58 protein-coding genes and 1 riboswitch (1 of these 59 running past the window's edge) are annotated in these 55,511 nt (G+C 67.0%); of the genes, 34 read left to right on the plus strand and 24 right to left on the minus strand.

What is annotated here, in order from left to right; genetic code table 11:
* The 4 genes in view from obgE to MOQ72_RS02530 are tightly spaced (at most 37 nt apart) and all read left to right on the plus strand, a layout consistent with a single transcriptional unit that may run on beyond the window.
* Positions 1-1,244 carry the 3' portion of a GTPase ObgE gene (gene obgE / locus MOQ72_RS02515; protein WP_242180373.1) on the plus strand. It extends 247 nt beyond the left edge of the window, so the window shows 1,244 of its 1,491 coding nt (coding positions 248-1,491); its start codon lies off the left edge, out of view; the stop codon is at positions 1,242-1,244.
* A complete protein-coding gene (gene proB / locus MOQ72_RS02520; protein WP_242180257.1) occupies positions 1,241-2,362 on the plus strand; it encodes a glutamate 5-kinase in 1,122 nt (373 codons plus the stop codon). The genes obgE and proB overlap by 4 nt, the downstream gene beginning before the upstream one ends.
* A gap of 37 nt (positions 2,363-2,399) precedes the next feature.
* On the plus strand, positions 2,400-2,642 hold the full coding sequence (locus tag MOQ72_RS02525) for a ribbon-helix-helix domain-containing protein (protein ID WP_242180258.1): 243 nt from the start codon (positions 2,400-2,402) through the stop codon (positions 2,640-2,642).
* Positions 2,639-2,971, plus strand: coding sequence for a type II toxin-antitoxin system PemK/MazF family toxin (locus tag MOQ72_RS02530; RefSeq protein ID WP_242180259.1), 333 nt, complete (start codon positions 2,639-2,641; stop codon positions 2,969-2,971). The genes MOQ72_RS02525 and MOQ72_RS02530 overlap by 4 nt, the downstream gene beginning before the upstream one ends.
* Positions 2,972-2,986: 15 nt before the next feature.
* Here the strand turns inward: MOQ72_RS02530 and MOQ72_RS02535 are convergent, their stop codons facing one another.
* Positions 2,987-4,264: an MFS transporter gene (locus MOQ72_RS02535; protein ID WP_242180261.1), complete on the minus strand. Its 1,278-nt coding sequence runs from the start codon at positions 4,262-4,264 to the stop codon at positions 2,987-2,989.
* 141 nt (positions 4,265-4,405) lie between these two features.
* Positions 4,406-4,624, minus strand: coding sequence for an HC3 family zinc finger protein (locus MOQ72_RS02540; RefSeq protein ID WP_242180262.1), 219 nt, complete (start codon positions 4,622-4,624; stop codon positions 4,406-4,408).
* Positions 4,625-4,883: 259 nt separating this feature from the next.
* Between MOQ72_RS02540 and MOQ72_RS02545 the strand changes: the two genes are divergently transcribed.
* The 4 genes from MOQ72_RS02545 to MOQ72_RS02560 all read left to right on the plus strand — a co-directional run bounded on the left by MOQ72_RS02545 (position 4,884) and on the right by MOQ72_RS02560 (position 7,557).
* A complete protein-coding gene (locus MOQ72_RS02545; protein WP_242180263.1) occupies positions 4,884-5,735 on the plus strand; it encodes a helix-turn-helix domain-containing protein in 852 nt (283 codons plus the stop codon).
* The gene (locus MOQ72_RS02550; protein ID WP_372495260.1) at positions 5,732-5,929 is read left to right on the plus strand and encodes a DUF397 domain-containing protein; all 198 of its coding nucleotides are present in this window, start codon (positions 5,732-5,734) and stop codon (positions 5,927-5,929) included. Before MOQ72_RS02545 ends, MOQ72_RS02550 begins: the two co-directional genes overlap by 4 nt.
* A gap of 352 nt (positions 5,930-6,281) precedes the next feature.
* A complete protein-coding gene (locus MOQ72_RS02555; protein WP_242180266.1) occupies positions 6,282-7,364 on the plus strand; it encodes an RNA-guided endonuclease InsQ/TnpB family protein in 1,083 nt (360 codons plus the stop codon).
* Positions 7,365-7,401: 37 nt separating this feature from the next.
* Positions 7,402-7,557 carry a DUF885 family protein gene (locus MOQ72_RS02560; protein ID WP_242180268.1) on the plus strand — a complete coding sequence of 52 codons (156 nt, stop codon included), beginning with the start codon at positions 7,402-7,404 and terminating at the stop codon, positions 7,555-7,557.
* Between the two features lie 32 nt (positions 7,558-7,589).
* Here MOQ72_RS02560 and MOQ72_RS02565 read toward each other — a convergent pair whose 3' ends face one another.
* Entirely contained in the window at positions 7,590-9,710 is a 2,121-nt protein-coding gene (locus MOQ72_RS02565) for a RecQ family ATP-dependent DNA helicase (RefSeq protein ID WP_242180269.1), read from the minus strand.
* Positions 9,711-9,824: 114 nt separating this feature from the next.
* Here MOQ72_RS02565 and MOQ72_RS02570 point away from each other — a divergent pair, with 114 nt between their 5' ends.
* The 5 genes from MOQ72_RS02570 (at position 9,825) to nadD (ending at position 14,324) form a co-directional block, all read left to right on the plus strand.
* Positions 9,825-11,159: a glutamate-5-semialdehyde dehydrogenase gene (locus MOQ72_RS02570; RefSeq protein WP_242180272.1), complete on the plus strand. Its 1,335-nt coding sequence runs from the start codon at positions 9,825-9,827 to the stop codon at positions 11,157-11,159.
* A 1-nt stretch (position 11,160) separates the two neighbouring features.
* On the plus strand, positions 11,161-11,745 hold the full coding sequence (locus MOQ72_RS02575; RefSeq protein WP_242180276.1) for a TetR/AcrR family transcriptional regulator: 585 nt from the start codon (positions 11,161-11,163) through the stop codon (positions 11,743-11,745).
* A gap of 80 nt (positions 11,746-11,825) precedes the next feature.
* Positions 11,826-13,031, plus strand: a complete 1,206-nt coding sequence (locus tag MOQ72_RS02580) for a cytochrome P450 (RefSeq protein ID WP_242180278.1) — start codon at positions 11,826-11,828, stop codon at positions 13,029-13,031.
* Between the two features lie 222 nt (positions 13,032-13,253).
* A complete protein-coding gene (locus tag MOQ72_RS02585) occupies positions 13,254-13,472 on the plus strand; it encodes a ferredoxin (RefSeq protein ID WP_242180282.1) in 219 nt (72 codons plus the stop codon).
* Positions 13,473-13,715: 243 nt separating this feature from the next.
* Positions 13,716-14,324 carry a nicotinate-nucleotide adenylyltransferase gene (gene nadD / locus MOQ72_RS02590; protein ID WP_242180284.1) on the plus strand — a complete coding sequence of 203 codons (609 nt, stop codon included), beginning with the start codon at positions 13,716-13,718 and terminating at the stop codon, positions 14,322-14,324.
* Between the two features lie 73 nt (positions 14,325-14,397).
* On the opposite strand, the gene MOQ72_RS02595 is transcribed toward nadD, so the two are convergent.
* From MOQ72_RS02595 to MOQ72_RS02655, 13 genes are all read right to left on the minus strand, one after another.
* Positions 14,398-15,588 (minus strand): tyrosine-type recombinase/integrase, encoded by a 1,191-nt coding sequence (locus MOQ72_RS02595; protein WP_242180286.1) that lies wholly within the window; start codon positions 15,586-15,588, stop codon positions 14,398-14,400.
* A complete protein-coding gene (locus MOQ72_RS02600) occupies positions 15,588-15,770 on the minus strand; it encodes a helix-turn-helix domain-containing protein (protein WP_242180287.1) in 183 nt (60 codons plus the stop codon). The genes MOQ72_RS02595 and MOQ72_RS02600 overlap by 1 nt, the downstream gene beginning before the upstream one ends.
* Positions 15,767-17,302, minus strand: a complete 1,536-nt coding sequence (locus MOQ72_RS02605) for a replication initiator (protein WP_242180289.1) — start codon at positions 17,300-17,302, stop codon at positions 15,767-15,769. Before MOQ72_RS02605 ends, MOQ72_RS02600 begins: the two co-directional genes overlap by 4 nt.
* Before the next feature lie 111 nt (positions 17,303-17,413).
* Complete coding sequence (locus MOQ72_RS02610; RefSeq protein WP_242180291.1) at positions 17,414-18,256, minus strand: DUF2637 domain-containing protein; 843 nt, start codon at positions 18,254-18,256, stop codon at positions 17,414-17,416.
* 13 nt (positions 18,257-18,269) lie between these two features.
* Positions 18,270-18,467 (minus strand): hypothetical protein, encoded by a 198-nt coding sequence (locus tag MOQ72_RS02615; RefSeq protein WP_242180293.1) that lies wholly within the window; start codon positions 18,465-18,467, stop codon positions 18,270-18,272.
* Positions 18,467-18,727: a hypothetical protein gene (locus MOQ72_RS02620; RefSeq protein WP_242180295.1), complete on the minus strand. Its 261-nt coding sequence runs from the start codon at positions 18,725-18,727 to the stop codon at positions 18,467-18,469. Before MOQ72_RS02620 ends, MOQ72_RS02615 begins: the two co-directional genes overlap by 1 nt.
* A gap of 27 nt (positions 18,728-18,754) precedes the next feature.
* Positions 18,755-20,146: a cell division protein FtsK gene (locus MOQ72_RS02625; protein WP_242180297.1), complete on the minus strand. Its 1,392-nt coding sequence runs from the start codon at positions 20,144-20,146 to the stop codon at positions 18,755-18,757.
* A gap of 108 nt (positions 20,147-20,254) precedes the next feature.
* A complete protein-coding gene (locus MOQ72_RS02630) occupies positions 20,255-20,443 on the minus strand; it encodes a hypothetical protein (protein WP_242180300.1) in 189 nt (62 codons plus the stop codon).
* 2 nt (positions 20,444-20,445) lie between these two features.
* The gene (locus MOQ72_RS02635) at positions 20,446-20,712 is read right to left on the minus strand and encodes a hypothetical protein (RefSeq protein ID WP_242180301.1); all 267 of its coding nucleotides are present in this window, start codon (positions 20,710-20,712) and stop codon (positions 20,446-20,448) included.
* Between the two features lie 180 nt (positions 20,713-20,892).
* Positions 20,893-21,096 carry a hypothetical protein gene (locus MOQ72_RS02640; RefSeq protein WP_242180303.1) on the minus strand — a complete coding sequence of 68 codons (204 nt, stop codon included), beginning with the start codon at positions 21,094-21,096 and terminating at the stop codon, positions 20,893-20,895.
* Between the two features lie 339 nt (positions 21,097-21,435).
* Positions 21,436-22,014: a hypothetical protein gene (locus MOQ72_RS02645; protein ID WP_242180305.1), complete on the minus strand. Its 579-nt coding sequence runs from the start codon at positions 22,012-22,014 to the stop codon at positions 21,436-21,438.
* A gap of 54 nt (positions 22,015-22,068) precedes the next feature.
* Positions 22,069-22,284: a hypothetical protein gene (locus tag MOQ72_RS02650; RefSeq protein ID WP_242180306.1), complete on the minus strand. Its 216-nt coding sequence runs from the start codon at positions 22,282-22,284 to the stop codon at positions 22,069-22,071.
* 579 nt (positions 22,285-22,863) lie between these two features.
* Positions 22,864-23,217 (minus strand): hypothetical protein, encoded by a 354-nt coding sequence (locus MOQ72_RS02655; protein ID WP_242180307.1) that lies wholly within the window; start codon positions 23,215-23,217, stop codon positions 22,864-22,866.
* A 137-nt stretch (positions 23,218-23,354) separates the two neighbouring features.
* Between MOQ72_RS02655 and MOQ72_RS02660 the strand changes: the two genes are divergently transcribed.
* The 9 genes from MOQ72_RS02660 (at position 23,355) to MOQ72_RS02700 (ending at position 31,799) form a co-directional block, all read left to right on the plus strand.
* Positions 23,355-24,200, plus strand: coding sequence for a GntR family transcriptional regulator (locus tag MOQ72_RS02660; protein ID WP_242180312.1), 846 nt, complete (start codon positions 23,355-23,357; stop codon positions 24,198-24,200).
* Complete coding sequence (locus tag MOQ72_RS02665) at positions 24,197-24,850, plus strand: HAD family hydrolase (protein WP_242180314.1); 654 nt, start codon at positions 24,197-24,199, stop codon at positions 24,848-24,850. Before MOQ72_RS02660 ends, MOQ72_RS02665 begins: the two co-directional genes overlap by 4 nt.
* Before the next feature lie 373 nt (positions 24,851-25,223).
* Complete coding sequence (locus MOQ72_RS02670; protein WP_242180316.1) at positions 25,224-25,430, plus strand: helix-turn-helix transcriptional regulator; 207 nt, start codon at positions 25,224-25,226, stop codon at positions 25,428-25,430.
* 104 nt (positions 25,431-25,534) lie between these two features.
* Positions 25,535-25,807: a hypothetical protein gene (locus tag MOQ72_RS02675; protein ID WP_242180319.1), complete on the plus strand. Its 273-nt coding sequence runs from the start codon at positions 25,535-25,537 to the stop codon at positions 25,805-25,807.
* 811 nt (positions 25,808-26,618) lie between these two features.
* On the plus strand, positions 26,619-27,017 hold the full coding sequence (gene rsfS, locus MOQ72_RS02680) for a ribosome silencing factor (protein ID WP_242180321.1): 399 nt from the start codon (positions 26,619-26,621) through the stop codon (positions 27,015-27,017).
* Positions 27,014-27,634 carry a histidine phosphatase family protein gene (locus MOQ72_RS02685; protein ID WP_242180323.1) on the plus strand — a complete coding sequence of 207 codons (621 nt, stop codon included), beginning with the start codon at positions 27,014-27,016 and terminating at the stop codon, positions 27,632-27,634. Before rsfS ends, MOQ72_RS02685 begins: the two co-directional genes overlap by 4 nt.
* Before the next feature lie 34 nt (positions 27,635-27,668).
* Positions 27,669-28,529 carry a DegV family protein gene (locus MOQ72_RS02690; protein ID WP_242180325.1) on the plus strand — a complete coding sequence of 287 codons (861 nt, stop codon included), beginning with the start codon at positions 27,669-27,671 and terminating at the stop codon, positions 28,527-28,529.
* 133 nt (positions 28,530-28,662) lie between these two features.
* On the plus strand, positions 28,663-29,451 hold the full coding sequence (locus MOQ72_RS02695; RefSeq protein ID WP_277953414.1) for a ComEA family DNA-binding protein: 789 nt from the start codon (positions 28,663-28,665) through the stop codon (positions 29,449-29,451).
* On the plus strand, positions 29,448-31,799 hold the full coding sequence (locus MOQ72_RS02700) for a DNA internalization-related competence protein ComEC/Rec2 (protein ID WP_242180330.1): 2,352 nt from the start codon (positions 29,448-29,450) through the stop codon (positions 31,797-31,799). Before MOQ72_RS02695 ends, MOQ72_RS02700 begins: the two co-directional genes overlap by 4 nt.
* Positions 31,800-31,939: 140 nt before the next feature.
* On the opposite strand, the gene thrC is transcribed toward MOQ72_RS02700, so the two are convergent.
* On the minus strand, positions 31,940-33,208 hold the full coding sequence (gene thrC / locus MOQ72_RS02705) for a threonine synthase (RefSeq protein WP_242180331.1): 1,269 nt from the start codon (positions 33,206-33,208) through the stop codon (positions 31,940-31,942).
* A 12-nt stretch (positions 33,209-33,220) separates the two neighbouring features.
* Positions 33,221-33,350: riboswitch (SAM riboswitch) on the minus strand.
* A 96-nt stretch (positions 33,351-33,446) separates the two neighbouring features.
* Here thrC and holA point away from each other — a divergent pair.
* Positions 33,447-34,433 carry a DNA polymerase III subunit delta gene (gene holA, locus MOQ72_RS02710; protein ID WP_242180333.1) on the plus strand — a complete coding sequence of 329 codons (987 nt, stop codon included), beginning with the start codon at positions 33,447-33,449 and terminating at the stop codon, positions 34,431-34,433.
* Between the two features lie 94 nt (positions 34,434-34,527).
* Here the strand turns inward: holA and rpsT are convergent, their stop codons facing one another.
* Positions 34,528-34,788, minus strand: a complete 261-nt coding sequence (gene rpsT / locus MOQ72_RS02715; RefSeq protein ID WP_242180335.1) for a 30S ribosomal protein S20 — start codon at positions 34,786-34,788, stop codon at positions 34,528-34,530.
* Positions 34,789-35,153: 365 nt separating this feature from the next.
* Here rpsT and MOQ72_RS02720 point away from each other — a divergent pair, with 365 nt between their 5' ends.
* Positions 35,154-36,017: an EamA family transporter gene (locus MOQ72_RS02720; protein ID WP_242180338.1), complete on the plus strand. Its 864-nt coding sequence runs from the start codon at positions 35,154-35,156 to the stop codon at positions 36,015-36,017.
* A 1-nt stretch (position 36,018) separates the two neighbouring features.
* Here MOQ72_RS02720 and MOQ72_RS02725 read toward each other — a convergent pair whose 3' ends face one another.
* From MOQ72_RS02725 to MOQ72_RS02735, 3 genes are read right to left on the minus strand one after another with little or no spacing between them, the layout of a single operon-like run.
* On the minus strand, positions 36,019-37,446 hold the full coding sequence (locus tag MOQ72_RS02725; protein ID WP_242180340.1) for a mannitol dehydrogenase family protein: 1,428 nt from the start codon (positions 37,444-37,446) through the stop codon (positions 36,019-36,021).
* A complete protein-coding gene (gene manD, locus MOQ72_RS02730; RefSeq protein ID WP_242180342.1) occupies positions 37,443-38,657 on the minus strand; it encodes a D-mannonate dehydratase ManD in 1,215 nt (404 codons plus the stop codon). The genes MOQ72_RS02725 and manD overlap by 4 nt, the downstream gene beginning before the upstream one ends.
* Positions 38,658-38,674: 17 nt before the next feature.
* The gene (locus tag MOQ72_RS02735) at positions 38,675-40,045 is read right to left on the minus strand and encodes an MFS transporter (RefSeq protein ID WP_242180344.1); all 1,371 of its coding nucleotides are present in this window, start codon (positions 40,043-40,045) and stop codon (positions 38,675-38,677) included.
* A gap of 83 nt (positions 40,046-40,128) precedes the next feature.
* On the opposite strand from MOQ72_RS02735, the gene MOQ72_RS02740 reads away from it, so the two are divergent.
* The 4 genes from MOQ72_RS02740 (at position 40,129) to MOQ72_RS02755 (ending at position 43,066) form a co-directional block, all read left to right on the plus strand.
* Positions 40,129-40,845 carry a GntR family transcriptional regulator gene (locus MOQ72_RS02740; RefSeq protein WP_242180345.1) on the plus strand — a complete coding sequence of 239 codons (717 nt, stop codon included), beginning with the start codon at positions 40,129-40,131 and terminating at the stop codon, positions 40,843-40,845.
* 99 nt (positions 40,846-40,944) lie between these two features.
* The gene (locus MOQ72_RS02745; protein ID WP_242180347.1) at positions 40,945-41,325 is read left to right on the plus strand and encodes a VOC family protein; all 381 of its coding nucleotides are present in this window, start codon (positions 40,945-40,947) and stop codon (positions 41,323-41,325) included.
* 66 nt (positions 41,326-41,391) lie between these two features.
* A complete protein-coding gene (locus MOQ72_RS02750) occupies positions 41,392-42,141 on the plus strand; it encodes a creatininase family protein (RefSeq protein ID WP_242180348.1) in 750 nt (249 codons plus the stop codon).
* A 307-nt stretch (positions 42,142-42,448) separates the two neighbouring features.
* Positions 42,449-43,066 (plus strand): LysE family transporter, encoded by a 618-nt coding sequence (locus MOQ72_RS02755; protein ID WP_242180349.1) that lies wholly within the window; start codon positions 42,449-42,451, stop codon positions 43,064-43,066.
* On the opposite strand, the gene MOQ72_RS02760 is transcribed toward MOQ72_RS02755, so the two are convergent.
* Complete coding sequence (locus MOQ72_RS02760; protein WP_242180350.1) at positions 43,067-43,651, minus strand: class I SAM-dependent methyltransferase; 585 nt, start codon at positions 43,649-43,651, stop codon at positions 43,067-43,069.
* 130 nt (positions 43,652-43,781) lie between these two features.
* On the opposite strand from MOQ72_RS02760, the gene lepA reads away from it, so the two are divergent.
* The 3 genes from lepA (at position 43,782) to MOQ72_RS02775 (ending at position 49,305) form a co-directional block, all read left to right on the plus strand.
* Positions 43,782-45,632: a translation elongation factor 4 gene (gene lepA / locus MOQ72_RS02765; protein ID WP_242180351.1), complete on the plus strand. Its 1,851-nt coding sequence runs from the start codon at positions 43,782-43,784 to the stop codon at positions 45,630-45,632.
* A 353-nt stretch (positions 45,633-45,985) separates the two neighbouring features.
* The gene (locus tag MOQ72_RS02770; RefSeq protein WP_242180352.1) at positions 45,986-48,331 is read left to right on the plus strand and encodes an arylsulfatase; all 2,346 of its coding nucleotides are present in this window, start codon (positions 45,986-45,988) and stop codon (positions 48,329-48,331) included.
* Between the two features lie 86 nt (positions 48,332-48,417).
* Complete coding sequence (locus MOQ72_RS02775) at positions 48,418-49,305, plus strand: LysR family transcriptional regulator (protein WP_242180353.1); 888 nt, start codon at positions 48,418-48,420, stop codon at positions 49,303-49,305.
* Here MOQ72_RS02775 and MOQ72_RS02780 read toward each other — a convergent pair whose 3' ends face one another.
* A complete protein-coding gene (locus MOQ72_RS02780; RefSeq protein WP_242180354.1) occupies positions 49,306-50,772 on the minus strand; it encodes a helix-turn-helix transcriptional regulator in 1,467 nt (488 codons plus the stop codon). It lies immediately after the preceding gene.
* Positions 50,773-50,891: 119 nt separating this feature from the next.
* On the opposite strand from MOQ72_RS02780, the gene aceA reads away from it, so the two are divergent.
* The 3 genes from aceA (at position 50,892) to MOQ72_RS02795 (ending at position 54,216) form a co-directional block, all read left to right on the plus strand.
* Positions 50,892-52,205 carry an isocitrate lyase gene (gene aceA / locus MOQ72_RS02785; protein WP_242180355.1) on the plus strand — a complete coding sequence of 438 codons (1,314 nt, stop codon included), beginning with the start codon at positions 50,892-50,894 and terminating at the stop codon, positions 52,203-52,205.
* 245 nt (positions 52,206-52,450) lie between these two features.
* Positions 52,451-53,011, plus strand: coding sequence for a Uma2 family endonuclease (locus tag MOQ72_RS02790; protein WP_242180356.1), 561 nt, complete (start codon positions 52,451-52,453; stop codon positions 53,009-53,011).
* A 158-nt stretch (positions 53,012-53,169) separates the two neighbouring features.
* Positions 53,170-54,216, plus strand: a complete 1,047-nt coding sequence (locus tag MOQ72_RS02795) for an NAD(P)H-dependent flavin oxidoreductase (RefSeq protein WP_242180357.1) — start codon at positions 53,170-53,172, stop codon at positions 54,214-54,216.
* A gap of 121 nt (positions 54,217-54,337) precedes the next feature.
* On the opposite strand, the gene MOQ72_RS02800 is transcribed toward MOQ72_RS02795, so the two are convergent.
* Positions 54,338-55,342, minus strand: a complete 1,005-nt coding sequence (locus MOQ72_RS02800) for a methyltransferase (protein ID WP_242180358.1) — start codon at positions 55,340-55,342, stop codon at positions 54,338-54,340.
* Positions 55,343-55,511 lie beyond the last annotated feature (169 nt).

The following is a 55,511-nucleotide window of genomic DNA, read 5'->3' on the forward strand; positions in this document are numbered from 1 at the left end:
GCAACGGCGCGGTGGGCGAGGACCTGGTCCTGCCGGTCCCGGACGGCACCGTGGTGCTGACCCCGGACGGCGAGGTGTTGGCCGACCTGGTCGGCACCGGCACCACGTTCGTGGCGGCCGCTGGCGGTCGCGGTGGGCTGGGCAATGCGGCGCTGGCCTCCAAGGCCCGCAAGGCACCGGGCTTCGCGCTGCTCGGTGAGCCGGGGGACCAGTTCGAACTGGTCCTGGAGTTGAAGTCGGTCGCCGACGTCGGTCTGGTCGGGTTCCCTTCGGTGGGCAAGTCGTCGCTGATCTCGGTGCTGTCCGCGGCCCGGCCGAAGATCGCCGACTACCCGTTCACCACGCTGGTGCCCAACCTCGGCGTGGTCACCGCGGGCGAGACGGTGTTCACCGTGGCGGATGTGCCGGGTCTCATCCCAGGCGCCAGCGAGGGCCGTGGACTGGGTCTGGATTTCCTGCGCCACATCGAGCGCTGCGCGGTCCTGGTGCACGTGGTGGACTGCGCCACGCTCGAACCCGGCCGCGACCCCGTGTCCGATGTGGACGCGCTGGAGGCCGAGCTCGCGCAGTACACGCCCGCGCTGAAGGCGGAACAGAGCGGCCAGGATCTGGCATCCCGGCCGCGCATGGTCGTGCTCAACAAGATGGACGTGCCGGAAGCACGGGAGCTGGCCGACCTCGTCCGAGCGGATGTCGAGGCACGCGGCTGGCCGGTGTTCGAGGTGTCCACCGCATCCCGGGAAGGGTTGCGCGAGTTGAGCTTCGCGATGGCCGCCGAGGTCGAGCGCTACCGAGCGCAGCTGCCGCCACCGGAGCCAGCGCGAGTGGTGGTCCGACCTGCGGCGGTGGACAGCGGCAGCTTCACCGTCGAACCCGACCCGGAGACCGAGGACGCGTACGTGGTGCGCGGCGAGAAGCCGGAGCGGTGGGTGCGGCAGACCGACTTCGGCAACAACGAGGCGATCGGCTTCCTGGCCGACCGGCTGGCGAAGCTCGGTGTGGAGGAGGCGCTGGCCAAGCGGGGCGCGCAGCCGGGCAGCCAGGTGACCATCGGCCAGATGACCTTCGACTGGGAGCCGTCCACCCCGGCCGGGGTGGCGGGTGTGCTCGGCCGCCGCGGCACCGACCTGCGGATCGACCAGGACGACCGGGTCCCGGCTTCGGAGCGCAAGGCCGCGAAGAAGGCGCGGCGCGGCTCGCTGGACGAATTCGGCCGGTACGTCGAGGAGGAGGACGACCGGTGAACGATCAGCCCTCGGCGACCAGGAAAGCGGTCGCGGCGGCGCAGCGGGTCGTGGTGAAGGTCGGGTCGTCGTCGTTGACCACGACCGAGGGGGGCTTGGACGCCGCACGGCTGGCGACGTTGGTCGACACGGTGGCCCGGCGAGTGGCGTCCGGTGGCCAGGTCGTGCTGGTGTCGTCGGGTGCGATCGCGGCCGGAATCGCACCGCTCGGGCTGCGTCGCAGGCCGAAGGATCTCGCGACCCAGCAGGCCGCGGCGAGCGTCGGTCAGCAGGCGCTGGCGCATGCGTACGCCGAATCGTTCTCGCGCTACAGCCTGACCGTCGGCCAAGTGCTGCTTACCGCGGACGACGTGGTGCGACGCGGCCACTACCGCAACGCGCAGCGCACCTTGAACCGGCTGCTCGGCCTCGGCGCGGTGCCGGTGGTCAACGAGAACGACACGGTCGCCACGACCGAGATCCGCTTCGGTGACAACGACCGGCTGGCTGCGTTGGTGTCGCACCTGGTAGGTGCCGACGCGTTGATCATGTTGTCCGATGTGGACGCCCTGTACGACGGAGATCCGCGCCGTGGCGACGCATCGGTGATCCGCGAGGTCAACGGCGATGCGGACATGGCCGGGGTGCACGCGGGGCGCACCGGCGCGTCCGGACTGGGTACCGGCGGCATGGCGTCGAAAGTGGAGGCGGCGAAAGTCGCGTGCTCATCGGGTATTCCGGTGCTGCTGACCTCCGCCGCGCTGGCCGAGCGAGCGCTTGGCCCAGCCGATGTCGGCACCGCATTCGCCGCGACCGGCAGCAGGCTCTCGGCCCGCCGCTTCTGGCTCGCGCACGCGGCCGGAGCCAACGGCCGTCTGTGGCTGGACGACGGGGCGGTAGCGGCGGTGGTCAAGCGCCGCCGATCCCTGCTGGCCGCGGGCGTCACCGCGGTGGAAGGGGCCTTCGACGGCGGCGACGTGGTCGAACTGGTCAACCCGGCAGGTGAGGTGGTGGCCCGCGGTGTGGTCGCCTACGACGCGGCGGAACTACCGGAACTGATCGGCCGGTCCAGCCACCAGCTGCCCCCGGAACAACGCCGCGAGGTAGTCCACGCGGACGACCTCGTCCCGCTGCGATAGGGTACCGATCTGGTAGTCGCATCGGTATACTGGAAGTATGACTACCACGATCAAAGTTCCGGAAGACTTGCGCGACCGGATCGCGGACCGGGCGCGTAGCCGACACGTGTCACAGGCCGAGGTGGTAGCCGAAGCCCTCGACGCCCTGGACCAGCGAGAGTTCTGGTCGGCGGTCGGCGCAGCGTATGCGCGTTTGCAGGACTCTCCTGAAGATTGGGCTGAATACGTGCGGGAACGCGACGAATGGGTGGGTGCTCGGCTCGTGGACGAGCAGGGATGAAGCCTGGAACGATCACCTTCGCAAAGCCCGATCCCACAGTGGGGCGAGAACAAACGAGCTGGCGGCCGGTCCTGGTCGTCTCAAGTGCGGAGTATGCCCATTTCATTCCGGGACTGGTCATCGCCGTGCCCCTGACGACCCGCGATCGAGGGCTGCCGCACCATGTTTCGGTGACAGGTGAGGCCATGGGTTTGAAAAGCCCCACCTGGGCGCTGAGCGAGCAAGTGTGTGCGGTTTCGACGGACCGACTCCGAAAACCGGTTGGCGAATGCGACCAGCGGACCCTCGTTGAAGTCCGTTCCGTGCTGCGCCGCTTTCTCGACCTGTAGAACGCCTGATTTGAATCAGCGGAGTTCGGTGGCGCGGGTTTCGGGGAGCGTGCGGATCACGAAGAACGCGATCGCCGCGCCGATGGCGATGTACCAGAAGAACATCGTCGACAGGTCGTAGCGGGCCAGCGCCTGGATCACCAGCGGTGCGGTGCCGCCGAATGTCGCGACGGTCAGGTTGTACCAGGCGCCGATGCCCAGGCCGCGCAGTTCGGTGGGGAACAGCTCCGACATGATCGCCGGTGCGATGGAGGTCATCGCGGTGTACAGCGCGACTCCGACGCAGAACACCACCAGCAGATTTCCCAAACCGGGTCGGACGAGCGTGGACAGCGGCACGATGAGGATCGCGGTGGCCGCCGACCAGACCAGCAGTTGCGGCTTGCGGCCGATGCGGTCCGACAGCGCTCCCATCGGGTACTGCAGGGCGATGAAAATCGCGGTGGCGATCGACAGGGCGAGGAACACATCGGTGGCGCTGGCCTCGCGGTTGTTCACCGCGAACGGGGTCAGCGCGCTGAAGAACGTGTAGTAGCACAACGTCGACAGCATGCTGAAACCCACGAGTTGGCCGACTGCCTTGGGGTGGTGCGTCAGCGTCATCCACAGTGGATTCTTCAGCGCCTTCGCCTTCGCCTGGTTCTCCTCGAACTGCTCGGTCTCGTCGAGCGTGCGGCGCAACCAGATGCCGAGCAGGCCGAGCACCCCGCCGATCAAGAACGGGATCCGCCACCCGAAGTCGGTGAGCTGGTCCTTGGTGAGCAGCGCGGTCAGCACGTAGCCGAGCAGCGAGGCGATCAGCAGCGCGGCACCCGTGGAGATGTAGAAGAACGAGGAATAGCGACCCCGCTTGGGAGGCGGTGCGATCTCCGCCAGGTACGCCGAGGCGTTGGACACTTCGCCGCCTAGCGAAAGGCCCTGGCCGACGCGGGCCAGGATCAGCAGGATCGACGCCGCCCAGCCGATCGTGTGGAAGGACGGCAGCAGGCCGATGATCAGCGAACCACCGGCCATCAGCGAGATGGTCAGCAGCATCGCCGTCTTGCGGCCTCGGAGGTCGGCGAACCGGCCGAGCAGCCAACCGCCCAACGGGCGGAAGAAGAACGCCAGCGCGAAGGTGGCCAACGTGTTGATCAGCGCGAGTTCACCGGGGAAGAACGCCGAGGCGAAGTAGACGCTGAAGGCCGTGTAGATGGTCCAGTCGTACCACTCGATCGCGTTGCCGATGCTGGCGGCGACCAGCGTGCGAACGGGCAATCGGGATTCCTCGGTCGTCGCTGCGTCGTGCGCCATCGCATCCTCCGGTTTCGTGGCAGGACGCCCTTGCTCCGGAGAAGCTCGCGCTCCGGACCTCGAACGGGTGACGACACAGTACGGTCTGCGCCGCCCGCGCGGAAGGTCCGGATTCAGCCAGTGGGAATGACCGGCTGCCCGCTAAACCGGGCCGATGGGGGTACCGGCCAGTTCGTGCGCGGTCTTGTTGCACTCCGGGCAGGTCGTCCACAGCCATGCCACCTCGGAGTTGTCCACGGTGATCTGCGCGCCGCACAACGCCTCGATCTGCGTGTCGGCCGGATATCCACCACGGGGTCGGGGTTTCAGCGTAGCGTGCCGTTGTCCTTCACCGGGTTGCCAGCGAAACGGGTGGGGCATGCACGATCACCGCCTGTTCCAGGTCGACTGGAGGCGACCGCCGCGCGCCATCGCGGGAGGTGTCGCGTCCGGGCAGCCGCTTCGGAGGGACGACGCCGACGGGAACAGGCCGCGCCACGCAGTTGCGGGACTGGCTGGGATCCGCCTGCCGAGCTCCTGATCGGTCGTCACGCGTACCATTCTGGTGGTACTGAAACGGCTGGCCAATTACCTGAACAGGTAGTAGTTACCAGCCTCGAATTCTGTTTCGCTGTGTTTCATGAGTCGTACCACTGGTGGCACGCCGAAAGCCCGTGCACTTGGCGCTGAACTGCGCGAAGCCAGGGAAGCTACTGGCAAGAGCCTGCGTGTGCTGGCACAGGAGCTCGACACCAATCACGTCAAACTGATGCGGTACGAGACCGGAAAGTCCGTGCCGCCGCCGGAAGTAGTCGCCGCATTTGTCACCGCATTGGGCGTTTCGGCTACCGAACGTGATCGACTTGTCGAGATGGCGCGCGATGCCGACGCACCTAACTGGCTCACCGCGGATCGGTCCGGGGTGCGGCAGGAACTGACCGCGCTGATCGAGTTCGAGCGCACCGCCACGCGCATCACCAACGTCGCCACCGGACTGATTCCGGGGCTGCTGCAGACCTCCGACTACGCGCGTGCCGTGATGCGCGGCAAACCGGTCGGCGAGGTCGAGAAGCTGGTGCTGATGCGCGTCGGTCGCCGGGAGATCCTCTCCGCGCGCAATGCGCCGCAGCTGATGACGATCATCAGCGAGCATGCGCTGCGGGAGCCGATCGGTGGACATGCGGTGATGGCGGAACAACTGCGCAAAGTGGAGGAGCTCGCCAGCTGGCCCAACATCCGGGTTCGGGTCGTGCCAAGCGGTTCGACGATGTGGCATCCCGGTCACGTGGGGCCTTTCGTCGTCTTCGAGTTCCCCAAAGCGCAACCGATCGTCCACTTGGAGCACTACCGGTCGGCGGCGTTTCTGTACAACCCAGGACTCGCGCAGGAATACCTGGACGCGATCACTACCCTGCTCTCGTTCGCGATGGACGACGCCGAATCGATCGGGTTCATCGCCAAGTGTGCGAACGAGATGGAGGCTATTGCGTGATTACGGCACAGCCGGTCGGTTGGCGGAAGTCGAGCCGGTCGGCGCAGGAAACCGACTGCGTCGAGGTCGGTCGCGCCGGTGACGGCGCAGCGGTCCGGGATTCGAAACTTCGGGCTGCGGGATACTTCACGGTGTCCGGTGCGCAGTGGCGATCCTTCATCGCCGGAGTGCGCGCCGGTCGGTTCGATTTCTGAAGGCCGCCCCCTGCGGTGCCCTCGGCTCGTGGTTCGAGGGCACCGAGGCTGGTTTTCCGCAGACCTTTTGCGATCAGCCGGTTTTCGGACTCATATCGGGTGAATGCACCGCCAGCGGTAGCGCCGCCTGCGGGCGGGGATCAAGTCTTCTGTAGTAGATAGTGATCATGGCGAAGTTCCGCATGTATCCGACAGCGCAGCAGGAGCAGCAGATGCTTCTGCATTGTGCGCACGCCCGGTACGTGTGGAACCTCGCAGTTGAGCAGCACTCGCACTGGAAACCCGGGCGCGCGGCTGCTCCCGGATTCGTGGAGCAGTGCCGCCAGCTCACCGAAGCCCGTGCCGAAAACGAGTGGCTCCGCGCTGGCAACGTCGACGTCCAGCAGCAAGCACTCAAGGACTTCGCCCCGCTAAAACCCGGTTCTTCCAGTCCGGGTTCGGTCATCCTTCGTGGCGCAAGAAGCACTGGCACGAGGGTTTCCGAATCATCGGCACCGACCGGGTGCCTGCGGCCAACCTGGACGGCAGCCCAGTGCTCAACGGCGAGGGCAAACAGGTCATGCACCGGCGGGTGGTGGTGCAGAAGCTCAACCGCAAGTGGGCGCAGGTCAAGGTTCCTGATTGTGGATGGGTGCGGTTCCGGCTCACCCGTCGAGACCTGCCTTCGGCCAAGACGTTCCGAGTGACCTATCGGAACAACGGGTGGCATGTGGCGTTCGCAACTGTGCCCGAGCCGATCGACGCACCCGGCAACGGAGAGAAGATCGGCATCGACCGGGGTGTGGCCATCACCGCCGCGTTGTCGGATGGGCGGACGTTGAACTGTCCGCAGTTGTCCAGCAAGGAGCAAGCGGAGATCCGTAAGCATCAACGGAGGGGCGCCCGTGCACCCAAGAACAGCGCCCAGAAGACGGCCGAGTACGCGAAGGTCGCCAAACTCAAGGCACGGGAAGCCAACCGGCGCAAGGACTGGTGCGAGAAGACCAGCACCATGCTCGCTCGCGACTTCGATGTGATCCGGTTCGAGAAGCTGAACATCAAGAACATGACCGCCTCCGCGAAGGGGACGGCCGAGCAACCCGGCTGCAATGTCCGCGCCAAAGCCGGGTTGAATCGGGTGATCCTCGCCCAGGGATGGGGCCTGTTACATCGCCGCACCGGCGAGAAGGCTCCTGGTCGGGTTGAGGACGTTCCGTCCCCGTACACGTCTCTGCGGTGCAGCGACTGTGGGTGGATCGACAAGAACTCTCGCAAGAACCAAGCTGAGTTCGTATGTTCTGCCTGTGGTTTCGCCTGCAACGCGGATCTCAACGCTTCGTTCAACGTCGCGGCAGGACAGGATGGCAAAAAACGCCCCAGGCCAATGGCCTGTGCCGGAGGGACGACACCGCGCACGCGGTCGAGCGTCCGTGAACCTCAACTCTTGCTCTGGTGAGAGTTGGAATCCCCGCCTGAACTCCAGGCCGGGGAGGATGTCAACTGCTGCCGGGTCCAGCCAAAGGCGTGCTGGAGATCCACTCGGCGCGGACTTCGACCTCCGCGCCTTCCACGACGTGGTGCTCGGCAACGGCCCGCTGCCGATGCCGTTGCTCGACGAGGTAATCGCGAACTGGGCCAGCAGTCGTTGAAACCGCTGATTCGATTTCGCGAGTGGTAATAGTCAGCTCGTGGTGGCCAGGGTGAAGGGCAGCACCGCCGGGGCACCGGCCTGGCGGAGCAGGCGGCTGGCGACCGTGATGGTCCAGCCGGTGTCGACGTAGTCGTCCATCAGCAGCACCGGTCCGTCCAGTGTGGACAACTTGGTGGTGAGGTCGGCGGGCACCTTGAACTGCGGCCACAACGACGCCACCCGCTGAGCGCTGTTCGTGGCCCGCCGAGGCGTCGTGTTCGGGTTCGTCAACACCTCGCCGAGCAGCGGCAACCGGCCGATCGCGGCGATCCGCTCCGCCAGGCTGCGCACCAGTCGCGGCCGGGTCCGCGACCCGAGCGCGACCACACCCACCGGACGTTGCGCCCAGTCCCAGGCGGCCAGCACTTTGATCCCGGCCTGGAACAGGTCGTCCGGCAGCTCCTGGTCCGGTGTGCCGGTGCCGAGCAGTTCGCGGAGCCGGTTGCCCCAACCGATGTCGGTGAGCCGTCCGATCGCGCGGCCCTCGGCGGCCTGCTCGCCAGCGGCGAGCTTGCCGGAGGCCGGAACGTCCAGCGCGTCCATGCCGCTCGGCCACATCTTGCGCGGCGAAACCGCCACGCCGGGTCGCCGCAGCCGTTCTTCCGCCTCCTGCACCGCGTGTTCGTCGACGTCGGCGGCGTATCCGGAGCCGGTGCAGTTGTCGCAGCGCCCGCACGGTTGCGCCTGCGGGTCGTCGAGCTGGTGCCGCAGGAACTCCATCCGGCAGGACGAGGTACCGAGGTAGTCGAGCATCGCCTGCTGCTCGGACTTCCGCTCCACCGCGATGCGCTGGTAGCGCTCGGCGTCGTAGTGCCAGGGCTGCCCGGTGGCCTCCCAGCCGCCCTTCACCCGGCGCACGGCGCCATCGACGTCGAGCACCTTGAGCACCATCTCCAGCCGGGTGCGACCCAGCTCCACGTGCGGTTCAAGAGCAGCCGTCGACATCCGCCCCTGCTGTCCCAGCGCGTCGAGCACGGCGCGGACCGTGGGCTCGGGCGGGAACGCCAGCGACGCGAAGTAGGTCCAGATGTCGCGGTCCTCCGGGCCGGGCAGCAGCAGTACCTCCGCCCGCTGCACACCGCGCCCGGCGCGACCGATCTGCTGGTAGTAGGCGATCGGCGAGGACGGCGCCCCGAGGTGCACCACGAAGCCGAGGTCAGGTTTGTCGAAGCCCATGCCCAGCGCGGAGGTCGCCACCAGCGCCTTGACCCGGTTCGCCAGCAGGTCCGCCTCGGCCTGCTGGCGCTCGCCCGGGTCGGTGCGCCCCGAGTAGGACGCCACCTGGTAGCCCTGGTCGCGCAGGTAGGCCGCGATCTCGTCGGTCGCCGCCACGGTCAGGGTGTAGATGATCCCCGAACCGGGCAGCTCCGCCAGGTGGCTGGCCAGCCAACCCAGCCTGGCCTGCGCCGTCGGCAACCGGACCACGCCCAGCCGCAGGCTCTCCCGGTCCAGGCTGCCGCGCAGCACCAGCGTTTCCTGCGGATCGGCGTGCTCACCACCCACGCCGAGCTGATCGGCCACATCCTGCACGACGCGGTCGTTGGCGGTGGCGGTGGTCGCCAGCACCGGCACGCCTTCCGGCAGTTCGGCGAGCAGCGTCCGCAGCCGCCGGTAGTCCGGGCGGAAGTCATGACCCCAGTCGGAGATGCAGTGCGCCTCGTCCACCACCAGCAGACCCGCGCTCTGCGTGAGCTCGGGCAGGATCGTGTCGCGGAAGTCGGGGTTGTTCAGCCGTTCCGGGCTGACCAGCAGCACGTCGACCTCACCGGCGGCGACCTGCTCCTCGATGTCGGCCCACTCCTCGGGGTTGGCCGAGTTGATCGTCGCGGCGTGCACACCGGCGGCCGCGGCAGCGTCGACCTGGTTGCGCATCAGCGCCAGTAGCGGCGAGACGATCACCGTCGGGCCTTCGCCGAGCTCGCGCAGCAGCGCGGTGGCGATGAAGTAGACCGCGGACTTGCCCCAGCCGGTGCGCTGCACGACGAGCGCGCGGCGGCGTTCCAGCACCAGCGCGCGGATCGCGCTCCACTGGTCTTCGCGCAGCGCGGCATCGGCGCCTGCCAGCGCGCGGAGTCGGTCGTCGGCGAGTTCGCGCAGCGCGTTTTCGTCCACCTCCCGATTCCTACCGGAAGCCCCCGACGGGCCAGATCCGGGGGCGTGCGACAGCGGAGGATCCGGCCGGAAATCCGATGTCGGGCCGTTGTCCGAACGGACTAGGCTGGAACGGTGACCACCACCGAGTTCACGACCAAGGCGTCCGGTGACGAGCTGCGGGAGCAGGTCCGCGACGCGGCGCGGCGGGCCAAGCGCGCGGCGGCCGAGCTGGCGCAGGCCACCCGGAGCACCAAGGACGCGCTGCTGCACGCGATGGCTGATGCCCTGGTGCGGCGAGCGCCGGAGATCCTCGCCGCCAACGACCGCGACGTCGCCGCTGGTCGCGAGTCGGGCATGCCGGAGTACATGATCGATCGGTTGGGTCTGAGCCCGGAGCGCATCGCGGCGATGGCCGACGGGCTGCGCGTGGTCGCCGGGCTGCCGGACCCGGTCGGCGAGGTGGTGCGCGGCAGCACGCTGCCCAACGGATTGCAGTTGCAGCAGGTCCGGGTACCGCTCGGTGTGGTCGGGATCGTCTACGAGGGTCGCCCCAACGTCACGGTGGACGCTGCCGGGCTGACGCTCAAGGCGGGCAATGCGGTGCTGCTGCGGGGATCGTCCTCGGCGGAGCAGTCCAACACGGCGTTGGTGTCGATCCTCGCCGACGTGGTCAGCGAGCACGGCCTGCCCGCTGATTCGGTGCAACTGCTGCCCTGCCACGACCGGGCGTCAGTCCAGCACTTGATCACGGCGCGAGGGCTGGTCGACGTGGTGATCCCGCGCGGCGGCGCGGGGCTCATCGCGGCCGTGACCGAGCAGGCGACGGTCCCGGCCATCGAGACCGGGGTGGGCAACTGCCACGTGTACGTCGACGCGAGCGCCGACGTGGACACGGCGCTGCGCATCCTGCTCAATTCCAAGGCGCGGCGCCCCAGCGTCTGCAATGCGGCGGAGACGGTGCTGGTGCACAAGGACATCGCCGAGGAGTTCCTGCCGCAGGCGTTGGTCGAACTGCACAACGCGGGAGTGACCGTGCACGGCGACGAACGCGTTGTCGCCGCTGGTGGCCCGAACGTGGTTCCGGCGACCGAGGAGGACTGGGACACCGAGTTCCTGTCGCTGGACATCGCCGCGGCGGTGGTGGATTCGTTGCCCGATGCCGTCGAGCACATCCGCACCCACGGCTCCGGGCACACCGAGGCCATCGTGACCAGTGACGTCCGGGCCGCGCGGCAGTTCACCGCGCAGGTCGACGCTGCGGCCGTGATGGTCAACGCCTCCACCGCGTTCACCGACGGTGGCGAGTTCGGGATGGGTGCGGAAATCGGTATCTCCACGCAGAAGCTGCATTCCCGCGGCCCGATGGGACTGCCCGAGCTGACCTCCACGAAGTGGCTGGCCTTCGGTGACGGGCACGTACGGCCGGGCACCGCCCCGGCGAACGTGAGTTCTTCGCCGGGGAGCTGAGTTGACCGGGGCGCCGCGCCGCAAACGGGATGCGGCCGCCACCAAGGAAGCGCTGCTGCAAGCGGCCTCGGAGCTGTTCGCCGAACGCGGCTTCAACGCGACCACGGTGCGCGACGTGGCGGCGCGGGCCGGGGTGAACCAGGCGTTGTTGTTCCGCTACTTCGGCTCCAAGCAAGAGCTTTTCGCAGAAGTTCTCAGCCACAACAGCAGCCGGGTGCTCAACGCTCAGCCACCCGAGGAACTGCCGTGGCGGATGCTCAGCAACCTCCTGTCCGCGGAGCAGCGCAGCGGTGACGAGCACCCGATCGCCGCGATGCTGCGCTCCTACAGCGATGAGCGCGCGGCGCAAGTGCTGCGCGAGGAGTTGGGCGCGAAATACGCCGCCCGGCTCGCGGAACTCACGGACGCCTCGGACGCGGAGCTGCGCGCGGATCTCGTGCTCGCCTGGCTGTTCGGCATTGGCATGGTTCGTTCGGTGCTGGGCAAGACGCCGTTGCGCGATGCCGATCCGGACGCGGTCGCCCGGTACGTGACGCGCGCGATTTCCGTTCTGCTGGAACGAGTGGACGTTCCGGACGAACGGTGATGGAGCCGTGCGCAGCTGTTCCGGCGCACGTACGGTGTGATGTAAGCGCCCGCTTACATCACGTCCACCAGGAGCTGTGCATGACCACCACGGAGCCGAGGACCTATCCGTTCAGCCAAGCCGAAGCGCTGAACCTCGATCCCATCTACGCGCGGCTGCGCAAGCAGGAGCCGCTGACCCGAATCCGGCTGCCCTACGGCGAAGCGGCCTGGCTGGCGACCCGCTACGAAGACGCCAAGATCGTGCTGGGCGATCCGCGGTTCAGCCGCGCTGCCGCGTTCGACCACGACGAACCGCGGATGCGGCCGCAAACGTCGACCGGCGGGCTGCTCACCATGGACCCGCCCGATCACACCCGGCTGCGCAAGCTGGTCGCGAAAGCCTTCACCGCACGCCGCGTCGAACAGTTGCGGCCGCGCACCCAGCAGATCGCGGACGGTCTCGTCGACAAGGTGCTCGAACATGGCGGACCTGTCGATCTGGTCGAGGAATTCGCGCTGCCGCTGCCGATCACCGTCATCTGCGAACTGCTCGGCGTGCCCTACGCCGATCGCCGTGACTTCCGGGTGTGGTCGGATGCGTTCCTGTCGACCACGAAGCTCACCCCGGAGCAGGTGGTCGACTACATGAACCGGATGATGGGATACATGGCCGGGTTGATCGCCGAACGCCGCGCGTTACCGGCCGACGATCTGCTCAGCGCGTTGATCGCGGCCCGCGACGAGCAGGACCGGCTCTCCGAAGAGGAAATGGTCCGGTTGGCCGCCGGGATCCTGGTGGCTGGACACGAAACCACCGCGACGCAGATCCCGAACTTCGTCTACGTGCTGCTCAGCCACCCGGCGCAGCTCGCGGAACTCCGCGCGGACCTCGACGGGATGCCGCAGGCCGTCGAGGAGCTGTTGCGTTACGTGCCGCTCGGTGTCGGCGCGGGTTTTCCGCGCTACGCCACCGAAGACATCGAGTTGGGCGGCGTGCTCGTCCGGGCTGGTGAGCCGGTGCTGGTCAGCTCCTCCTCGGCGAACCGCGACGAGTCGGTGTTCAGCGATCCGGAACAGCTCGACCTGACCCGGCAGGAGGTATCGCACATCGGTTTCGGGCACGGCCCGCACCACTGCCTCGGTGCCCAACTCGCGCGGATGGAGCTGCAGGTCGCCCTGAGCACGTTGTTGCGCAGGTTGCCGGGGTTGCGCTTCGCGACCTCCGCTGCGGACGTCGAGTGGAAAACCGGCATGCTGGTCCGCGGCCCGCAGCGGATGCTGGTGTCGTGGCACGGTGTCGAGTGAGCTCGCCGAAGAGCCTGTTTCCAAGCTCGTTTTGCGTGGCGGTGCGGGTGGCGGAACCTCAGAGGCTTTCTCGACTCCGGGATCCCCGACATCATGTATGCCGATACACCACGTCGTGGCTGTCCTCGCGAGAAAGCCTCTGAGAACCCGCGGCGGTGCAAGTTGCGTAGGTGGGCTAAGCGGCTTCGCCGCTTCAAGAACAAGATCTGAAAGAGGTGGCGAATGAGCTGGTCGATCGAGGTCGCGGACACCTGCATCGGTTCCGGCATGTGCGTCGGAGTCGCACCGGATCACTTCGATCTGGTGGACGGGTATTCGTGCGCGAAGCAGGAGATCGTGGAACCGGCCGAGGAGGTCGTGGACGCGGCGGAGTCCTGCCCGGTCGAAGCGATCCTCGTCAAGGACACCGAAACGGGTCGAGTGGTCGCCCCAGAGGAGTGACTCAGAACACATCAGTGGTCGCATCATCGTTGTTCGGGCGCGCGGTCCCACCGGTGCGCGCCTGAGAAACGGCAGCGCCCGCGACCCGAGGTGGCCCCCAGCAGCCGAGGGTCGTGCAGGGCCGTGGGGCCCGGCCCAAGGGGGGAGCTCGGGCCGGGCCCCACGGTCACGTGATGTGCGACGCACAACACTCCCCTGCCCCGCCGAGCGCCGCGGGCCATCGGCTTTCTAGGCTTGGCAGCTATGTCTCGTCGCCGGATCGGGGTCATGGGTGGCACCTTCGATCCCATTCATCACGGACACCTGGTGGCCGCCAGCGAGGTGCAGGCCCAGTTCGGCCTGGAGCAGGTCGTCTTCGTGCCCACCGGCCAGCCGTGGCAGAAGAGCCACGAGGTGGTCAGCCCTGCCGAGGACCGCTACCTGATGACGGTGATCGCCACGGCGTCCAACCCGCGGTTCCTGGTCAGCCGGGTCGACATCGACCGCAGCGGCCCCACCTACACCGCGGACACCCTGACCGATCTGCACCAGCAGTTCCCGGACGCGGATCTGTACTTCATCACCGGCGCCGACGCGCTGGAGCAGATCCTGTCCTGGCACCGGGTGGACGAGCTGTTCGACCTGGCGCACTTCATCGGCGTGACCCGGCCCGGCTACTCGCTCAACGGTGCCCACCTACCGGCGGGCGCGGTGTCGCTGGTGGAGATCCCGGCAATGGCGATCTCGTCCACCGGCTGCCGAGACCGGGTCCGAGCGGGCCTACCGGTCTGGTACCTGGTCCCGGACGGCATAGTGCAATACATCACCAAACGCGGCCTCTACCGCGAACCCACCCAGGAATGGGGCCCGTAGCAGGCGGTTTTTCAAACGCAAACAGGGCCCAAGTTGTCTCGGTACAACTCCGGTACAACTTGGGCCCCGCTGGCTATGCAAGCTTGGGCATGACACCAAGCGCGGCATCCACAAGTGCCCGAGTTCGATCCACCGCATCTGGCCACTCGTGGGCGTAGGTGTTGAGCGTGATCGTTGGCGTGCTGTGGCCAAGTGCGAGCTGAACCGTCTTCACTGACGCGCCCGCGTGGATCAGCAGCGTGGCGAAGTAGTGCCGAAGGCCATGCAGTCCGAACCCCGCAGGTAGCTTTGCCCGCTTCACTGCCGAGCGCCACACTGGGGACCAGTTCGATCGAGTTACCGGAAGCCCCGTTGTCGTGGTGAACACCAGCCGGGCGGGGCGACGGACCGGATTCCGGGGATCCGTCACGTCGTCGATCATGACGACTTTTGGCGGATACGCCTCCAGGTGACGCTTCAGAGCGTCTGCTGTCACCTCTGGCATCTCGACCGTGCGCCTACTGGTTTTCGTCTTCAGCTTCGCAAGCTGTGGCGGTTGTCCGGGAAGCTGCTTCAGCTGCTGAACGATGGTGATCTCTCGGTGCTCGAAATCGAGGTGTTCGACCTCCAAGCCGAAATTCTCACTCGGTCGCGCCCCGCACCCTGCCGCGACGTACGGAACCGCCCGGTATCGCTCGAACAGCTCCTCAGCAAGGGTGTGGACCTGCTCTGGCTTCGGGACAAAGTAGTCTTCGCGTTCAATGTCTGGGAGTCGGATGTTGACGCAGGGTGTCGATCCGATCAACTTGTCGTGCACGGCTGCCCGACACATCGCCGCGATGTAGCCATAGAACAGGTGCACCGTCGATGGGGCCAATACTGTCGTTCGGTCCTTTACCCAGGAGCGAATGTGACTTGGCTGGAGGTCACCCAGCGGCCAGTGGCCAAGGATCGGGTTGATATGGATCCGGAAAGCCCGCTCGACCAGGACGACGGTTGAGTCGCGGTGAAGCTGATCGTTCCGCCACCGCTCCGAGTACTCGGTTACGGTGATCTTCCCCGCGTTGGGGTCGATGTAGAGCCCACGCGAGATGTCCGCGTGCACGTTGGCGTCGTGGCGCTCAGCTTGGGCCCTCTTGCCAAACAACGCAGTTTGAGTTTGCCCTGTCTTCGGGTCAACCCAGCGGACCCGCCACCGCTTACCGCGACCGTGCCTTTTGGACGGAATCCGTTCTCCCGTCCCCGGATCGCGCCCACGCAGATACCACAGATCGTCAACCGGCATCAGATCACCCCCTCAGCTAGAGACTCGAACCATTGTTCGACGTCGTCGGGCTTGTAGCGAACGTGTTTGCCGACGCGGCGTCCGGGTGGTCCGCCTCCGCGGCTGCGCCATTGGTAGACGGTGCCGATCGGGACTCCGAGGTAGTCAGCGACGTCTTGAGGTCCCCAGAGGTTGCGGATCATGATCGATTGCTCCTTTCGGTGTCGTACTTGCGTTTGCGTGCCTCGCGCTGCCTTTCGGCGATGGCGGCGGCGAGTTCACGTTCTTCGGGGGTGTGGTGGCCAACGCTGGTCATGTGCCAGTCGTTGATCACCGTGATCGACTCTTCGTTGGTGATGCCGAGTTCGGCGAGTGCGTGTTCGTGCTGGTAGCGGCGTCGGTCGTCGCGGATTTGCCGGAACGGCACCGAGTAGTACTGGCTTTTGGTCAGGAAGTGGCCCCGGAAGGCGAGCATGTGTGCCCAGTGGCGCAGCTTGAGCGCATCGAGGGGGTCCGGTTTGCAGCCGAGTTCGGGGTGCAGGCGGTGCTGGCGGGTGGTGCGGGTGACTTCGCCGCCGTTGCCGCAGGTGCCGCAGAAGTGGGCACGTTCGCAGCCGCATCCGTCGGCCTGGTGGATGCCGTTGGGGTGGCAGTCCGGGCAGGAAACGGGCGCACCGAGGTCCCAAGCGGTCTGGATGATGCGACGGTGATGCTCGGTGATCTGCAAGCGGTTGATGTCGGCTTGGGAGCGGATGCGCCGGTCGGCTGCTTGGGTGGTGCCGGTGCTTTTGGTGGCGTATTTGGCCACGTAGGACGCCAGGCGGTCATCGGTGATCGTCCCGTGCTCGTCTTCCACTTGGCTGGCGTTGACGGGGCGGATGGGGCGGATGTCGATCTGCTTGCCGAATGCCAGTTGCCAGGTTTGGCCGTCGATCGCGGGGGAGGTCATCTGCACGGCGGTGTGCGCGGCGTGGATGGCGTCGGTGAGAACCTCAGTCGTGCCCCACACGGGGGTGGGGTCGGTGGGTCCGTCGGGTCCGTCGAGGCGGATCACGGCGTGGAAGTGGATGACGCCGCGGCGCTGGAACTCGGCCACCTTGGCGAACGACAGCCGGGCGTGCTCGCCGAAATCGCCTTGGCGTAGTCCTGCCGCGTGTGCGAGATGCCGCTTGAGGTAGGTGACGAACCGGTGCCACAACGCGCCCGCGTGGGCCTGCCACAGGACGTGCCCGACGTAGTCGTAGCCCGCCGGGTCGATCGGCTGGCCAAGGCGGGGGTCGTCGGGATGGTGGTACTCGCCGCACCGGCACGGAATCGCTTTCCCTTGGGGCGCACGACGGTTGTGAACCGGGCCGAAGCTCGGGGCGGTAAGAGTGACGAACACGCGGGGCTTGTCGGCCACCGAGGCGGGGATGCCCTTGGTGCCTCCGGCGAGTCCGGCGCGTAGGAGGTGGAAGGCGTCTGCGGCGTAGCGGTCCGAGCAGGCGGGGCAGACGGCTTCGCGGCGGTTGCCGCACGGAACCATGACGTGCCCCTGGCGGGACGCGATGACGGTGTCGGTGGTGGTGTCCTGGACGGCCCAGGAGCCGGTGAGGCGGATGGGTTGGGTGCAGCCGCCGGTCGCGGCGACCGCTGTGCGCCACTGCTGGAAGCCTGCCGAGCGTGCGCGGCGCTGAAGACCATCAGCGGCGAGTTCGCGGTAGGCGTCGCGGGTGAGCAGCGGGGTCGGGGACATGGGGTGTCACCTCCTGGGCATGAAAAAAGGCGGGACACCCCGCCGGTTTCGCGCCCCTGCGGTGATGTCCCGCCGAGCTGGTACTGGTATTCAGTTGTGGGGCGCCGGTTTTCAGGCGACCGGGTGCCCGTTGGTGGTGTAGTCGGCAGCGATCTGTTCGGCCATCGCGCGCGGCACCTTGATCACGGCCAGCACATCCGCCGCACTGAATGCACGCCCTTGCGAGGTTGCAAGCGCGTGCGCGTCCTCAACGGCTTTGATCATCCGGGGTGGCAGTTTCGGCCCCCGCGTGACCGCCTTCGGGGTCTGCTGCGTCGATGCGTCTTCCGGCTTCCGCGTGGATGCCGGTGCCGTGGACGCGGCGAGCGGTGCGGGGAATTCGTGGCGGTCCGGGGTACTGGCGGGCTGGATGGCCAGGCCCACGAGGTCGCGGACGGGGATATCGGTGACCTGCGCCCGGAACGCCTCCGAGGTGCCCGCCCGGTCCACGAGCCAGCGGATCACGAGCAGTCCGGGGCGGAGTCGGAAGGCAGTGCGGCCGTGTTGTGCTTCGTAGTCGGCCCGCATTTCCAACAGCACGATGTCGAACACCGCGACCGCAGCGACCGGGAGTCCGGCTGCGACGATGCGGGATTCCATGCTGGTTTGGTGGATCCAGTTGATCCACGCACTGACCGCAGTAAACGCCCACATCAGCAGCCGGGCACGGAGCGCGGACCGGCCATTGATGGAGGCCCGGTAGGTCATCAACGTGCACGCGAACGCCGCCCCGTCGAAGGTGGCGGGCACCAACCAGGCGCTCCAGAAGCTGAACCCGGTCATGTCCTTCATGGCGTACTCGTGCAGCCCGACGAAGCTCGCGCCCCATCCCATCACTGCGGCCAATGCCACCAGCACCAGCGCGACCGTGGACAGCCATCCGTAGGTTTGGCCGGTGCGCTGCTTCTTCGTCATGGCGCACCGCCTTCTAGTCGCTGCTGGGGGTGAACAGGGCGAACAGGCCCCGGATCACCACGATCACGACGATGCCGCCCGCGATGGCATAACCAGGACTGGCCAACAGCCACACCACCGCCAGCACCAGCGCGATGGCGGCCAGCAGTCCGAGAACGGTCAGGATCGCCTTGCCGGTCACTTCAACGTGGACAACAGGAACAGGTTTCATCAGATCTCTCCTTCTTGCTCGGTGAACAGTGCTTTCTGGTTTTTGCTGGTGTGGAGCTCTTCGGCGAGCGCGAGAACGGCCGTGCTGCCCTCAATCAGTTCGCGGAACTCGGTGAGGCTCATCAGGCAGGCAGCGCCGGGCTTGTCGTCATCGCATGGCCACGTGATGGACACCCCGATGCCGTCCGCAGTTGGGTGCAGCGAGACGATCGCCTGCGGTGCACCGGCGTAGAAGAATCGAGTCGGTGGAATAGACAACATGCCGTTTCCTTTCTGTCGTAACGGTTTTCAGGCAACTTCTTCGTCGTCTTCGTCGCGGCGGAACTGGACCACGTTGGACTCGTCCACCGGCCCTGGCGTGCAGGTCTGGACGAGTTCGGTGATGTCCTCATCGGAGACGAATCCGGCCCGCACGCGGGTGGGGCGGCGGGAGTGCTGATCCATGCGGAACCCGATACCCGCGTGGTCCTCATCAGCCGGGATCTCGTCCGCCAGGGCGCCGCGCAGCCGGGCACCGTCGCCCATCGCCATATCGACGTGGTTTTCGGCGGTGGTGCGCAGGAGAATCCGGCGGGTGAACAGGTCCCGGATGGGGACGATGTCCTTGGTCGGCTCCTGCACGTAGGCGCAGACGGCGAAGCCGGGGGCGCGGCCTTGGGTCATGGTCTCGGCCAGCAGCTTGATCGCTGCGCGGGTGGTGCTGGAGTCACCGAGGGCGGTCATCATGGCCAGCTCATCGATCATCAGCACCCGGAACGGGGTTTCCTGGCTGACCTGGAATTTCCGCATCCCGCGTTCGGCCAGGTGCTGTTGGGTGGCCTTCATGTCGTCGCGGAACGCCTCGATCACGTCTCGGCCGGTGTTGGGTTCGTCGGCGTAGCGGTGGAACAGCGACCGGGCGTGACCAGCGGTCATGCCGCCCTTGAGGTCCAGGAAGTCCACCCGCACCAAGCCATCCCGGATCGCCGGACCCATCGCACGCAGCGGGTTCCAGATCAACGAGTCCTTGCCGGAACCCGTCGCCCCCACACCGAGCAAGTGGTGGCCGAGGAGCGGTTCGGTCCAGTCGTTGCCGTACTCGTCCATGCCGAAGTACAACGCCGAGAGATCCACATCAGCCGACTCTGCGGGGATCTCGGCCGGATCCACGAGGTCGGTAAACGGGTTGCCCCGCACGGCGGTCAACGCGATCACGCCCGGCTTGACCTTCACGATGCCCAGCGCGTCCGCCCGCAATGCCATTGCCAGGACGTCTTGCTGGTCTTGGAAGTGCTTCAGCGACTGGCCGCGCAGCACCTTCACGTACAGGGTGTCGATCGACGGCGACGCCGAACGGACCCGGATGATGCGGGGCACCATGGTGTGGCCGGTGCGGCGGTTGTCGCGAGCGAAACCGCAGTCGATCATCAGCCCGCGCCACCGCCACCCGATGTAGCGCAGCCATCTGCGGCGAAACGCCCGGACATGCGGAGCGGCGTAGCGGTCGAAGGTCTCCGGGTGGCCCCGGTACCAGGACACCCCAGCGGCACCGAGACCGGCGAGGGTCGCCCCGACGCCCATCGGGCCGAACTCGGCCATACCCACACCCAGCGCGACCGGTGCCGTGGTCATGCCGGGGTGGCGAGCCATCCACGCCGCAGCGCGCCATTCGATTCCCTTGCGTCGAGACACGATTCCCATCACTGATCAACTCCTCTTTGTGCTACCGTGATCACAAAAGAAAGAGACTCGGCCACCACACACGGCAGCCGAGCCCCACAAAAGAACCTTGATAATGCTTTTCAGTTGTTACGACACCTTGATGTGCGGTGCGGCATCCTCCAAATCCACCTTGTAGTCGGCCATCTTGCGCGCCAACTCGTCGTGTTCCTTCTTGAAACCCGCCGTGCGCACCTGGATCCCGGCCATCGCCTCACGCAGCTTCACCATGGCCTTGTCTAGATCCTCAATCACCGCGTCCACTTGAAAACGGCTCATGCTCAGACCCTCCATCCACGCGAGACGAGTTCCTTCTCCCACTTCACCGTGCTCGTGTGCAGCGTGACCAACTGCTCCGTGGCCTTGTAATGCGCAGCCTCAACTTGCTCCTTGTCCGGAACAGCCCAACCCACGTCATCACCGGTCGGCTTCTTGATCTTCGGGTGCAACTTCGCCGCATTCTCCAACGCGATCCGCACCACCTCCAAAGCGTTGTGCAGCTCCTGGTACTTGTTCATCGCGCGCTTGTTCAGCGCCTGAACCTGCATGGCTCAATCACTTCCTCTCGTTTCGCACTTCCCAATCTATGGCGGACACTGCCCCGACCATGCGAGCCACAGCAATGTTCATGTCCCGCACGCGGAATCGGTGCGGTTCCATTTCTCCAACCTGGGTCTGATAGCGGTCATATGCAGACTGGACCGCCGTCAAGAACTCTTGCTCCGGTGTCATTCTCGATTCTCCCGTTGCTCGTCTTGCAGAATCCGATCCAGCGCGTAATGCGCTCGACGTAGATCGTCCATCAACGGCATGAATTCGTTTCGTTCCGGAAAATGGAACTCAGTTGCCGAGAGCACGATCACGTTTTCCATGTCCATCAGCCGACGCAGGCACGCGGCCATGTCGTCTCGGACTTCTTGGTAGGTGGTCATCGCAGCCGGTTCCCCACTTCCTGACGATGCCGCGCGACCCATCCGCGCATTCGGTCGATCTCCTCGAACACGTCATCCTGTGCGTCATTGAGCCGCCACGACCACGGAAGCTCCCCCGAGCGTTCCACACACCCGAGGTAGAAACTCAGCTCGTGATCGACATCGGAGAGCACTCGATGGAGCTTTTCGTCACGTGAAGCGAAATTCTCTGCCGGAGCCAGACGGCAATTCCGGCAGGCCGGGTCATCGAACCCCGGCCCGCACAGTTCCGAACACCTCCTCATTCCCTTTCCTCCCTACCGGTTCGCCAACGTGCTCGACGGAGGTGGTCGGGCGGGTTTACCGCCGCCGGTTCTGCCGCTTGTTCCGGTCGCCAGCCCGCAGATTCGCGTTGATCTTGTTTGCCAGGCGGTCAACTTCCGCTGTCCTCCGACGCTCGGCCTGCATCCGGTTCAGCCTTTCCGTGGCGTGCCTGTCGCAAAAATCGCCAGACGACACCTGCACACCACAACCGGAGGCGTGGCAGGAACGCGCCGGTGTCCGGCTCTCCGTGGACCACGGCTTGTGCAAGCTTTGCCAGTGGTAGAGGGCCTGTTTCGTCTTCCGAGGCACCAGCACCGACCGCGCCGGACCCGTGTACCGGTCATACCGCACCTGGTGACTACCGCCGATCTCGAACCACTTCGTCTCGATCAGCTGGTGAACGCACGCATCCACATCGACGGACACCTTTTCCACCACATCACCGGTCACGCGCCGGTACACGTCCTCACGAATACCGATCAGCACGAACCCGGCCGCCGTTGCCTCACTGAGCACCCGTTCGACGAACTCCATGTCATTGACCGGCGGACGTGGCTCCTTATGCGGCTGCAACGGGGCCACTGGATTGCCGAACAAATCCGTCTCGGCATTCATCCGGCTCACCCCTTGCCCGAACCGAGGCACCCGGACCCGTGAAAACCGACCCCGTCAGATCCCTTCATCAGCCCACTCCTTACTCATCTTGTCCAACTCCACGGCGGCGTCGCACAAATGCGACCGCGCGACCAGCGTCGCCACCGGACTCACCGAGCAACCGAGTCGAACCGAAGCACCGTATTGACAGCGCTTCACCTCCTCCTCAATCGCACGAACCTTTCTCGCCAAATCCGCCAACCAACCCGAATAGTCAATCGATTCGTCCATCAACGAACCTCCTTTTCTGTCAGCTGTCGTCCGGCTCAATCCACTGATCGCCCGTGGTCGGATCCGTGATCACCGTCGGCTTGTACTCATTCCCCACTACCCATCACCTCCTTCCGCGTGCTTGCAGAACTCGTCCCGCGAATGCTGGTAGCGGAATCGGTCAATGTGACACGCAGGGCAGTAACACAACGACATTGCCAAACCACTCCCTGATCATCCTTGATGTTCGTCGTTCAACGGCGTGCCCACGCGGCATGCCGCGCCTCGGCAGGATTAGCCATGTTGTTCGCCTCCTGCTCCGCACGCTTCCGCGCCAACTCCTCCGGCGACTTCTCTTCCGACAAACCCGTTCACCTCCTTTTTCATGACGGCCATGAAAGCCCCCGAAACCCATTGTTCGGGGGCCAACATGACCCTCCCCGACCTGTCACATTCGCGGCCGGAAAAGGACATGGCTTGACGGAAAAGGCATAGCTCGGCCCACTATGGAATTCTCAAACAACAACGAAACGTGCCCTTGCCGGACTCGAACCGGCCGCTAACCAGAAATAGGAAGGGCTATTACAAAAAGAACCTGATTCAGCTGGCCGGGGTCAGGCCGTGCGCCCGGAACGAGATCCCCGAGCTGTATCGGCCGTTGCGCTCGTTCTGCCAGTGGCTCATCGTCGCGTCGATCAACTGGACGTAGGTGCCCTCCTCGAACCCATCGCCAGGATCAGCGGTCAGGGTCACCTTGATCTCCTCGCCCTTCTCCGCGTACTGGCCCGGTTCGGTCTTCCGCTTCGCGAACAGCGACACCACGAACTGCTGCGCGCCCTGACGGTCCGTCACGACCTCCTGAACACCGTTCTCGTTCTCCCGCACCTTCGGCTGCGGCGCCTCCGTGATCAACAGCTTGTAGCCCTGCATGTTCGCCGGAATGTTCTTCAGCATCTTCAGCCTCCGTCGGATCTTTGAGTATCTGGCCAGCTTGGCTAGCCATGTACAGATTAGGGCAGCTTGGCTAGCCATGTCAAGGGCTTGGCCAACATGGCTAGCCAGATCGGCCGTTGTTGCGATAACCTGGGCAAATGAGCGAACTAGACCCCGACGACCCAAGGCCGCCGTACCAGCAGGTTGCGAATGCTCTGCGGGCAGCGATCCTCACGAGGAGGCTCAATCCGGGCGACAAGCTGGCGTCGCAGGCAGAGCTTGCGCGGCGCTACGGGGTCGCGCGTATGACCGTGCAGCAAGCACTGCGGATCCTTCGCGATGAAGGACTTGTTGTCTCGCGGCAAGGAAGCGGCGTATTCGTGCGGGAGCGCACAGAGCGGCCCGTTGGTCTCCGGCCACACCTTGAGCGAGCTTTTGAGCAGTCTGAAGTATCGATCGACTTTGCGGGGTTCTCCGGCGAGACCCTTCATGGGGCGCTTACGGAGCCCCTGGACAAGATCCGGAGCGGCCGGGTGCGGCCGGAGGCTATCCGGGTTCGACTTCTTGTGCCCGACACTGAGGTCCCGTGGACGCTGCCCGCGCGAGTCGAGGACATGAAGGACAGTCCTGCGTTCCGGAAGCGAGCCACCGGCATCATGCAGCGGCACACCCTTGCCATCGTGGACTCGGTCAACGAGATGGGGCGCCTTGGGCTGGTAGCGGATTCCAAGGCTGAACTTCGCGTGTACCCCGCCGTTCCGTTGTTCAAGCTGTACTTGATCAACAGGACAGAGGCGTTCTTTGGCTACTACCCAGTGCGCGAGCACGTTGTGGTATTGGATGGCGAGGAAACGCCCATTTGGGACCTCATGGGCAAGGATGCAACACTGTTTCACCACGCAGCGGAACCTGATGAAGAGTCGCTAAGCTCCCTGTTTATCGAGCAATCCCAAATGTGGTTCGACAGCATTTGGAATACCGTTGCGCGGGAAGTTCACCGATGACGTGCCCGGCGCAGATCATCGACGGCGCCAGTACGGTGCTGCTCGACTTCGACGGGCCGGTATGCGCCGTGTTCGATGGTCTTTCCAACCATCAGGTCGCAACCGAACTGCGAGACTTGTTCGAAGGAGAGCTACCAGACGCTGTGGACCAGAGTCGAGATCCTTTCGACGTCCTAAAGTATGCCGCTAGTCTTGGCGACTTCGCGGGTTTGGTGGAACGACGGCTGCGCGAACTTGAAATTCGGGCGGTGGCACTTGCTCCAGCGACCCCAGGCACGTCCGAGGTACTGAAAGCGCTTCATGCGCGCGGAAAACTGGTCGTGGTCGTGTCGAACAATTCTGAAGATGCTATTGCTGCATACCTGAATACGCGGGGCCTGGCTAAGCTTGTTGTTGGCATCTCTGCCCGAACGAGTCCTGATATACAGAAGCTCAAGCCGCATCCGTATCTGCTGCAACAGGCAATGGATCTGGTCGGCGCGTCGCCGAAGCATAGTGTCATGATCGGCGATTCCGTAACTGACATCGAGGCTGCCCACAGGGCCAATGTCAGCACCATTGCCTATGCGAATAAGCCTGGTAAGCGTACGAAATTCGAGCGGTGTGGAGCATCAGTGATCATCGATCACATGAACGATCTCGTTCGGTAGAACCTGGAACAAGCGGCGCTGCTTGGTAAAACCGAGCGGCGCCGCTTCATGTGCCAGGTGCGCGCTCCTCCGCCGGGCGGGGGCCAACTGACGCGTCAACAACTGGAGAGCCTTCAGGGGCCGAGCGAAGTGCGACAGCAAGGTGCGTCAGCTGGTCTGCCAGGCGGCAACACTGCTCCCGTGTATACCGACCGCCACCCAGTTCAAACGCAGCCGTGTCCAGCTCCCACTGTGCTGCGCGCGCCAACACCGCCAGCCGTGCATTGGCCGTCATGCTGCACCCCCAACAAGGCAAAGTAGGTAATCAGGGTAATGCCTGCATATCAAGGCAAGCAAGGCAGCATAAGCCGTTCGAGGCACTGACGATGACCGGATGACCGATGATGCCTCGCCGCTGATCTCCAGTGCCGAGCTGGCCAAGAGGCTAGGGCTGGCGAGACGAACGATCTCGAACTATGCCCAGCAAGGCTTGATCACGCCTGCCCTTGTGACGCCTGGCGGTCAGTACCGATGGCGCTATGAAGACGTCGTTGCTGAGATGCGTGCGCTCGCAGCAAAGCGCCGGGAGGAACGGCAGTAGTCCGAAACCAGCAAGGTTCAACCCCTGGCGATCATTCGAACTGACGTTCTATCCTCCTGTGTTGGCTTGATGTCAAGCGTTGGGCAGTAGGGCGGGTGCAGTTGATGTCAACTCAGGTGCAGCGCGAGCGGTGGCGGCGCGAAGCCAAGCTTCTGGACGCAGCCGCTGCCAAGGTCAGGAAAGATGCGGGGCCCGCGATCGCGCTTGCCGACGCGGGGCAAGGACCGATGATTCCGCGTAGTCGGTACAACGTGGCGAGCCTGCTTGATGCGCTCTCCCTGTCGATGAGGAACGGCGAACTCGGCTCCTACCTTCACGCTGAAGCTCTCGCCTTCGCCCGCGCGCTGCTCGATGAACCGACCACGCCGGTCGGCTGATCTCCATCGCGGCCACGATGCTCGTGTTCAGAGTTTCTTTTCTTCATCAAGGGCGACCCCTTCGGGGCCGCCAGCCAGCTGTTTTCCCTGGCTGGGCAAGCGGGGGACCGCCGGGGCCCCGCCTCCGGCACCCCAGCGGCCCCCGCGCCCAGCCGGACGGGAAAGGCTGGCGGCCCCGAGTCGCCAGAAGGGGCACGCTGAAGCGCGGGGAGATGTCCTCGCCGGACGGGCAGGCCAACAGGGTGAGGGTTCAAGATCGAACGCTGCGGTTCGGTCGTGGCTGCTCTGCCCTCACCCCATCGACCTCCACAAGGGCTATCAGACCGCGTCAAGGGGGCAAGCTCGCCCACAAGACGTATCGTGATCATCGAAAGTTGCCCCCTTGACACGATCTGATCGGGCTGGCGCCAGGTCGACGGGGTGAGGGCAGAGACCCCTTCCTTGCAGGTAGAGGCAAGAGCCACCCGGTACAGATCCGGTACATATGAGCACGGCGATCACCCGAAAACGATGACAAACGACGAAGCCCATTCCACCTGGTCAAAGCGCACTTGGCCCCCATTGTGGCTGGTCAGCTAATTCTGAGGTGCAGTTCATCACCAAACGCGGCCTCTACCGCGAACCCACTCCGGAATGGGGCCCGTAGCAGGCGGTTCAGGTTCGGGGGTGATCGTCGGGCGTTGCAGCCGACCAGGTTTCTCGGGCATGGCGTCCGCTGTGGCCCGGCGGACGGGTCGGGCCTGGTCCGGTGCGGGCTGGCTATCCTCTAAGCGGCGTGGGTCGCACACCGGGCCCACCCGAGAGGAGTGACGTGGCAGCCACCGAGAACGCCCGCCGACTGGCTCTGATCGCGGCGCAGGCCGCGGCGGACAAGAAGGCCACCGACGTGGTCCTGCTGGATGTCTCCGAGCAACTGGTCATCACCGATTGCTTCATGATCGCCTCCGCGCCCAACGAGCGGCAGGTCGAGGCAATCGTGGACGCCGTCGAGGAGAAGCTGCGCGCGGCCGGTACCAAACCGGTGCGGCGGGAGGGCGCGCGTGAGGGCCGGTGGGTCCTGCTGGACTTCGTCGATGTCGTGGTGCACGTCCAGCACTCCGAAGAGCGCGCCTTCTACCAGCTGGAACGGCTGTGGAAGGACTGCCCGCGGATCGAGTTCGAAGACCGCAACGAGCCCGTCGACGCCGACTCGAAGGACACTGACGCGTGAGCTTGGAGCGGTTGGTGCTCTGGCGGCACGGGGAGACGGACTACAACGCGGCAGGTCGCATCCAGGGGCACCTGGACAGCGCGCTGACCGAGACCGGCCGGGAGCAGGCCAGGCGGACGGCACCGGTGATCGCCGGATTCGCCCCGGACCTCGCGATGAGCTCGGACCTCGCTCGGGCGCGCTCGACAGCGGCGGCGTTCACCGAGGTCAGCGGTGTTCCGGTGCGGTTGGACAAGCGGTTGCGCGAGACCCACCTGGGCGAGTGGCAGGGGCTCAGCGGCGCTGAAGTCGAGCACGGCTGGCCGGGCGCGATGAGCGCCTGGCGGGCGAACGCGGCGTGGGCGCCGCCGGGCGGTGAATCTCGGGTCGAGGTGGCCGAGCGCGCTTTCGAAGTCGTCGAGGAGCTCGACCAGCAGCACCAGGGCACCGCCCTGTTGTGCGCGCACGGCGGTCTGATCACGGCGCTGACCGCGAGACTGGTCGGCCTGCCGGTGGATCTGTGGCCGAGCCTCGGCGCCGTCGCGAACTGCCACTGGGTAGTGCTGAAGCTGCGCAGCGGCGGCGATCACCGCTGGCGGTTGGTGGCATACAACGCCGGGGTACCGGCCGAGTCCTGATCGCATTGCGGAGCCGACGTCGTAGGGTTGCGGCGTGCCCATAGCAGTCGTCACCGACTCGACGGCGTACCTGCCGGAGGGATACGCCGCGCAATACGCAGTGCGGACCGTCCCGTTGCACGTCAGCGTGAATGGGGCCGCGGCGATCGACGAACCGGATTTCGGACCCGGTGATCTCGCGAGCGCTTTCGACCGCAAGCACCGGGTGACCACCGCCGGTGCCACCCCCCAGGAGTTGGCGAAGGCTTACCAGGAAGCGCTGGACGGCGGCGCCGACGGCGTGGTGGCGGTGCATCTGTCCCGTCAGTTGTCGGGCACCTGGGACGCGGCGCGGCTGGCCGCGCGGGAGGTTGATCCCGAGCGGGTCCGGGTTGTCGATTCCCGGTCCACCGCCATGGGCCTGGGTTTTTCCGTGCTGGCGGCAGCTGAGGCGGCGAAGTCGGGGGCTGAACTGGCCGGGGTGGCGGGCACCGCGGCGTTGACCGCTGAGCGCACCACCACGTTGTTCTCCGTGCAGACCTTGGAATACCTGCGGCGCGGTGGGCGGATCGGCACCGCCGCCGCGGTGCTGGGCACGGCATTGGCGATAAAGCCGCTGCTGCACGTGCACGACGGGCGCATCGACGCCTTGGAGAAGGTGCGCACCACCACCCGTGCCATGGCCCGGTTGTTGGAGATTTCCTTGGGTGCGGTGGGTTCCGGGTCGGCTGCGGTCGCGGTGCACCACCTCGCCGCGCCGGAGCGCGCCGAGCAACTCGCTGGTCGGATTCGGGGTGAGCTCGGGAACTGCGTGGACTGCGTTGTTTCGGAGGTCGGTGCGGTGATCGGCGCGCACATCGGACCTGGTGCGGTCGGGGTCGTGGTGTTACCGAACGGGTGGCGTTCGGACGCCTGAAAACCTTTCGGTGGGCGGATTCCACACGATCGAGCTGAATCTGATTGCCGAGTTATCCACAGTGGCCTGGTTTATCCACAGATTCGAAAAATAAGGCTGCGCAATGGGATTCGGTTGACCTACCGTCGACTGCATGTTCGACATCCAACGCTTTCGCGCTTACGACAACGAATCCGACGAAGAGCTCGATCCCCGAAGCAGGCTGCAGACGCTGCGGCGACATGCTTCCCACGATGATCCGGCGGAACGCGCCGGACCGGATTATTCGGTGACACCACCGGATACGGCAGCCAGCTCGCCCATGCGGCGGTTGGCTGGGCGGTGGCTGCCGGAGTCCCTGCTGCGGTCCAGAGTGGACCCCGGTCGCTCCGGTGTGCTCGCGCTCGTCCTGGTGGCTGCTGCCGTGCTGGTCGGTTTGTTCGTGGTGTCGTGGACGAGTCGGTCGACGGCCGAACCCGCGCCACCACTCGTCGCGCCGCCACCGCTGCCGACCACGACCGCGGCTCCGCCGGAGCTCGTGGTCAGCGTCGTCGGGCGAGTGGTGCGCCCTGGTCTGGTGACCGTGTCGCCGGGCGATCGGGTGGCCGATGCCGTCGCGGCTGCGGGCGGTCCGGTGCCGGACACCGATCTTGTCGGCCTCAACCTGGCCCGCCGGTTGGTCGACGGCGAACAGCTCTACGTCGCCGTGCCCGCGCCACCGCAGGCGCAGTCCGGACAGCCCGGCGGCGACGGAAAGATCGATCTCAACACAGCTACGGAGGAGCAGTTCGATGAACTACCAGGCATTGGCGAGGTCACCGCCAAGAGGATCGTGCAGTGGCGGGCCGAACACGGCCGGTTCGACTCGGTGGAGCAGTTGCGGGAAGTCGGCGGCATCGGTGATTCGCGGTTCTCCCGGTTGCGGGAGTTGGTGCGGGTATGACCGCGGGAATCGATCTGCGCCTGGTGCCCGGCGCCCTCGCGGTGTGGGCCGTGACGTTGACCGGACTGCTGGCGGGTTGGGTTCCGGCGGCGGTACTGGCATCGCTCGCCCTGCTGGCCATTCCGTTGGTGTGGCGAGCGGCGCATGCTCGGCCGTTGGCCAGGGGAATGCTCGTGGTTCTGCTGCTGACGGGCGTCGCCGCAACGGGAATGGCGTTGCGCAGCTACGAGATCGAGCACCACCCGGTGCGGCTGGCCGTCGATCATGGTGAACGAGCAACGTTGCGGGTAACGCTGACGAGTCGACCAACGCCCTTGCACGGTGCGTCATTCGGCGCCCGCAGAGCTCAGGACAGGTCTTCGGTCCACGCCGACTTGCAGACCGCCGAGATCGCCGGACGGCGCGTGCGGGCGGCAGGGCCGGTGGTGCTGCTGGTGCCAACTGCTGGGTGGCGGGATCTCGTTGCCGGGCAACAGGTGACGGCGATCGGCAAGCTGGCCCCGCCGCACGCCGGTGAGCTCACGCTCGCGGCACTCCAGGTATTCCACTCGCCGACCGAGGTCACGCCCGCACCGGGTTGGCAGCGTGCCGCGGAAGACCTGCGAGAGGGCCTGCGACGCGTGTCGGCCGAGGTGCTAGGCCCAGCTGCGGCAGGTCTGCTACCTGGATTGGTGGTCGGTGACACCGGCGGACTGCCACCGGAGGTGGAGCAGGACTTCGAAACGGCTGGGCTGTCGCACCTGACCGCGGTTTCCGGCGCCAACCTCGCGATCGTGTGCGGCGCGGTGCTCGGGCTGCTGTACCTGGTGGGTGCGGGTCCGGTCATGTCGGCCGTCGGCGCGGCGCTGGCGCTCGTCGGCTTCGTCATCTTGGCGGGTCCGGAACCGAGCGTGCTGCGAGCAGCGGTGATGGGTGCGATCACGCTGTTGGCGTTGGTGCTCGGTAGACAGCGGTCGGCGTTGCCGGTGTTGTCCGCGAGCGTGATCGGCCTGTTGCTGTTCCGACCAGAGCTGGCGACGAGCGCGGGGTTCGCCCTGTCGGTCGCGGCGACCGCCGGACTAGTCCTGCTGGCGCCGAGGTGGTCGGCGGCGCTGCGCGCCAGGGGAATCCCGGTCGGGGTGGCGGAAGCGATCGCGGTGCCGCTGGCGGCGCACGTCGTCACGGCTCCGCTGATCGCTGCCCTCTCCGGCGAGGTCAGCCTGGTGGCGGTACCGGCGAACATGCTGGCCGGACCCGTTGTCGCTCCGGCGACGGTGTTCGGGGTGCTGGCCACCGTGGCGGCACCGGTTTCGACCTGGCTGGCCGGGGTGTTCGCCTGGCTGGCCGCGCCGGAGCTGGAGTGGGTCCTGCTGGTGGCGGACCGGGCAGCGGCGGTACCCGGTGCGGCCTTCGACTGGCCATCGGGCACCGCCGGTGGGTTGCTGCTCGCCGCACTCGTGGTGGTTGGCCTGGTCGCCTTGCGCGGCAAGCGGATTCGCTGGGTGGTCGCGGTCGCGGTGTTGCTCGGTGCGCTCGTGCTGGCGCCGGTGCGCGGCATGCTGCCGGGCTGGCCGGTGCCCGGCTGGAGCATGGTCGCCTGCGACGTCGGGCAGGGCGACGGGCTGGTGCTGGCCACCGGCCGCCCGGCCGAAGCTGTGGTGGTCGACACCGGGCCGGACCCGCAGCGAGCCGCGGAATGCCTGCACCGACTGGGCATTCGGCGGATCCCGCTGGCCGTGCTGACCCACCTGCACGCCGACCACGTCAGCGGACTTGCCGCGCTGATGGGGAAAATCCCCGTCGACGCGGTCGCGATCGGTCCGTTGCGGGAGCCCGCTTGGGCGTTGGACGAGGTCGTTCGCGATGCCCGCGCGCATCGGGTTCCGATCATGCCGATGACGTCCGGGCAACGGGTAGCTTGGCCGGGCCTGGTGCTCGACGTGCTGGGACCGGACCAGGTGCTGGCCAGGATGCAGTCGGCCGACGACGCCAACGACGCGTCGATCGTGCTGCTGGCAACGACTCCGGCCGGACGTGTCCTGCTCACCGGCGACATCGAACTGCCCGGACAAGGTCGACTGGCGTCGTCCGGGGCGGACCTCCGCGCCGATGTGCTCAAGATCCCGCACCACGGATCCCGTTACACCACACCACGTTTTCTACAAGCAGTGCGTCCGCGACTGGCTGTGATCAGCGTCGGAGCTGGCAACAGCTACGGCCACCCGAGTCCGTTCGTGGTCGACACCCTCACCCGCGCGGGCACGAAAGTGCTCCGCACCGACCAGGAAGGAGATATCGCCATCCTGCCCAGCCCGCAGGGCCCCCGCTACGCCTCCCGAGGCGATCCGTTGCGCGCGGCGGAGTCATAGCTGATGCCCAGCTGCGGAGAAACGGACGGCCGAGTTCGAAGGTTGATAGGCCGACCGAGCAGCGCCACCGAACTGTGCCTGTTCTGCACCTACCAGTTCAAAGACACGTTCGCAGCGGTGCCGCTCGGCTCCGATCGGGATCACAGGCCCAAGGCTTGGCTGACCGCTTCGGTGGTCGGCGCGACGGTGGCCTTCGGGCCGAGCTGGTCCTGCACCGCGTCCAGGGTCTTCAACCCGTCACCGGTGATCAGCAGCACGGTCTCGGCGTCCGGGTCGATCTTGCCCGTTTCGATGAGCTTCTTCGCGGTAGCCACGGTGACCCCACCAGCGGTCTCGGCGAAGATGCCCTCGGTGCGAGCCAGCAGCCGGATGCCGTCGCGGACCTCGTCGTCGCTGACGTCCTCGATGGCGCCGCCGGTCTTGCGCACGATGTCCAGCACGTAGGGACCGTCGGCGGGAGCGCCGATGGCCAGCGAGCGCGCGATGGTGTCCGGCCGCACCGGCTGGACCACGTCGTGGCCGTTCTTGTACGCCGTCGACACCGGAGAGCAGCCGGTGGCCTGGGCGCCGAAGATCCGCACCGGGTTCGGCTCCACCAGACCGACCTGGCCGAACTCGTTGAATCCCTTGTAGACCTTGGTCAGCTGCGAGCCGGAGGCGATCGGCACCACGATCTGGTCGGGGATGCGCCAGCCGAGTTGCTCGGCGACTTCGAAGGCCAGCGTCTTGGAACCCTCGGAGTAGTAGGGGCGCACGTTGACGTTGACGAACGCCCAGTCCTCGTGCTCCGCGGCCAGTTCGGTGGCCAGCCGGTTCACGTCGTCGTAGTTGCCGTCGACGGCCAGCAGCGAACCGTCGTATACCGCGCTCATCAGGATCTTGGCGCGTTCCAGGGTCTTTGGCACCAGCACCACGGAGTCCCAGCCAGCGCGGGCGGCTGCCGCGGCAACCGCGTTGGCCAGGTTGCCGGTCGACGGGCAGGCCAGCACCTTGAAGCCGAACTCGCGGGCGGCGGCCAGTGCCACCGCGACGACGCGGTCCTTGAAGGAGTGGGTTGGGTTGCCGGTGTCGTCCTTGATCCAGATCCGCTTGACGCCCAGCGCTTTGGCGAGCTTGTCGGCCCGGATCAGCCTGGTACAGCCCGGTTCGGTGTTCGGGTGCTCCTCGACGTTGGAGGGGACCGGAAGCAGCTGCTTGTAGCGCCAGATCGAGCGCGGTCCGGCCTCGATGTCCGCCCGGCGGATCCGGCCGAAGTCGTAGGCGACCTCCAGCGGGGAGAAGTCTTCGAGGGAGACGAACTCGGGGGCCAGCGGCTGCCGGTGACCTTCTTCCTTGGACACCAGTTCGACGGCATTACCCAAGTCCAATGCCTTGTTGGCAGCGGTCTGAGCATGGGCAGCAGCGGTCATCGCGAGGTCCTCTCCTCATCTGTCCCGCGGACGGGTCGGAATTGGCACCACTTCAATCAGCGGCCTCGCGCGGATACACGATTCGCTGACGACGGTTGCCGGGGCTTCATCGGGCCGTTCCCTCTACCCCTCTGGATGAGCTATGCAGTTGTGTCGGCAACGCTAGTGGACCGTGCCAGGTTCTGGCCAGGCCGATCCAGATGGCGGGACTGTCGTCGGTGCGTGCGACGATGCGTGCATGAGCGCACCGGCCGTGGTCCCCGATCCGCTGCAGCTGGTTCTCGGGGACGAGGAATTGCTGGTGGAACGCGCGCTGTGGGCCGCCGTCGGCGCTGCCCGCGCCGCCGATCCGGAAACCGAGCTGCGCCGGGTGAAGGTGAGCGAACTCACCCCTCCGGAACTGGCCGAACTGCTCAGCCCGTCGCTGTTCGCGGAGGGCCGCGTGCTCGCCGTGGAGTCGGCGCAGGACGCCGGTAAGGAGATCGCCGAAGCCCTGCTGACGCACGCTCGGCAACCGGCTGATGGCGTCATGCTCATCGTCGTGCACAGCGGGGGCGGGCGGGCCAAGCACGCCAAGGAGCTGCCCAACGCGTTGCGGAAGCTCGGCGCGCGGGTCACGGAGTGCAACAAGATCACCAAGCCAGCCGACCGGGAGGCGTTCGTCCGCGACGAGGTGCGGCGGGCTGGCGGCAAGATCGACGCTGGCGGAGTGGCCGCGCTGATCGAGGCCGTCGGCTCGGATCTGCGCGAGCTGTCGTCCGCGGCCACCCAGCTGGTGGCCGACGCGGGCGGCAAGGTCGACGAGGCCGCAGTGCGCCGCTACCACCGCGGCCGGGCGGAGGTCACCGGGTTCGCGGTCGCGGAGAAGGCGGTGACCGGTGACCGAGCCGGTGCCTTGGAGGCGCTTCGCTGGGCGGTGCAGCTCGGCGTTCCGCATGTGCTGATCGCCGACGCGCTCGCGGACTCGGTGCGCACCATCGGTCGGGTCGCAGCCGCTGGTGGTCGCAACGATCCGTTCCGGCTGGCCGGTGAGCTGGGCATGCCCGCGTGGAAGGTCAAGAAGGCGCTGGCGCAGTCCCGCGGTTGGAACCCGACGAAGCTCGCCGAAGCACTCCAGACGGTCGCTGAGGTGAACGCGGGGGTCAAGGGCATTGCTGCGGATGCCAGCTACGCCCTGGAACGCACGGTTCTCCGGCTGGTCGAACTCCGCAACCAGCGTTCCTGACGCCGAAACCGTCCCTCGGGTGCACGTGCCACCCCGAGCCGGGCAGCAAAAGGCCCCTTCCCAGCCGGGAAGGGGCCGACTCGCAAGCCGAGGCTCAGAGCTGGTTGGCGCGCCGCGCCAGCGCGGACTTCTTGTTCGCGGCCTGGTTCTTGTGGATGACGCCCTTGCTGGCGGCCTTGTCCAGCGCGCGGCTGGCGGCCCGCTGCAGCTCGATGGCTTTCTCCTTCTCACCAGCGTCAGCGGCCTCGCGGAACTTGCGGATGGCGGTCTTGGCCGAGGACTTCACGGCCTTGTTGCGCAGCCGGTTCTTCTCGTTGGTCTTGATCCGCTTGAGCTGGGACTTGATGTTGGCCACTGTCGAGCCTCTTCCTCGTCTGTCGAATCGGTTGTGCCGCGCTGTTGTTGGCGCTGCGCTCGGCAGGTTTCCTCCACGGCGGAATGCCGCACGGCACGGTCGTCCATGTTAACAGCGGCCACCTGCGCAGATGTCAGCCGGGCACGGCCGGGAGCTCGCCGCGGGGTGGACACGCGGAGTACGATCATCGAAGGCTGTGCCTAGGGTTCCGCTCCCGCTTCGTAGCAGGTATCGACAATCAAGAGCGCGGAGGACTGGTCCGAGCGGCACCGGCGGACGCGGAACGGAAGCGTTCGCACATCTGACGGGACAAAAGCCTGGAGGAACCCAGCTGCCGCGCGCCCGCGTGGCACGGAGAGGGTTCCGTGGGCTTCGCCGCCTTGCTACTCGTTGTTGCCGCCGCATTCGCGCACGCGGGGTGGAATTTCTTCGCCAAGCGGGCCGGGGCCGCTGGCGCTGGTTTCGTCTGGCTGACCGCGACTGCGTCGGCGCTGCTGTACCTCCCGGTGGTGGCCGCGTCGTTGATCTGGACCGGGCTGCCGTCGCTTGGTGACTGGTTGCTGGGGGTGCTGGTCAGCGCGACCCTGCACGTGGCCTACTTCCTCGTGCTCCAGCGCGGCTACGCGGTTGGTGACATGTCGGTGGTGTATCCGTTGGCCAGGGGTACCGGCCCGATGCTGGCGATGCTGATCGCGGTGCTGCTGCTCGGGGAGCGGCCGGGCTGGATCGGGCTGCTCGGCGGGCTGCTGGTGGTCGTCGGGGTGTTCGTGATCGGTCTGTCCGACGGGGTGCCGCGTTCCGGTGCGAGCCTGGCTGGTGTCGGGTTCGGGCTGCTGACCGGTTCGCTGATCGCGATCTACACGGTGTGGGACGCCCACGCCGTGACTGCGTTGGCGCTGTCCCCGCTGGCGTACGAATGGGGGAACGACCTAGTCAGGTCGGCGATGCTCGTTCCGTACGCCGCGACCCGGCGAACCCGGATCGCGGCGATCTGGGCAGCGCACCGCAGGGAGATCCTGGCCGTGGCGTTGCTGTCGCCGCTGGCCTACATCCTCGTCTTGTTCGCGATGCAACTCGCCCCGGTCAGCTTGGTCGCCCCGGCCCGCGAACTGAGCATCGTCCTGGCGGGCCTGCTGGCCTGGCGAATCCTGGGCGAACCGCAACCGGTCCGCCGCATGACCGGAGCCGTGGTGGTCCTCGCTGGAGTCGTCCTCCTCGGCATCGCCTGAATCAGGCGCGCAGATCCTCGGCGAGCACGCCGCGTACGCCATGTTCCAGCAGGCGCCGATAAGTGGTGATCACGGCCGTGCGGAACACGGGGTGCCGAGCGAGTTCCGGTGCGAAGATCTGGTCGATGTCGAGCAGTCGGCTCGCCTCGTCGGCCGGAGATCCACCGAGTGCGGCGCGCAGCACGCTCTCCAGCGGGTCGTCGAGGGACCGGGCGCTCCCGACGTGCCCCATCCACGCCGCTACCCCGAGTGCTGCCCAACGAGGTTCGGCACCCGTCGCCAGCAGTTGCGATGCGGTGTCCAGCAGCCGTGGTCCGAGCTTCTGCGAGCCATCTTGGGCGACCTGAGCGGTGGTGTGCCGCAGCGCGGGGTTGGCGAACCGCACGAGCACGGACTCCCCGTACTCGGTCACGTTGACGCCGGACGGCGCCTTCAGAGCTGGAACCACCTCCGAGGTGATCAGCTTCCGGCAGGCATCCGCCAACAGCGGATCGGCCACTGCTTCCGCGATCGTGCCGTACCCAGCACCCAACCCGAGGTAGGCCAGCATCGAGTGGCTTGCGTTGAGCACCCGCAGTTTGAGCGTTTCCCACGGTTCGACGTCGTCGACCAGCACCGCCCCGGCGAGTTCCCATCGCGGGCGGTCGGTGGCGAAGTCGTCTTCGATCACCCATTGCCGGAACGGCTCGGCGACGACCGCAGCCTCGTCGCGGAGCCCAGTCCGTTCCCGCACCTCCACCAGGTCTTCGGCGGTGGTGGCGGGCACGATCCGATCGACCATTGTGGACGGAAATCGCACGCGTTCGGCCACCCAGGCGGCAAGCTGCGGAGCTCCGGCGGCGTCGATGAACTGCTCGACGAGCCGTCGCAGGGTTCGGCCGTTGGCGGGCAGGTTGTCGCAGCTGACCACGGTGACCGGCCCGGCACCGCCCTCGGCCCTGCGTTGCAACCCGCGCGACAGCTGTCCCACGACTGTCCTCGGTGGACGGTCAGTGAGATCCGCCGCTATTTCCGGGTCGGCCAGGTTGAGGTCGCCGGTCGCCGGGTCGTGCCGGTATCCCTTCTCCGTCACGGTGAGCGTGATGATTCGGATGTCCTCGCGCGCCAGCAATGCGACGACGGCCGACGGGTCGGCGCTGCCGTCGAGAACACCGCACAACGTGGACACCACCCTTGGCAGTGCTGCGTCCGGGCCGCGCTCCAACACCGTGTAGCGGCAATCCTGCGGGTCCAACAGCGCGGCGATCTTGCCGCTGCGCTGGGTGACTCCGCAGATGCCCCATCGAAGGTCGCCGGTGGCGAGCATCGCGTCCTCGGTGAAAACAGCTTGGTGCGCGCGGTGGAATGCGCCGAGACCCAGATGCGCGATCCCGACCCGTTGCGGTGTCGGTCCAAGGGCGGTCCGGGCCGAAAGACGTGCGCCGGTCACCAGTCGTGCACCGAGCCGTCGCGGCGGCGGTTCACCGGGAGGTAGCGCGGGTCGTACGGGAACGCCGTCGCTGCCCGCTCGTCCACTTCCACCCCGAGTCCGGGGGCGTCGCCGGGGTGCAGGTAGCCGTTGCTGAAGGTGTAGCTGGTGCGGAACACCTCCGAGGCGGGTTCGGCATGCCCCATGTACTCCTGGATGCCGAAGTTCGGCACCGCGAGGTCGACGTGCAGCGCCGCGGACAGCGACACCGGCGAGAGGTCCCCGGCACCGTGCGAACCGGTCCGGACTCCGTAGAGCTCGGCGAGCGAGAAGATCCGCCGCAGGTGCGTGATACCGCCCGCGTGCGACACCGACGTGCGGATGTAGTCGATCAGCCGCTCGGTGATGAGCTGCTGGCAGTCCCAGATCGAGTTGAGCACCTCGCCGACCGCGATCGGCGTGGTGGTGTGCTGGCGGATCAGCCGGAACGCGCTCTGGTCCTCGGCCGGTGTCGGGTCCTCGATCCAGAACATCCGGTGTTCTTCCAGATCCCGGCCGAGGCGCCCGGCTTCGATGGGCGTCAGCCGGTGGTGCACGTCGTGCAGCAGGTGGAAGTCGAAGCCGAACCGCTCGCGGACCGCGCCCAGCACCTCCGGCGCGAACCGCAGATACGACTCGGTGTCCCAACGACCCTCCGCCGGAACCGCCGCTGACGCTGGCTCGTACACGTTCTGGCCGCGTTCCGGGACGCCGTAGGTCTTGTCCACGCCGGGCACCGCGGCTTGGGCGCGCACCGCGAGGTAGCCCTGGTCCAGGTGTGCGGCGACGTCGTCGAGCAGTTCGGAAATGCCTTCGCCGCTGGCGTGCGCGTAGACCAGCACGCCGTCCCGAGCCGCTCCGCCGAGCAACTGGTAGACGGGCAGCCCGGCGATCTTGCCCTTGATGTCCCACAGGGCGATGTCGACTGCCGCGATCGCGGTCATCGTCACCGGACCGCGTCGCCAGTAAGCGCCCTTGTAGAGGTACTGCCACAGGTCTTCGATGCGGTGCGCGTCGCGGCCGAGCAGCAGCGGGCAGACGTGATCGCGCAGGTAGGACGCCACAGCGAGCTCGCGACCGTTGAGCGTGGCGTCGCCCCAGCCCACCACGCCGTCGTCAGTGGTGAGCTTGAGCGTGACGTAGTTGCGGCCGGGCGCGGTGACGATGACCTTCGCATCGACGATCTTCGACATTGGGTGTTTCTCCGGGTTCAGTGGTTGTCGTAGCGTGGCCAGTCGGCGTATTCCCGCCCGCCACGGCGATTCGGTGCTGTCTCGGGAAGCCAGCGCAGTCCGACGATGCTGAGCACGATCAGCGCGGCGACGTAGACGGCGACCCAGGTGAAGCCGCCGCCACCGGCCACCAGCAGGGCCGAGGCCACCACGGTGAACGGGCCGCTGGCGAGCATCGCGCCGAACTGCCACACCACGGAGACGCCGCTGTAGCGCGCGCTGGACGGGAACAACTCGGGGAAGTACGACGCCTGCGGTGCGTAGGTTCCGGCGTGTCCGAAGGCCAGCCCGGCGATCAGCAGCAGCGTGATCACCGCGGTGTTGCCGGTGTCCACGGCGAGGAAGGCGGGCACCACCAGCACGAGGTTGAGCACGGCCGCGCCCAGGTAGGTGGTGCGTCGGCCGATGCGGTCGGTGAGTCGACCCCAGAACGGCAGTAGGACCAGCTCGACGATGATGGCGATGATCACCGCGTCCAGCACGATGCTGCTGTCGACGTCCTGGGCTTTGGCGTAGGAGACCAGGAACACCGTGTAGAAGGGGAAGACCGCGGCCTCCACGAACTTCGCCAGCATGCCGCCGAAGACCTCGCGGCGGTGCTCCCGCAGGAGCACCTTCACCGGCGCCTGCTGCGGTTTCTGCTGCTCCCGGACCGCGCGGAAGGTCTCGGATTCCGGCACCCGCAGCCGGATGTACAGGCCGATCACGACGACCACGGCGCTGAGCAGGAACGGGATGCGCCAACCCCAGGAGACGAAGGCCGCCTCGGGCAACTGCGCTTCGAGAACTGCGAAGAGCACGGTCGGGATGAGGTACGCCGCCGGTGACCCCATCTGCACGAAGCTGGCGTAGAACCCGCGTTTGCCAGGTGGCGCGGCTTCCGCGGTCAGCAGCAGGGCGCCACCCTGCTCGCCGCCGACGCCGAAGCCCTGGATCAACCGGACCAGGACCAGGATGACCGCTGCCCACAGGCCGATCTGCTGGTACGTGGGCATTAGGCCGACAACGAAGGTGCCGAGCCCGGTCAGCAGCAGCGTGTACACCAGCGTCTTCTGCCTGCCGAGCCGGTCCCCGACGTGCCCCCAGACGAGCCCGCCGAGCGGCCGGGCGAAGAACCCGACGGCGTAGGTCGAGAAGGCGGCCAGCGTGCCGACCAGGGGGTCGACCTCGGGGAAGAAGACCTTGTTGAACACCAGGGCCGAGGCGGTGCCGTAGATGAAGAAGTCGTAGTACTCCGCGATGGTGCCGATCACCGACGCGGTGACCGTGCGGCGCAGCTGGTTCGGCCCGTCGGTCGCGATGCTGTTCGGATCCGGGCCGTCGGCCCGAGATTCGAGGTCAGTCGGCATTGACTCTCCTCCAAGTGGGATACCAGCGCTACCATACAAGCACTGGGATGCCACACGTCAAGGCGGCTCGATAGGGTGTGGGAATGGCACGGACGGCAGGCGAGAAGCCCTCGGCGCGGGTGCTGGTGCACCGGGAACTTCGGCAGCGCATCATCACGCTGCAGCTGCCGCCCGGACATCCGCTGTCCGAGAACGAACTGGCGGCCGAACTGGCGGTCAGCCGCACCCCGGTGCGCGAGAGCCTGCTGCTGCTCGCCGAGGAGGACCTGGTCCGGGTCTTCCCGAAGCTGGGTTCGTTCGTCGCGCGGGTAGATCCGCAGCGCATCGCCGACGCCCAGTTCATCCGCGAGGCCGTCGAGGTCGCTTCGCTGGCCGACGCGGTGACCCGCCGCACCGACGACGACCTGACCACACTGCGCCGAATTCTGGACGAACAGAGCGAGGCCGCCGACGACGTGGAGCGGTTTTTCGAGCTCGACGAGGAGTTCCACCAGCGACTGCTGGCCGCCGGAGGGCACGCGAACGCGTGGCGCACGGTGGTGTCGGCCAAGGCGCACCTCGACCGCGCCCGTCGGCTCGGCCTGCGCACCGTGAGCCCGGTGTCGGCGTTGATCGACCAGCACGCTGAGATCGTCGAAACGCTCGCCGCGAGCGACCTGGACGCGAGCGTGCTGGCCCTGCGAACGCACCTGCGAGCGGTCTTCGAAGACGTGGAAAGAATCCGAGCCGAGTCCCCGGACCTGTTCGTCGACAGCGCCGAAGAACGCCCGATCCGCCGAAGCATCACAGTCCTCCAGTAAGCCCCACCGCAGATCATCCGCTCGGGGCTGCTGCGCGACCGGCGTGGCCTTTTCAAGCGCCACTCGGCGGTTGTTGATCGGCGCGGGTAGAAACGGTGCATGGAGGTCTTGAGCAGTCGGTTGCTACTTCGGCCGCGGGATCGAGAGCGTTCGTTGCGGTTCTACCGCGACGTGCTCGGGTTGGCGATCGCGCGGGAGTTCCCCGGTGGCACGGTTTTCTTCCTCGGACAGGGCTTTCTGGAGGTCAGCGGCCGGGCTGGACCGGGACCGAGCCCGGACCAGGTGCTGTGGCTCCAGGTGCGCGATGTCCAGGTGGAGTTCAAGCGGCTGCGGGACCAGGGAGTCACCGTGCTGGCCGAGCCCGCGCGGCAGCCTTGGGGTCTCGACGAGGGATGGGTCGCCGATCCGGACGGGATGCGCATCGTGCTGGTCGAGGTCCCCGCTGATCATCCGTTGCGCGTCGACGTCCGCAACCTGTGAAGGTGTTCCGCACTCGGCTGCCTTGGCGTGATCATGGTGGGACAGCGACATGGGAGGCGGTGCGAGATGGCGGTTCGCAGGCTCGGCGAGTTGACCCGGACACAGGTCGCGGACCTGGTGTCCGACGGCGGCCCGGTGGTGGTGCTACCGATTGGATCGGTGGAGCAGCACGGCCCCGACCTGCCGCTTTGCACCGATATCGCGATGGCGGAAGCGGTCGTCGAGCAGGCGTGCACCAGGCTGCGGGATCCGGAGCGCTTCGTCCTGGCACCCGGTTTGCCGTACGGGAACTCGATGCACCACCTGTTCGCCTGTGCGGCCTCGCTGCGTTCCGAGACGCTCCTGCGGGTGCTCGCGGACCTGATCGACTCGTTGTACACCAGCGGTTTTCGGCGGTTGTTCTTCGTGAACGGCCATGGCGGCAACGACGAGTGCATGCGATTGGCGATCAAGGACGCGGCGCTGCGCAACGACATGGTGCTGGGGGCTTGCAGCTACTGGACCTTGTCCGATGTGGACGCGCCCGTGGTTCCAGGGCATGCGGGTGATTTCGAAGCATCGCTGCTGCTGGCGGCACGGCCAGATCTGGCAGCCGAAGAATTCGCGAGCCGAACTCCGGGGCCACGCGCAGTGCACACGGAGTCGTTCGGCCCAGGTGTGACGGTGGTCCGAGCTGGCGACTGGCGCAGGTCCGGCGGCTTCACCGACGACCCGGGCGAAGCAACGGCGGACGCCGGTCGGCAGCGCCTGGACCAAATAGCCCAACGCCTGGCGGAAGCCCTCGAACGCGCCGCCGAAGTCCCTCTCCCGTCGTGAGTGCGCAACCGGGCCCCAACCCGGCTACGCACTCACGACCCCATTGAGGTGAGGAGTGAAGGGCACCTGTGACCAAGTAACTGGGTCACAGGTGCCCTTCACCCCGTTCCCGTCACCCTGTGGTGCCGCCCGGACGGTCACTCGCGTTCGCGTTGTGCGCGCGCAAAATGAGTTGTGCTGCGGTAGCTGCCGCGTGGAACATCGCGGGCATGAGTGGAGCGACCTGGTCGTTGTCGGTATGCCTCGTCGGTACGGGATCGCTCCAGCAGCAGGTTCAGCCGGTTCGGAGGTCGACTCCGCAGCTGCCGTGATTGCGGCGTTGATCGCGGGCGCGCTCGCCGGGTACGGCATCGCGTTGCCAGTCGGGGCGGTGTCGGCATACCTGGTGGCTCTGGCGTCGCGGACGTCGTGGCGAGTGGCGTGCAGCGCGGCGTTGGGAGTAGCCACCACCGACGGGCTGTACGCGCTGGTCGCGGTTGTCGCCGGGCGTGTTCTGGTCGAGCTGATCGCCGAGGTCGCGACGCCGCTGCGGTGGATGTCGGTGCTGGTCTTGGTCGCCCTCGCAGCTCGAATCGCCGTTGCCGGGGTGCGTGAGTACCGCGCGGGTTCGAAGCAGTCCGGGGAGGCCCGGCAGCTGACCCCGCTGCGCGCCTACGGGGTGCTCGTCGGCATCACGGCGGTGAACCCGACGACTGTCGTCTACTTCGCCGCGCTGGTGCTCGGCAACACCGCCGTCAGCGCCGCGCCGATCGCGCAGCAGGCGGTGTTCGTCGCGGCGGCGTTCGCGGCATCGGCGAGTTGGCAACTCGTGCTGGCCTCCGGTGGCGTGCTGCTGGGCGCTGTCCTCACCGGTCCGCGTGCACGGCTGCTGACCGCGTTGGCCTCCGGCGCGGTGATGTTGCTGCTCGCGGGCCTGATGTTCTGATCACGGTCGTATCGCTCGGGTTTGGGCTTGGGTGGTGCCTCGGGACGGTGGCTTCCAGGCCCAGGTCTGCGCCTCGGCGAAGCCTGCCGTTTGGACGTCGGCGTGGAGTCCCGCGCGACCGCCGGGCAGCCAGCGTTCGTGGGTCGACAGCAGCAGGACGCCGCCAGGGCGGAGCACGCGGTGCAGTTCGGCGAGCGCCGCAGCGCGGTCCGGCCACAGCTGGATGTTGTTCACGCTGAGCGCGATGTCGAACGAACTGTCCGGTTGTCCGGTTGCTTCGGCGGTGCCGTCGAGCACGGTCACGTTGCTCAGCGCTGCGCACCGCCGCTCAGCGGTCCGCCGCATTCGCGCCGACGGCTCGATCGCTACCACTCGGCTCGCCCGCTCGCCTGCTGCCAGCAATCCGACACCGGGTCCCGGTCCGATCACCAGCACCCGTTCCGCGCCGGTCAGCCTGGCTGACCGCACCACCTGCTGCTCCGCCGCCGCGTTGCCGCGCGCCATCAGCGCACCGCCCAAGGCGCCGAGCAGACCTCTGGGGTGACCGAATGCACGATCCAGGGCGAAATCGGCGAAACCACTCATACGTCCAGCTCAGCACCGTCCGAGCGGTGGTCGCATCGGGGATGACCCGGAGTTGGGCGCCGGGTACCCGGCGTGTCATGGGACGATGGGGTGAACCCCCGCACCAGTCGACATCCGCGAGGAACACTGAGTGAGCAGTTTCGCCGACACCACGTTCACGCCCCCGGAGCGAATCCGGAACTTCTGCATCATCGCGCACATCGACCACGGCAAGTCGACCCTGGCCGACCGGATGCTGCAGTTGACCGGCGTGCTGGAGGAACGCGCGTACCGGGCCCAGTACCTCGACCGGATGGACATCGAGCGGGAGCGCGGCATCACGATCAAGGCGCAGAACGTGCGCCTGCCGTGGAACGCCGACGGCGTCGACCACGTGCTGCACATGATCGACACCCCTGGGCACGTCGACTTCACCTACGAGGTCAGCCGGTCGCTGGCCGCCTGCGAGGGCGCGGTGCTGCTGGTCGACGCCGCGCAGGGCATCGAGGCGCAGACGCTGGCGAACCTGTACCTCGCGATGGAGCACGACCTGCAGATCATCCCGGTGCTCAACAAGATCGACCTGCCCGCGGCCGAGCCGGACCGGTACGCCGCCGAGCTGGCGCACATCATCGGCTGCGAGCCGGAGGACGTGCTGCGCGTGTCGGCCAAGACGGGCGAGGGCGTCGGCACCGTGCTCGACGAGGTGGTGCGGCAGATCCCGGCGCCGGAAGGTGTTGCCGACTCGCCGCCGCGCGCGATGATCTTCGACTCCGTCTACGACACCTACCGCGGCGTGGTCACCTACATCCGCGTGGTGGACGGCAGGATCACCCCGCGGCAGCGGATCCGGATGATGTCCACCGGTGCCACCCACGAGCTGCTGGAAGTCGGCATCATCTCGCCGGAGCCCAAGCCTTCGGCCGGACTCGGGGTCGGCGAGGTCGGTTACCTGATCACCGGGGTGAAGGACGTCCGGCAGTCCAAGGTCGGCGACACGATCACCGCCGAGCGCAAGGGCGCCGAGCAGCCGCTCAGCGGCTACCGCGAGCCGAAGCCGATGGTGTACTCCGGGCTCTACCCGGTGGACGGCAGCGATTACCCGCTGCTGCGCGAGGCGCTGGACAAGCTCCAACTCAACGACGCCGCGCTGACCTACGAGCCGGAGACCTCGGGCGCGTTGGGCTTCGGGTTCCGCTGCGGTTTCCTCGGTTTGCTGCACCTGGAGATCACCCGCGACCGGTTGGAGCGGGAGTTCAACCTGAACCTGATCTCCACCGCGCCGAACGTGGTCTACCACGTGGAGATGGAGGACGGCAGCGAGCTGGTCGTCACCAACCCGTCGGATTGGCCGGACGGCAAGATCAAAGACGTCTTCGAGCCGGTCGCGAAGTGCACCATCATCGCGCCGTCGGAGTTCGTGGGCACGATCATGGAGCTGTGCCAAAGCCGACGCGGGCAGTTGTCCGGGATGGACTACCTCTCGGAGAGCCGGGTCGAACTGCGCTATTCGCTGCCGCTGGCGGAGATCGTGTTCGACTTCTTCGACCAGCTCAAGTCCCGCACCCGCGGCTACGCCTCGATGGACTACGAGGAGTCCGGCACGCAGGTGTCCAACCTGGTCAAGGTCGACATCCTGCTGCAGGGCGAGCCGGTGGACGCCTTCAGCGCGATCGTGCACCGCGACGCCGCCTACGCCTATGGCACGAAGATGGCCTCGAAGCTGCGCGAGCTGATTCCGCGGCAGCAGTTCGAGGTGCCGATCCAGGCGGCGATCGGGTCGCGGATCATCGCGCGCGAGACGATCCGCGCGATGCGCAAGGACGTGCTCGCCAAGTGCTACGGCGGTGACATCAGCCGGAAGCGCAAGCTGCTGGAGAAGCAGAAGGAGGGCAAGAAGCGGATGAAGACCATCGGTCGGGTCGAGGTCCCGCAGGAAGCCTTCGTCGCCGCGCTGTCCACCGACGAGTCCAAGGACGACAAGACCAAGAGCAAGAAGTAACTCCCAGCAGTCGCCCCCTTCGGAACATCGGGCAGTGCTACTTGCCTTTGGTGAGTGGTAACGGTCGCTCTGGCCGCCACAACCACTCACGAGACCTTCGCGCGGGACGTCGACTAAATGTCCTCAGTGGACACGGGCGTGATGGGATAGGCATCGTCTATGGACTGCATCGAAAACCAGTCTTACCTGGGTCTGAACTGGCATGAATGAGCTGAATTGTTGCGCAGGACACTTCCAGTGCGGCTCGCGCGTTGCCGACCGACTACTAGCATTTGTCGTCGAAGGCTTTGCGCGGGTGATGTTTTCGGGTAGTCCGCGTTGATTCTGCTGATGCACTGCTCAGGAGGTCGGCTGTGGGCGTGGTGCGTGATCGGTTGCCAATTCCGGACCCCGAGCCGCCGTCGGCGACCGCGCTCGACATTCGCGATCAGCGCCCCGCCTTCCAACCGCGGCAGCCACTGCGTCCACCGGACGGTGCGCCGAACGTCGTCGTGGTGCTCATCGACGACATGGGCTTCGGCGCGTCGAGTGCTTACGGCGGGCCGTGCGAAATGCCGACCGCTGACCGGTTGGCCGACGGGGGCCTGCGCTACAGCCGGTTTCACGTCACGGCGATCTGTTCGCCGACTCGGCAGGCCCTGCTGACCGGCCGCAACCATCATTCGGTCGGCATGGGTGTCACGACCGAAATGGCCAGCGCGGCACCCGGCTACTGCGGCATCCGCCCGTTGAGCGCCGCCACGATCGGCCAGATCCTGCAGGGCAACGGGTACCGCACGGCCGCGTTCGGCAAGTGGCACCAGACTCCGGCGCGCGATGTCAGCGCTGCCGGGCCGTTCGACCGGTGGCCGACCGGCGAGGGGTTCGAGAAGTTCTACGGTTTCCTGTGCGCGGAGATGAACCACTGGTACCCGGCGCTGTTCGACGGCACGAATCCGGTGGAGCCCGCGCGCAAACCAGAGGACGGCTACCACCTTTCCGAGGACCTGGTCGATCGGGCCATCGACTGGGTGCGCGACCAGCGCTGCCTGCAGCCGGACAACCCGTTCTTCGTCTACCTGCCCTTCGGGGCCACCCATGCGCCGTACCACGTGCCGAAGGAGTTCCGGGAGAAATACCGCGGGAAGTTCGACCACGGCTGGGACGTGCAGCGCGAGATCACCTTGCGGCGGCAGAAGGAACTCGGTGTCGTTCCTCCGGACGCGGAGCTCGCGCCGTGGGCCCAGGGCGTGCCGCACTGGCACGAGCTGACCGAGTCCGAGCAACGTGCCGCGGCTTCGCTGATGGAGCTCTACGCGGGATTCGCCGAGCACACGGATGTGCAGGTCGGCAGATTCGTCGATGCCTTGCAGGAGCTCGGCGAACTGGACAACACGCTGTTCGTCTACATCCTGGGCGACAACGGCGCTTCGGCCGAAGGCGGCTTGGGCGGCACGCTCAACGAGCACCGCTTCGCCAGCGGTTTCCCGGACAGCGCCGAGTTCATCAACTCCCAGGACGCGGCGCTTGGTGATGCCACCACGCACGCGCACTACCCGGTCGGCTGGGCGTTGGCGATGAACACGCCCTACCAGTGGACGAAGCAGGTCGCTTCGCACTTCGGCGGGATTCGGGACGGGATGATCGCGCACTGGCCAGCCGGGATCGCCGAACGCGGTGGGGTCCGCGACCAGTTCCACCACGTGATCGACATCGTGCCGACGATCTTGGAGGCGGCGGGCCTGCCGCATCCGACCGAGGTCAACGGTGTCGCGCAGCAGCCCATCGAGGGCACCAGCATGCTCTACAGCTTCAACGACCCCGACGCGCCGGACCGGCACCGGGTGCAGTACTTCGAGATGGTCGGCAACCGGGGCATCTACCGGGACGGTTGGATGGCGGTGACGCGGCACGGCACCCCGTGGGTGATGGTGCAGGACGGGGTGCGTCGGTCTTTCGACGACGACGTGTGGGAGCTGTACGACACCAATGTGGACTGGACGCAGGCCCACGACCTCGCGGCGCAGCATCCGGGGAAGCTGCGCGAACTCCAGCAGCTGTTCCTCGTCGAGGCGGCCAAGCACAACGTGCTGCCGCTGGACGATCGGATGACCGAACGGGAGAACCCGCTGGAAGCGGGCCGGTTGGACCTGATGGGGCAGCGCCGGTCGGTAACCTTCCACGCCGGTGCCAAGCGGCTGACCGAGGAGACCGCACCGAATGTCAAGAACCGCTCGCACACCTTGACGGCGCTGGTCGAGGTGCCCGAGGACGGCGCGGCGGGGGTGCTGGTCGCGCAGGGCGGTCGCTTCGGCGGGTGGTCGTTCTACTTCCACGAGGGCACGCCGTGCTACGCCTACAACTACTTCGGGCTGACGGTGCACCAGGTGCGCGCACCGCAGCCGGTGTCGGCCGGTCGGCACGAAGTGCGACTGCGGTTCGACTACGACGGCGGCGGTGTCGGCAAGGGCGGTACGGCGGTGCTGTCGGTTGACGGCGCCGAGGTGGCATCAGGCCGCGTCGACGCCACGATCCCGTACTACTTCGCCTTCGACGAGACCTTCGACATCGGCGTGGACCGCGTGACACCGGTGACCGACGACTACCCGGCTGTCGACAACGCGTTCACCGGCCGTCTGCAATGGCTGCGTGTCGATCTAGCGGATGACCAGCACACCGACCGCACCGCCGAACACACCTTCCGCGCCGCCCACGACTAGGTGAATTTTCCCAGGTGAAGGGCACCTTTCACCAAGTAAGTTGGTGAAAGGTGCCCTTCACTCATCACACGATCAGGTAGCGGAGCATGGAGCGGCGGGAGTTGGAGTACTTCTTGGCGATCGCCCAGCACGGCAGTTTCACAGCCGCCGCCCAGGCGTTGCACGTCGCGCAGCCTTCGCTGTCCCACGCCATTCGGAACCTGGAGCGCGAACTGGGCGGGAAGGTGTTCCACCGGCTGCCGCAAGGGGTTGCGCTGACCCCGGCCGGGGAAGCGCTGGTCGAGCCCGCACGGCAGGTGATGCGCGACCTGAGCACCGCATCGGCGTCGGTGCGGCAGGTCCTCGGCCTGTCCGCCGGGCGGTTGGACGTGGTGGCGCAGACGACGTTGGCCGTCGATCCGCTCGCCGAACTGCTCGGTGCCTTCCTGCGCGAGCATCCTGGGGTCGCCGTCACCGTCTCGGACCCCGAGCTCGGTTCGGACGTCACCACTGCGGTGCGCGCCGGAGAGTGCGAACTCGGCATGGTCGACGCGGAGCAACCGATCGGCGACCTGGCGAGCATGGTGCTGCGGGGGCGGGAGATATTCGCCGTGCTGCCACCGGGTTCCGCCACCGAGCGGCGGACCCTGAGCGGCTCCGAATTGTCCACATTGGACTGGGTGACCACGCCGCGCGGCACGGCCACCCGCGCGGTCATCGAGGACACGGTAGGTGCGAGGGGAGCAGCGCCCGCTGTGGCGGTCGAGACCGCGCACCAGGCGATGGTCGTCCCGCTGGTGCTCGCGGGCGCTGGTGCGACCTTGCTGCCGCTGTCGATGGCCCAGGACGCCGCTGCTCGTGGGGCGGTTGTTCGGCCGCTGCGTCCACGTGTGATCAGGCGCGGTGTCTTGTTCTGGCGTCCCGGGCCGCTTTCTCCGGCGGCGGCGGAGTTCGTGCGGATGGCCGAGGCCATCGCCGAACCGCACCGCCGCTGATCAACCCTGGTGCGACTCCACGAACGCGTACACGTCGGCCTCGTCCACACCGGGGAAGGTGTCCGACGGCAGCGCGGCGAGCACGTGGGAGTGCGCCCGCGCCGACGGCCACACCATGCCCTCCCAGCGGCTCGCGAGATCCGCCGGGGGCCGCTGGCAGCATTCGCCGTTGGGGCACTTGGACTTGGAGTGGTTGTTGGTGTCGCGCCCGCGGAACCACCGGGATTCGGTGTAGGGCACGCCGAGGGTGATCGCGAAGTCCCGCCCGCGGCTGGGGTCGACGTGCGCGACGCACCAGTGCGTGGCACCGGGCTTGTCGGTGTACTGGTAGTACGTCGAGTAGCGGTCCGGTGAGGCGAACACCTGGCGTCCGGCCCAGTAGCGGCACATCCGCTGCCCCTCGATGGCGCCGGTCTGATCGCTGGGGAAGACCAGGCCGTCGTTCTCGTACGCCTTGTAGATGATGCCGGTCTCGTCGTTGCGCACGAAGTGGCAGACGAGGTCCAGGTATTGGGTGGCGAGATTGGTGAAGCGGTGCGCGGCCATCTCGTAGGACACCGAGAAGACGTCGCGCAGGTCCTCGACGGCGATGTCGCGCTCGGCCTTCGCCTCCTGCAGGAACGGGACCGCGGTCTGCTCCGGCACCAGCACCGCGGCGGCGAAGTAGTTCGCCTCGACGCGTTGCCGCAGGAAGTCGGCGAAGTCGCGGGGCTGCCGGTGGCCGAGGCTGAGGTGGCCGAGGGTCTGCAACAGGATGGTCCGCGGGCTGTGCATGCCCAGCGACTCGCGGCGCAGGAAGATCCGCCGGTTCTTCAGATCGGTCACCGAGCGCACGGAGCGGGGCAAGTCGGTGACGAACCGCAGTCCGTAGCCCAGATGGGTGGCGATCGACTGGATCATCCCCTCGGACAGCGGGCCGCCGTGGTAACCCGCCTGGTCGAGGATGCCCGCGGCGGCTTTCTCGATCTCGGGGAAGTAGTTGCCGTGTTCGCGCATCATGCGGCGCAGTTCGGCGTTGGCCTTGCGGGCTTCCTCGGGCGTGGCGACCTGCTTGGTCTCGCGGCGTTTGAGCTCTTCGTAGAGCGCGAGGACGTGCTCCAGCGCTTCGGTGGGGATGCGTTTGCCGACCTTCAGCGGCGGTACGCCGAGCCGCTGGTAGACCGGGTCGAGCTGGGCCTTCTCCACGGCGATCTCCAGCTCGGCCCGCCGGTTCGGCGGCTTCTTGGACAGCAGTTCGTCCACCGAGCTGCCCAGCGCGTCGGCCAGCGCGCGCAGCAACGACAGCTTAGGTTCGCGATGGCCGTTCTCCAGCAGTGACAGCTGCGACGGAGCCCGCCCGACCCGCTCACCCAGCTCCACGAGGGTGAGCCCGGCGGTGCGGCGCAAGTGCCGCAGCCGCTGACCGAAGACCAGAAGGTCGTGTTCTGTGGAAAAATTACGGTCTTCTTCGGTGGCGAACTCCGTCATGGCGTTGATAATAACAGAAAAATCGAGAAAATTACCTCGGAATTCTTCTCGTGTTTGGCGGGATCGGCGCAAGACTGGGTTGCAACAGGCCGCAGGGCAATCCCGGGGAGGGGAACATCATGAGCATCCGCGAGCAGGCGAAGCAGGCCGTCGAAGAACTCCAGCGCGACTGGGACACCAACCCGCGGTGGAAGGGCATCGAGCGCACGCACTCGGCCGAGGACGTCATCCGCCTCCGCGGCTCGGTGCACGAAGAGCACACCCTCGCCCGGCAGGGCAGCGAACGGCTGTGGCGGCTGCTGCACGAGACCGACTACGTCAACTCGCTCGGTGCGCTGACCGGCAACCAGGCGGTCCAGCAGGTCCGCGCCGGTCTGAAGGCCATCTACCTCTCCGGCTGGCAGGTCGCCGCGGACGCCAACCTGGCGGGCGAGACCTACCCGGACCAGAGCCTGTACCCGGCCAACTCGGTCCCGGCGGTCGTGCGGCGGATCAACAACGCCCTCAAGCGCGCTGACCAGATCAACTGGTCCGAGGCGCTGGACCCGCAGGGCGGCGCTGTCGAGAGCGAAGCGATCCACTGGATGGCACCGATCGTGGCCGACGCCGAGGCCGGTTTCGGCGGCGTGCTCAACGCCTACGAGCTGATGAAGAGCATGATCGCCGCCGGTGCCGCGGGAGTGCACTGGGAGGACCAACTGGCCTCCGAGAAGAAGTGCGGCCACCTCGGCGGCAAGGTGCTCATCCCCACCGGCCAGCACGTCAAGACGCTCAACGCCGCCCGGCTGGCCGCTGACGTCGCAGGAGTGCCGAGCCTGGTCATCGCCCGCACCGACGCGCAGGCCGCGACGCTGCTGACCAGCGACGTCGATGAGCGCGACCAGCAATACACCACCGGCGAGCGCACCCCGGAGGGCTTCTTCAAGGTGCGCAACGGCATCGAGCCCTGCATCACCAGGGCGCTGGCCTACGCGCCGCACTCGGACCTGATCTGGATGGAGACCTCGACCCCGGACCTGGAGGTCGCGCGCCGGTTCGCCGAGGCGGTCAAGGAGAAGTTCCCGGAGCAGATGCTGGCCTACAACTGCTCGCCGTCGTTCAACTGGCGGAAGAACCTGGACGACAGCACGATCGCCAAGTTCCAGCGCGAACTCGGCCACATGGGCTACAAGTTCCAGTTCATCACGCTGGCCGGTTTCCACGTGCTGAACTACGGCATGTTCGACCTGGCCAAGGGCTACGCGGCGGACGGCATGACGTCCTATGTGGACCTCCAGGAGCGGGAGTTCGCCGCGGAGGCCGACGGCTACACCGCGACGCGCCACCAGCGCGAGGCGGGCACCGGCTACTTCGACCTGATCAGCACCGCGGTGAGCCCGAACTCCTCGACCACCGCGCTAGCCGGTTCGACCGAGGCGGCCCAGTTCCACTGACCAGTTGAGAGCCGCGATCGGCGTGCCGCGCCGATCGCGCCCCGGACGCACCAGCGGCCCTGTGGCGGGGTGTCGGAGAAACGCAATGGTGCGAGTGGGCGGGAACCCAGGCGTCGGGTTCCCGCCCACTTTTTCGTGCCACCTTTCGGTGATCATCGGCCGCAGCTGTATCTGTACGGCCCTTTCGCTCCTCTTTATTCGCGAGGACCCGAGAGCCATCGGGCAACGCGTGGAAGGAGCGAGTCATGTCGATCAGTGTGGGAAGCCGCCGATTCACGGTGCAGGACCTGGAAGCGATGCCGCACGACGGCCGCCGGTACGAACTCGTCGACGGCGAGCTGGTGGTGAGCCCGGCGCCGGGCTGGCCGCACCAGGAAGCGTTGGGCGAGCTGTTCGTCCGGCTGCGTCGGGCGAGTCCGCCCGAGTTCCGGGTGCTGCCCGCGCCGTTCGCGGTGCGGCAGGACATCTTCACCGAGTTGTTGCCAGACGTGCTGGTCGCCCGGTACGCCGATCTCACGTTGCAGAACCTGTTGAAGGCTCCGGTGCTGGCGGTCGAGGTGGCCTCGCCGAGCAGCCGGTTGAACGACGCCAGCCTGCGCAAGGCCGCCCACGCCAGATTGGGCACCCAGCACTTCTGGCTGGTCGACCCGGATCTCGACGTACCGACGGTCACGGCGTGGGAGCTGGTTGGTGGCAGCGATTACCAGCGGGTGGCACGTGTCGTCGACGACGAGATCTTCCAGCCGCAGCGACCATTCCCGGTCAGGTTCTCCCCGGTCGAACTGGTCGCCGGGTTGCGTCCCTGACTCTTCGCGGGCCGGGATCGATCGGGCCCCGCATGTAGTCGTTGACCACCCGGAACCCGAACCGTTCGAAATGCGCGACCGCGGCGCGCGAGGTCGTCACGTGTGGCGTGCGCGATGCTCGGATGCGTGCCGGTGAGGGGCGGATTACCGTCGAAAACATGATGGCAGAGCGAGGAATCCCGCTGATCGCGGCGCCGATGGCGGGCGGCATCTCAACACCGGAACTGGCTGCGGCGGTGAGCGCGGCTGGCGGCCTCGGCTTCCTGGCCGCTGGGAACCTCTCGGTGGAAGCGCTGGCCGCCGAGATCACCGCCTGCCGTGCGCTCACCTCGGAGCCGTTCGGGGTGAACCTCTTCGTCCCCGGTGCGCCGCGCGACCTCGATTTCGACGGCTACCGGGCTCGGGTCGAGGCGGCTGCCGCGCGGCACGGGGCCGGGGCGGGCTCGCCGAGCTGGGACGACGACAAATACCCGGCGAAGGCGGAGTTGGTGATCGCCGAGCGGATCCCGGTGGTGTCGTTCACCTTCGGCGCGCCGGAGAAGTCCATTGTAGATCGATTGCACGAGGTTGGATCGGAGGTGGTAGTCACGGTCACGACTCCGCAGGAGGCGCGGACCGCAGCGGCTTTGGGAGCGGATCTGGTGTGCGTGCAGGGCATGGACGCCGGTGGGCACCGCGCGGTGTTCAACGACGACGCCACGCTGCCCGGCGGTGGGCCGCTGTTCGGCCTGTTGGCGGCGATCCGCCTGATCCGGGCCGAGGTCGATCTGCCGGTCATCGCAGCGGGCGGGTTGGTGCACGGCGCGGACGTGGCGGCGGTGCTGTCCGCGGGTGCGGTGGCGGCGCAGTTGGGCACCGCGTTCCTGGTGTCCGACGAGGCGGGTACGCAACCGACCCAGCGCGCTGAAATCGCTGCCGGACAACGGGAAACCGCGTTGACCCGGGCGTTCAGCGGACGTCCGGCGCGGGGGATGGTGAACCGGTTCCTGACTGACAACGCTGATGCGCCAGCGGCCTATCCGCAGCTGAACAACCTGACCAAGCCGATGCGTGCGGCTGCGGGAAAAGCGGGTGATCCGGAACTGCTGTCGATGTGGGCAGGCCAGACCTACACCCAAACGCGGCCGTTGCCTGCCGCTGAGCTGGTGAGCCGCCTGGTCGAGGAGGCACGACAAGCTCTGGAGCAGGCCGCGGCGAGGCTGTGACGCCCGCCGAGATCCGTCTGTCCCAAACGGCAGCGAAGACTCGCGCGAATTGGGCGTTGGCAAGGGTGGTTGTCAGGCAAACGGCGTGATCTGTCGGAGAGGTGGCGGGAATCCGTTGCGGCTAGCGTTCGGGACGGCACTCGATGATGGCGTAACCGTTGTCCAGCGGAGTGAAGTCCTCGACGGTCATCCCGGCTGCCGCCGCGATGTGCTGGGTGCGGTCCAGATCGCGCATCCGGCCGCCGACGTAGACCATCATCCGCAGATCCATCTCGGTGAACAGCGTCATCCGGTTGATGTCGGGCAGCAACTCGATGATCAGCACCCGCCCGTCGGGGCTCACCGCCTGCGCGCAGTGCCCCAGGATCCGGGCGGCATCCGTGTCGTCCCAGTCACCGAGCACGTCGCAGACGATGACGGCGTCGGCCTCGATGGGCAGCGGGTCGAAGAAGCTCGCGGTGACCACCTCCGCGCGCTCCTGAACTCCCTGTTCGCGCAGGTAGGCGGCGGCGTTGCGGGCCGGGCCGAGAAGATCGACGAGGATGCCGTGCAACTGCGGGTGGGCGCCTAGTATCTCGGCGAGCAAGACGCCCTTTCCGCCGCCGACGTCCGCGATCCGCGAATAGGCGCTCCAGTCGTGCGCCGTGGCGACCAGCGGCGCGAGCCCGTAGGCCTTGGTCTCCATCAGCGAGTCGAACGAGTCCGACAGCTGCGGGTTGTGCGCCAGGTCCTCCCAGAAGGACCGGCCGAACGCGGCCGGGTAGGCGGGGTGGTGGCCTCGGACCTGTTCGATGAGTTCGACGAACGCGAGATCGGCGCGGCCGACGGCGCCGTCCAGGTCCAGCCAGGGCTGTGGCCCGTCGGCGACGTCGCTGCGCAGCGCGTTGGAGGCGTCGTTCGGGCCGAAGACGTCCATCTCGGGCTCGGTGAACATGCCGCGGTGCACGAGGAATCGCAGCACCCGCCCGAGCGGGTCGGCCTCGGCCTTGCAGCGGTGTGCGATTTCGGCGAGCGGAAGTGGACCGTCCTTGACCACATCGGGCACCCGCAGGGTGGCCGCTGTTCGAACCGCGAACGGCGTGGCCAAGTCGGCCATTGCCCAGATGTCCGGTGACTCGTGGGGCATGCGTTGCAGGGTAAGCCCGTAACGCGCAGTAAGCGCGCCGCGATCGGCGGACCGGGGAGAGCGGAGGTTGAACACGGTTTCGATCGGCCCCGTGGTGCTTTGTGGACATCGGTCGCCGCAACCCGACGCGCGGACGCGGCAAGCCGGTCAGCGCCGCTGACAACGCGGT

This window comes from Saccharopolyspora soli (genome assembly GCF_022678645.1).
GTDB classification, from domain to species: Bacteria; Actinomycetota; Actinomycetes; order Mycobacteriales; family Pseudonocardiaceae; genus Saccharopolyspora; species Saccharopolyspora soli.

Coding starts and splice junctions, on each gene's coding strand:
- thrC (WP_242180331.1), bottom strand. CDS start 33,208: ATGACCGCTGCTGCCCATGCTCAGACCGCTGCCAACAAGGCATTGGAC.
- MOQ72_RS02595 (WP_242180286.1), bottom strand. CDS start 15,588: ATGCCGGTTGACGATCTGTGGTATCTGCGTGGGCGCGATCCGGGGACG.
- MOQ72_RS02735 (WP_242180344.1), bottom strand. CDS start 40,045: ATGCCGACTGACCTCGAATCTCGGGCCGACGGCCCGGATCCGAACAGC.
- MOQ72_RS02670 (WP_242180316.1), top strand. CDS start 25,224: ATGACCGATGATGCCTCGCCGCTGATCTCCAGTGCCGAGCTGGCCAAG.
- MOQ72_RS02750 (WP_242180348.1), top strand. CDS start 41,392: ATGGCGGTTCGCAGGCTCGGCGAGTTGACCCGGACACAGGTCGCGGAC.
- nadD (WP_242180284.1), top strand. CDS start 13,716: ATGTCTCGTCGCCGGATCGGGGTCATGGGTGGCACCTTCGATCCCATT.
- MOQ72_RS02775 (WP_242180353.1), top strand. CDS start 48,418: ATGGAGCGGCGGGAGTTGGAGTACTTCTTGGCGATCGCCCAGCACGGC.
- MOQ72_RS02635 (WP_242180301.1), bottom strand. CDS start 20,712: ATGCAGGTTCAGGCGCTGAACAAGCGCGCGATGAACAAGTACCAGGAG.
- MOQ72_RS02545 (WP_242180263.1), top strand. CDS start 4,884: ATGAGTCGTACCACTGGTGGCACGCCGAAAGCCCGTGCACTTGGCGCT.
- MOQ72_RS02625 (WP_242180297.1), bottom strand. CDS start 20,146: ATGGGAATCGTGTCTCGACGCAAGGGAATCGAATGGCGCGCTGCGGCG.
- MOQ72_RS02605 (WP_242180289.1), bottom strand. CDS start 17,302: ATGTCCCCGACCCCGCTGCTCACCCGCGACGCCTACCGCGAACTCGCC.
- aceA (WP_242180355.1), top strand. CDS start 50,892: ATGAGCATCCGCGAGCAGGCGAAGCAGGCCGTCGAAGAACTCCAGCGC.
- MOQ72_RS02540 (WP_242180262.1), bottom strand. CDS start 4,624: ATGCCCCACCCGTTTCGCTGGCAACCCGGTGAAGGACAACGGCACGCT.
- MOQ72_RS02560 (WP_242180268.1), top strand. CDS start 7,402: ATGTCAACTGCTGCCGGGTCCAGCCAAAGGCGTGCTGGAGATCCACTC.
- MOQ72_RS02645 (WP_242180305.1), bottom strand. CDS start 22,014: ATGAATGCCGAGACGGATTTGTTCGGCAATCCAGTGGCCCCGTTGCAG.
- MOQ72_RS02600 (WP_242180287.1), bottom strand. CDS start 15,770: ATGATCCGCAACCTCTGGGGACCTCAAGACGTCGCTGACTACCTCGGA.
- MOQ72_RS02790 (WP_242180356.1), top strand. CDS start 52,451: ATGTCGATCAGTGTGGGAAGCCGCCGATTCACGGTGCAGGACCTGGAA.
- MOQ72_RS02695 (WP_277953414.1), top strand. CDS start 28,663: ATGTTCGACATCCAACGCTTTCGCGCTTACGACAACGAATCCGACGAA.
- MOQ72_RS02650 (WP_242180306.1), bottom strand. CDS start 22,284: ATGGACGAATCGATTGACTATTCGGGTTGGTTGGCGGATTTGGCGAGA.
- MOQ72_RS02580 (WP_242180278.1), top strand. CDS start 11,826: ATGACCACCACGGAGCCGAGGACCTATCCGTTCAGCCAAGCCGAAGCG.
- MOQ72_RS02745 (WP_242180347.1), top strand. CDS start 40,945: ATGGAGGTCTTGAGCAGTCGGTTGCTACTTCGGCCGCGGGATCGAGAG.
- MOQ72_RS02530 (WP_242180259.1), top strand. CDS start 2,639: ATGAAGCCTGGAACGATCACCTTCGCAAAGCCCGATCCCACAGTGGGG.
- MOQ72_RS02535 (WP_242180261.1), bottom strand. CDS start 4,264: ATGGCGCACGACGCAGCGACGACCGAGGAATCCCGATTGCCCGTTCGC.
- MOQ72_RS02655 (WP_242180307.1), bottom strand. CDS start 23,217: ATGCTGAAGAACATTCCGGCGAACATGCAGGGCTACAAGCTGTTGATC.
- MOQ72_RS02675 (WP_242180319.1), top strand. CDS start 25,535: ATGTCAACTCAGGTGCAGCGCGAGCGGTGGCGGCGCGAAGCCAAGCTT.
- MOQ72_RS02760 (WP_242180350.1), bottom strand. CDS start 43,651: ATGAGTGGTTTCGCCGATTTCGCCCTGGATCGTGCATTCGGTCACCCC.
- MOQ72_RS02795 (WP_242180357.1), top strand. CDS start 53,170: ATGATGGCAGAGCGAGGAATCCCGCTGATCGCGGCGCCGATGGCGGGC.
- MOQ72_RS02780 (WP_242180354.1), bottom strand. CDS start 50,772: ATGACGGAGTTCGCCACCGAAGAAGACCGTAATTTTTCCACAGAACAC.
- MOQ72_RS02630 (WP_242180300.1), bottom strand. CDS start 20,443: ATGAGCCGTTTTCAAGTGGACGCGGTGATTGAGGATCTAGACAAGGCC.
- MOQ72_RS02525 (WP_242180258.1), top strand. CDS start 2,400: ATGACTACCACGATCAAAGTTCCGGAAGACTTGCGCGACCGGATCGCG.
- MOQ72_RS02740 (WP_242180345.1), top strand. CDS start 40,129: ATGGCACGGACGGCAGGCGAGAAGCCCTCGGCGCGGGTGCTGGTGCAC.
- MOQ72_RS02620 (WP_242180295.1), bottom strand. CDS start 18,727: ATGTTGTCTATTCCACCGACTCGATTCTTCTACGCCGGTGCACCGCAG.
- holA (WP_242180333.1), top strand. CDS start 33,447: ATGAGCGCACCGGCCGTGGTCCCCGATCCGCTGCAGCTGGTTCTCGGG.
- MOQ72_RS02660 (WP_242180312.1), top strand. CDS start 23,355: ATGAGCGAACTAGACCCCGACGACCCAAGGCCGCCGTACCAGCAGGTT.
- MOQ72_RS02615 (WP_242180293.1), bottom strand. CDS start 18,467: ATGAAACCTGTTCCTGTTGTCCACGTTGAAGTGACCGGCAAGGCGATC.
- MOQ72_RS02700 (WP_242180330.1), top strand. CDS start 29,448: ATGACCGCGGGAATCGATCTGCGCCTGGTGCCCGGCGCCCTCGCGGTG.
- MOQ72_RS02585 (WP_242180282.1), top strand. CDS start 13,254: ATGAGCTGGTCGATCGAGGTCGCGGACACCTGCATCGGTTCCGGCATG.
- manD (WP_242180342.1), bottom strand. CDS start 38,657: ATGTCGAAGATCGTCGATGCGAAGGTCATCGTCACCGCGCCCGGCCGC.
- MOQ72_RS02800 (WP_242180358.1), bottom strand. CDS start 55,342: ATGCCCCACGAGTCACCGGACATCTGGGCAATGGCCGACTTGGCCACG.
- MOQ72_RS02640 (WP_242180303.1), bottom strand. CDS start 21,096: ATGACCACCTACCAAGAAGTCCGAGACGACATGGCCGCGTGCCTGCGT.
- MOQ72_RS02610 (WP_242180291.1), bottom strand. CDS start 18,256: ATGACGAAGAAGCAGCGCACCGGCCAAACCTACGGATGGCTGTCCACG.
- MOQ72_RS02665 (WP_242180314.1), top strand. CDS start 24,197: ATGACGTGCCCGGCGCAGATCATCGACGGCGCCAGTACGGTGCTGCTC.